The sequence below is a fragment of the Streptomyces sp. NPDC059785 genome, assembly GCF_042732375.1.
Taxonomy (GTDB): domain Bacteria; phylum Actinomycetota; class Actinomycetes; order Streptomycetales; family Streptomycetaceae; genus Streptomyces.
Window position 1 is genome coordinate 114,853 of the sequence record NZ_JBHWHV010000007.1, and the last position, 56,062, is coordinate 170,914.

The 56,062-nt window shown below is 70.4% G+C and carries 52 protein-coding genes, 1 tRNA gene, 6 pseudogenes and 1 riboswitch (2 of these 60 running past the window's edge); of the genes and pseudogenes, 26 read left to right on the plus strand and 33 right to left on the minus strand.

Annotated elements, in window-relative coordinates:
- On the plus strand, nt 1-621 hold the 3' portion of the coding sequence (locus ACFV6E_RS07680) for a DAK2 domain-containing protein (protein ID WP_385459898.1). It extends 24 nt beyond the left edge of the window; the window shows 621 of its 645 coding nt (coding positions 25-645); its start codon lies beyond the left edge, outside the window; its stop codon occupies nt 619-621.
- A 167-nt stretch (nt 622-788) separates the two neighbouring features.
- Nucleotides 789-1,409: a TetR/AcrR family transcriptional regulator gene (locus ACFV6E_RS07685; RefSeq protein ID WP_385172865.1), complete on the plus strand. Its 621-nt coding sequence runs from the start codon at nt 789-791 to the stop codon at nt 1,407-1,409.
- Here ACFV6E_RS07685 and ACFV6E_RS07690 read toward each other — a convergent pair.
- Together ACFV6E_RS07690 and ACFV6E_RS07695 are read right to left on the minus strand one after the other, a co-directional pair.
- Nucleotides 1,390-2,754 (minus strand): MATE family efflux transporter, encoded by a 1,365-nt coding sequence (locus ACFV6E_RS07690; RefSeq protein ID WP_385459900.1) that lies wholly within the window; start codon nt 2,752-2,754, stop codon nt 1,390-1,392. The genes ACFV6E_RS07685 and ACFV6E_RS07690 overlap by 20 nt on opposite strands.
- The gene (locus ACFV6E_RS07695; protein WP_385459902.1) at nt 2,751-3,737 is read right to left on the minus strand and encodes a phosphotransferase family protein; all 987 of its coding nucleotides are present in this window, start codon (nt 3,735-3,737) and stop codon (nt 2,751-2,753) included. The genes ACFV6E_RS07690 and ACFV6E_RS07695 overlap by 4 nt, the downstream gene beginning before the upstream one ends.
- 448 nt (nt 3,738-4,185) lie before the next feature.
- Between ACFV6E_RS07695 and ACFV6E_RS07700 the strand changes: the two genes are divergently transcribed.
- Together ACFV6E_RS07700 and ACFV6E_RS07705 are read left to right on the plus strand one after the other, a co-directional pair.
- Complete coding sequence (locus ACFV6E_RS07700) at nt 4,186-5,325, plus strand: cytochrome P450 (RefSeq protein WP_385459904.1); 1,140 nt, start codon at nt 4,186-4,188, stop codon at nt 5,323-5,325.
- A gap of 74 nt (nt 5,326-5,399) precedes the next feature.
- A complete protein-coding gene (locus ACFV6E_RS07705; RefSeq protein ID WP_385459906.1) occupies nt 5,400-6,743 on the plus strand; it encodes a glutamate-cysteine ligase family protein in 1,344 nt (447 codons plus the stop codon).
- A gap of 28 nt (nt 6,744-6,771) precedes the next feature.
- Here the strand turns inward: ACFV6E_RS07705 and ACFV6E_RS07710 are convergent.
- A tRNA-OTHER gene (locus ACFV6E_RS07710) sits at nt 6,772-6,860 on the minus strand.
- A 358-nt stretch (nt 6,861-7,218) separates the two neighbouring features.
- On the opposite strand from ACFV6E_RS07710, the gene ACFV6E_RS07715 reads away from it, so the two are divergent.
- A complete protein-coding gene (locus tag ACFV6E_RS07715) occupies nt 7,219-8,982 on the plus strand; it encodes a B12-binding domain-containing radical SAM protein (protein ID WP_385459908.1) in 1,764 nt (587 codons plus the stop codon).
- Between the two features lie 113 nt (nt 8,983-9,095).
- Here the strand turns inward: ACFV6E_RS07715 and ACFV6E_RS07720 are convergent, their stop codons facing one another.
- The 4 genes and pseudogenes from ACFV6E_RS07720 to ACFV6E_RS07735 all read right to left on the minus strand — a co-directional run bounded on the left by ACFV6E_RS07720 (nt 9,096) and on the right by ACFV6E_RS07735 (nt 13,587).
- Nucleotides 9,096-9,521: a nuclear transport factor 2 family protein gene (locus tag ACFV6E_RS07720; RefSeq protein ID WP_385459910.1), complete on the minus strand. Its 426-nt coding sequence runs from the start codon at nt 9,519-9,521 to the stop codon at nt 9,096-9,098.
- Nucleotides 9,522-10,757: 1,236 nt separating this feature from the next.
- Entirely contained in the window at nt 10,758-12,041 is a 1,284-nt protein-coding gene (locus ACFV6E_RS07725; protein WP_385459911.1) for a hypothetical protein, read from the minus strand.
- Between the two features lie 243 nt (nt 12,042-12,284).
- Nucleotides 12,285-12,796: pseudogene (locus ACFV6E_RS07730) on the minus strand (response regulator transcription factor); the annotation flags it as partial.
- Entirely contained in the window at nt 12,793-13,587 is a 795-nt protein-coding gene (locus ACFV6E_RS07735; RefSeq protein ID WP_385459913.1) for a sensor histidine kinase, read from the minus strand. The gene ACFV6E_RS07735 and the pseudogene ACFV6E_RS07730, both read right to left, overlap by 4 nt.
- Nucleotides 13,588-14,135: 548 nt before the next feature.
- Between ACFV6E_RS07735 and ACFV6E_RS07740 the strand changes: the two genes are divergently transcribed.
- On the plus strand, nt 14,136-14,582 hold the full coding sequence (locus ACFV6E_RS07740) for a hypothetical protein (protein ID WP_385172836.1): 447 nt from the start codon (nt 14,136-14,138) through the stop codon (nt 14,580-14,582).
- Here ACFV6E_RS07740 and ACFV6E_RS07745 read toward each other — a convergent pair.
- From ACFV6E_RS07745 to ACFV6E_RS07775, 7 genes are all read right to left on the minus strand, one after another.
- Nucleotides 14,519-14,980, minus strand: coding sequence for a S26 family signal peptidase (locus ACFV6E_RS07745; RefSeq protein ID WP_385172834.1), 462 nt, complete (start codon nt 14,978-14,980; stop codon nt 14,519-14,521). The genes ACFV6E_RS07740 and ACFV6E_RS07745 overlap by 64 nt on opposite strands.
- Entirely contained in the window at nt 14,977-16,851 is a 1,875-nt protein-coding gene (locus ACFV6E_RS07750) for an ABC transporter ATP-binding protein (protein WP_385459915.1), read from the minus strand. The genes ACFV6E_RS07745 and ACFV6E_RS07750 overlap by 4 nt, the downstream gene beginning before the upstream one ends.
- A complete protein-coding gene (locus ACFV6E_RS07755) occupies nt 16,848-17,390 on the minus strand; it encodes a TlpA family protein disulfide reductase (RefSeq protein WP_385459917.1) in 543 nt (180 codons plus the stop codon). The genes ACFV6E_RS07750 and ACFV6E_RS07755 overlap by 4 nt, the downstream gene beginning before the upstream one ends.
- 11 nt (nt 17,391-17,401) lie before the next feature.
- Nucleotides 17,402-17,974, minus strand: coding sequence for a MauE/DoxX family redox-associated membrane protein (locus ACFV6E_RS07760; RefSeq protein ID WP_385459919.1), 573 nt, complete (start codon nt 17,972-17,974; stop codon nt 17,402-17,404).
- A 98-nt stretch (nt 17,975-18,072) separates the two neighbouring features.
- Nucleotides 18,073-18,261 carry a hypothetical protein gene (locus ACFV6E_RS07765; protein WP_385172824.1) on the minus strand — a complete coding sequence of 63 codons (189 nt, stop codon included), beginning with the start codon at nt 18,259-18,261 and terminating at the stop codon, nt 18,073-18,075.
- Nucleotides 18,262-18,667: 406 nt separating this feature from the next.
- Entirely contained in the window at nt 18,668-19,186 is a 519-nt protein-coding gene (locus tag ACFV6E_RS07770) for an alpha/beta fold hydrolase (RefSeq protein ID WP_385172821.1), read from the minus strand.
- Between the two features lie 187 nt (nt 19,187-19,373).
- Nucleotides 19,374-20,861, minus strand: coding sequence for a TerD family protein (locus tag ACFV6E_RS07775; RefSeq protein ID WP_385459921.1), 1,488 nt, complete (start codon nt 20,859-20,861; stop codon nt 19,374-19,376).
- Nucleotides 20,862-21,069: 208 nt separating this feature from the next.
- On the opposite strand from ACFV6E_RS07775, the gene ACFV6E_RS07780 reads away from it, so the two are divergent.
- The 3 genes and pseudogenes from ACFV6E_RS07780 (at nt 21,070) to ACFV6E_RS07790 (ending at nt 23,682) form a co-directional block, all read left to right on the plus strand.
- On the plus strand, nt 21,070-21,735 hold the full coding sequence (locus tag ACFV6E_RS07780) for a hypothetical protein (protein ID WP_385459923.1): 666 nt from the start codon (nt 21,070-21,072) through the stop codon (nt 21,733-21,735).
- 483 nt (nt 21,736-22,218) lie between these two features.
- Nucleotides 22,219-22,825: pseudogene (locus ACFV6E_RS07785) on the plus strand (chitinase); the annotation flags it as partial.
- 86 nt (nt 22,826-22,911) lie between these two features.
- On the plus strand, nt 22,912-23,682 hold the full coding sequence (locus ACFV6E_RS07790; RefSeq protein ID WP_385172988.1) for a polysaccharide lyase family 7 protein: 771 nt from the start codon (nt 22,912-22,914) through the stop codon (nt 23,680-23,682).
- Here the strand turns inward: ACFV6E_RS07790 and ACFV6E_RS07795 are convergent.
- Nucleotides 23,663-24,619, minus strand: coding sequence for an aminoglycoside phosphotransferase family protein (locus ACFV6E_RS07795; RefSeq protein WP_385172990.1), 957 nt, complete (start codon nt 24,617-24,619; stop codon nt 23,663-23,665). The genes ACFV6E_RS07790 and ACFV6E_RS07795 overlap by 20 nt on opposite strands.
- A 148-nt stretch (nt 24,620-24,767) precedes the next feature.
- Between ACFV6E_RS07795 and ACFV6E_RS07800 the strand changes: the two genes are divergently transcribed.
- Together ACFV6E_RS07800 and ACFV6E_RS07805 are read left to right on the plus strand one after the other, a co-directional pair.
- Complete coding sequence (locus ACFV6E_RS07800; protein WP_385172993.1) at nt 24,768-26,237, plus strand: DUF6351 family protein; 1,470 nt, start codon at nt 24,768-24,770, stop codon at nt 26,235-26,237.
- A 72-nt stretch (nt 26,238-26,309) separates the two neighbouring features.
- A complete protein-coding gene (locus tag ACFV6E_RS07805) occupies nt 26,310-27,158 on the plus strand; it encodes an alpha/beta hydrolase (protein WP_385172996.1) in 849 nt (282 codons plus the stop codon).
- A gap of 55 nt (nt 27,159-27,213) precedes the next feature.
- On the opposite strand, the pseudogene ACFV6E_RS07810 reads toward ACFV6E_RS07805, so the two are convergent.
- From ACFV6E_RS07810 to ACFV6E_RS07825, 4 genes and pseudogenes are all read right to left on the minus strand, one after another.
- A pseudogene (locus ACFV6E_RS07810) lies at nt 27,214-27,904 on the minus strand (SDR family oxidoreductase); the annotation flags it as partial.
- Nucleotides 27,905-28,103: 199 nt separating this feature from the next.
- Nucleotides 28,104-28,769 (minus strand): MSMEG_1061 family FMN-dependent PPOX-type flavoprotein, encoded by a 666-nt coding sequence (locus tag ACFV6E_RS07815; protein ID WP_385172998.1) that lies wholly within the window; start codon nt 28,767-28,769, stop codon nt 28,104-28,106.
- 320 nt (nt 28,770-29,089) lie between these two features.
- Nucleotides 29,090-29,413, minus strand: a complete 324-nt coding sequence (locus tag ACFV6E_RS07820) for an AzlD domain-containing protein (RefSeq protein WP_385173001.1) — start codon at nt 29,411-29,413, stop codon at nt 29,090-29,092.
- On the minus strand, nt 29,410-30,084 hold the full coding sequence (locus ACFV6E_RS07825; RefSeq protein WP_385173003.1) for an AzlC family ABC transporter permease: 675 nt from the start codon (nt 30,082-30,084) through the stop codon (nt 29,410-29,412). Before ACFV6E_RS07825 ends, ACFV6E_RS07820 begins: the two co-directional genes overlap by 4 nt.
- 57 nt (nt 30,085-30,141) lie before the next feature.
- On the opposite strand from ACFV6E_RS07825, the gene ACFV6E_RS07830 reads away from it, so the two are divergent.
- The 3 genes from ACFV6E_RS07830 to ACFV6E_RS07840 all read left to right on the plus strand — a co-directional run bounded on the left by ACFV6E_RS07830 (nt 30,142) and on the right by ACFV6E_RS07840 (nt 32,461).
- Complete coding sequence (locus tag ACFV6E_RS07830; protein WP_385173006.1) at nt 30,142-30,726, plus strand: helix-turn-helix domain-containing protein; 585 nt, start codon at nt 30,142-30,144, stop codon at nt 30,724-30,726.
- Nucleotides 30,727-30,984: 258 nt separating this feature from the next.
- Nucleotides 30,985-31,626, plus strand: a complete 642-nt coding sequence (locus ACFV6E_RS07835) for a hypothetical protein (protein ID WP_385173009.1) — start codon at nt 30,985-30,987, stop codon at nt 31,624-31,626.
- Between the two features lie 139 nt (nt 31,627-31,765).
- Nucleotides 31,766-32,461, plus strand: a complete 696-nt coding sequence (locus ACFV6E_RS07840) for a pyridoxal 5'-phosphate synthase (protein ID WP_385173012.1) — start codon at nt 31,766-31,768, stop codon at nt 32,459-32,461.
- A gap of 91 nt (nt 32,462-32,552) precedes the next feature.
- Here ACFV6E_RS07840 and ACFV6E_RS07845 read toward each other — a convergent pair whose 3' ends face one another.
- Both ACFV6E_RS07845 and ACFV6E_RS07850 read right to left on the minus strand, forming a co-directional pair.
- Entirely contained in the window at nt 32,553-33,233 is a 681-nt protein-coding gene (locus tag ACFV6E_RS07845; RefSeq protein WP_385459925.1) for an aminoglycoside phosphotransferase family protein, read from the minus strand.
- Nucleotides 33,234-33,375: 142 nt separating this feature from the next.
- On the minus strand, nt 33,376-33,750 hold the full coding sequence (locus ACFV6E_RS07850) for an NAD-dependent epimerase/dehydratase family protein (RefSeq protein WP_385459927.1): 375 nt from the start codon (nt 33,748-33,750) through the stop codon (nt 33,376-33,378).
- Nucleotides 33,751-33,762: 12 nt separating this feature from the next.
- Here ACFV6E_RS07850 and ACFV6E_RS07855 point away from each other — a divergent pair.
- A pseudogene (locus ACFV6E_RS07855) lies at nt 33,763-33,858 on the plus strand (cytidine deaminase); the annotation flags it as partial.
- A gap of 43 nt (nt 33,859-33,901) precedes the next feature.
- Here ACFV6E_RS07855 and ACFV6E_RS07860 read toward each other — a convergent pair.
- The gene (locus ACFV6E_RS07860) at nt 33,902-34,546 is read right to left on the minus strand and encodes a dihydrofolate reductase family protein (RefSeq protein WP_385173020.1); all 645 of its coding nucleotides are present in this window, start codon (nt 34,544-34,546) and stop codon (nt 33,902-33,904) included.
- 272 nt (nt 34,547-34,818) lie between these two features.
- The gene (locus ACFV6E_RS07865; RefSeq protein WP_385173023.1) at nt 34,819-36,030 is read right to left on the minus strand and encodes an MFS transporter; all 1,212 of its coding nucleotides are present in this window, start codon (nt 36,028-36,030) and stop codon (nt 34,819-34,821) included.
- Between the two features lie 91 nt (nt 36,031-36,121).
- Here ACFV6E_RS07865 and ACFV6E_RS07870 point away from each other — a divergent pair, with 91 nt between their 5' ends.
- Nucleotides 36,122-36,991, plus strand: a complete 870-nt coding sequence (locus ACFV6E_RS07870; protein WP_385173026.1) for a LysR family transcriptional regulator — start codon at nt 36,122-36,124, stop codon at nt 36,989-36,991.
- A 150-nt stretch (nt 36,992-37,141) separates the two neighbouring features.
- Here ACFV6E_RS07870 and ACFV6E_RS07875 read toward each other — a convergent pair whose 3' ends face one another.
- Nucleotides 37,142-38,278: a hypothetical protein gene (locus ACFV6E_RS07875; protein WP_385459929.1), complete on the minus strand. Its 1,137-nt coding sequence runs from the start codon at nt 38,276-38,278 to the stop codon at nt 37,142-37,144.
- Between the two features lie 241 nt (nt 38,279-38,519).
- Between ACFV6E_RS07875 and ACFV6E_RS07880 the strand changes: the two genes are divergently transcribed.
- From ACFV6E_RS07880 to ACFV6E_RS07890, 3 genes are all read left to right on the plus strand, one after another.
- On the plus strand, nt 38,520-38,912 hold the full coding sequence (locus tag ACFV6E_RS07880) for a peptidase inhibitor family I36 protein (RefSeq protein WP_385173031.1): 393 nt from the start codon (nt 38,520-38,522) through the stop codon (nt 38,910-38,912).
- Nucleotides 38,913-39,053: 141 nt separating this feature from the next.
- Nucleotides 39,054-39,407 carry a peptidoglycan-binding protein gene (locus ACFV6E_RS07885; protein ID WP_385459931.1) on the plus strand — a complete coding sequence of 118 codons (354 nt, stop codon included), beginning with the start codon at nt 39,054-39,056 and terminating at the stop codon, nt 39,405-39,407.
- Nucleotides 39,408-39,701: 294 nt separating this feature from the next.
- Entirely contained in the window at nt 39,702-40,142 is a 441-nt protein-coding gene (locus ACFV6E_RS07890) for a hypothetical protein (RefSeq protein ID WP_385459933.1), read from the plus strand.
- Between the two features lie 151 nt (nt 40,143-40,293).
- On the opposite strand, the gene ACFV6E_RS07895 is transcribed toward ACFV6E_RS07890, so the two are convergent.
- Together ACFV6E_RS07895 and ACFV6E_RS07900 are read right to left on the minus strand one after the other, a co-directional pair.
- Nucleotides 40,294-44,112, minus strand: a complete 3,819-nt coding sequence (locus ACFV6E_RS07895) for an XRE family transcriptional regulator (RefSeq protein ID WP_385459935.1) — start codon at nt 44,110-44,112, stop codon at nt 40,294-40,296.
- Nucleotides 44,113-44,311: 199 nt separating this feature from the next.
- Nucleotides 44,312-44,893, minus strand: coding sequence for a TetR/AcrR family transcriptional regulator (locus ACFV6E_RS07900; protein ID WP_385175801.1), 582 nt, complete (start codon nt 44,891-44,893; stop codon nt 44,312-44,314).
- 89 nt (nt 44,894-44,982) lie between these two features.
- On the opposite strand from ACFV6E_RS07900, the gene ACFV6E_RS07905 reads away from it, so the two are divergent.
- Entirely contained in the window at nt 44,983-45,864 is an 882-nt protein-coding gene (locus ACFV6E_RS07905; protein ID WP_385175804.1) for an SDR family oxidoreductase, read from the plus strand.
- A 95-nt stretch (nt 45,865-45,959) separates the two neighbouring features.
- Here ACFV6E_RS07905 and ACFV6E_RS07910 read toward each other — a convergent pair whose 3' ends face one another.
- The 4 genes and pseudogenes from ACFV6E_RS07910 to ACFV6E_RS07925 form a co-directional block, all read right to left on the minus strand.
- Nucleotides 45,960-46,697 (minus strand): class I SAM-dependent methyltransferase, encoded by a 738-nt coding sequence (locus ACFV6E_RS07910; protein WP_385459937.1) that lies wholly within the window; start codon nt 46,695-46,697, stop codon nt 45,960-45,962.
- A 140-nt stretch (nt 46,698-46,837) separates the two neighbouring features.
- Entirely contained in the window at nt 46,838-47,164 is a 327-nt protein-coding gene (locus ACFV6E_RS07915; protein ID WP_385175809.1) for a hypothetical protein, read from the minus strand.
- A 235-nt stretch (nt 47,165-47,399) separates the two neighbouring features.
- A complete protein-coding gene (locus ACFV6E_RS07920) occupies nt 47,400-48,227 on the minus strand; it encodes a glycoside hydrolase domain-containing protein (protein WP_385175825.1) in 828 nt (275 codons plus the stop codon).
- A gap of 352 nt (nt 48,228-48,579) precedes the next feature.
- Nucleotides 48,580-49,285, minus strand: a pseudogene (locus ACFV6E_RS07925) (transposase).
- A gap of 166 nt (nt 49,286-49,451) precedes the next feature.
- Here ACFV6E_RS07925 and ACFV6E_RS07930 point away from each other — a divergent pair.
- The 3 genes and pseudogenes from ACFV6E_RS07930 to ACFV6E_RS07940 all read left to right on the plus strand — a co-directional run bounded on the left by ACFV6E_RS07930 (nt 49,452) and on the right by ACFV6E_RS07940 (nt 50,686).
- Nucleotides 49,452-49,856, plus strand: coding sequence for a type II toxin-antitoxin system PemK/MazF family toxin (locus tag ACFV6E_RS07930; protein ID WP_385459939.1), 405 nt, complete (start codon nt 49,452-49,454; stop codon nt 49,854-49,856).
- A pseudogene (locus tag ACFV6E_RS07935) lies at nt 49,843-50,449 on the plus strand (IS630 family transposase); the annotation flags it as partial. The gene ACFV6E_RS07930 and the pseudogene ACFV6E_RS07935, both read left to right, overlap by 14 nt.
- Complete coding sequence (locus tag ACFV6E_RS07940; protein WP_385460031.1) at nt 50,438-50,686, plus strand: GMC oxidoreductase; 249 nt, start codon at nt 50,438-50,440, stop codon at nt 50,684-50,686. The pseudogene ACFV6E_RS07935 and the gene ACFV6E_RS07940, both read left to right, overlap by 12 nt.
- Nucleotides 50,687-50,732: 46 nt before the next feature.
- On the opposite strand, the gene ACFV6E_RS07945 is transcribed toward ACFV6E_RS07940, so the two are convergent.
- Nucleotides 50,733-51,044: an SMI1/KNR4 family protein gene (locus tag ACFV6E_RS07945; RefSeq protein WP_385175814.1), complete on the minus strand. Its 312-nt coding sequence runs from the start codon at nt 51,042-51,044 to the stop codon at nt 50,733-50,735.
- 19 nt (nt 51,045-51,063) lie between these two features.
- Between ACFV6E_RS07945 and ACFV6E_RS07950 the strand changes: the two genes are divergently transcribed.
- Nucleotides 51,064-51,291: a substrate-binding domain-containing protein gene (locus tag ACFV6E_RS07950; protein ID WP_385459941.1), complete on the plus strand. Its 228-nt coding sequence runs from the start codon at nt 51,064-51,066 to the stop codon at nt 51,289-51,291.
- Nucleotides 51,292-51,323: 32 nt separating this feature from the next.
- On the opposite strand, the gene ACFV6E_RS07955 is transcribed toward ACFV6E_RS07950, so the two are convergent.
- Nucleotides 51,324-52,178 (minus strand): class I SAM-dependent methyltransferase, encoded by an 855-nt coding sequence (locus ACFV6E_RS07955; protein WP_385459943.1) that lies wholly within the window; start codon nt 52,176-52,178, stop codon nt 51,324-51,326.
- Between the two features lie 206 nt (nt 52,179-52,384).
- Nucleotides 52,385-52,580: riboswitch (cobalamin riboswitch) on the plus strand.
- Nucleotides 52,581-52,761: 181 nt separating this feature from the next.
- Between ACFV6E_RS07955 and metE the strand changes: the two genes are divergently transcribed.
- Complete coding sequence (gene metE / locus ACFV6E_RS07960) at nt 52,762-55,077, plus strand: 5-methyltetrahydropteroyltriglutamate--homocysteine S-methyltransferase (RefSeq protein ID WP_385459944.1); 2,316 nt, start codon at nt 52,762-52,764, stop codon at nt 55,075-55,077.
- Between the two features lie 77 nt (nt 55,078-55,154).
- Here metE and ACFV6E_RS07965 read toward each other — a convergent pair whose 3' ends face one another.
- The gene (locus ACFV6E_RS07965; protein ID WP_385176380.1) at nt 55,155-55,838 is read right to left on the minus strand and encodes a TetR family transcriptional regulator; all 684 of its coding nucleotides are present in this window, start codon (nt 55,836-55,838) and stop codon (nt 55,155-55,157) included.
- A 98-nt stretch (nt 55,839-55,936) separates the two neighbouring features.
- Here ACFV6E_RS07965 and ACFV6E_RS07970 point away from each other — a divergent pair, with 98 nt between their 5' ends.
- A protein-coding gene (locus tag ACFV6E_RS07970; protein ID WP_385459946.1) for an SDR family oxidoreductase crosses the window boundary here: on the plus strand, nt 55,937-56,062 show its 5' portion. It continues 792 nt past the right edge of the window; the window shows 126 of its 918 coding nt (coding positions 1-126); it begins with the start codon at nt 55,937-55,939; its stop codon lies beyond the right edge, outside the window.

Here is a 56,062-nt window from a genome sequence, read left to right on the forward strand (position 1 = left end):
CTGCGCACCTACACCGACGCGGTGCACACCGCCCACGACACGCTGACCGCCCTGGACCAGATCTCCGGCGACGGCGACTTCGGCGACAACATCGCCGAGGGCCTGGACCGGACCGCCGCGGCCCTGGAGAAGTCCCCCGGCGAGGCGCCCTTCGCGGTCGCCGCACGGATCTTCCTCGACGAGGTCGGCGGCACCAGCGGCCCCCTCATGGGGCTGCTCTTCCAGGAGATCGCCTCCGCCTTCGCCGCCCACGACGACGACCGGGCGGCCTGGCGCGCGGGCGTGCGCGAGGGCCTCGCCGCCATCCAGCGGGTCGGCGAGGCCCAGCCCGGCGACCGCACCCTGGTCGACGCCCTGGTGCCGGCCCGGGACGCCCTGGACGCGGGCGCCGACGTACGGGACGTCGCCGTGGCCGCCCTCGACGGCGCCCGCGCCACCGCCGACCTCCGCGCCCGCATGGGCCGCGCCTCCTACGTCGGGGAACGGGCCCTGGGCTTCCCCGACCCCGGCGCGACGGGCGTGGCCCTGCTGTTCTGGTCCCTGGCCACCGCCGAGGGCCACTCCCCTGGCGACCTGGCGGACCAACTCCCGTCCGTCGACACCGCGGGCACCGGCGGCTGAGCGGCTGCACGGACAGGCTTCTCGCGTTTCCGGTGCGTTACCCGGGCACGTACGCCGTCGGACGCCCGCGCGCTCGTACGGCCGGGGCAGCTCGCACGAGTTGCCCCGGCCCATCACGTCATCACCTGCACGACGGTGGCACGGAGCGCTGCTGCGATGATGAGGGCATGTCTGCTGGTGAAGCCAATGTGCCGGGGTCTTCGCGGGGGTATGCGAAGGGGCGCGCCCGTCGTGAGCAGATCGTGTCGGCGGCTGCCGAGGTGTACGCGGATGTGGGGTATCACGGTGCCTCGTTGCGGGAGATCGCGAAGCGGGCCGGGATCAGCCACGTGGGTCTTCTCTACTACTTTCCCAACCGCGAGGCGCTGCTGACGGCGGTGCTGGAGCGCCGGGACGAGGAGGACGACGCGCGGGTCGCGCCGAAGGTTCCCTCGCCCCGGGCCGCGGTCCGGCATCTGGTCGAGCTGGCCGAATACAACGCTCGGCGTCAGGGGATGGTCGACCTGTACGTGCGGTTGGCCGCCGAGGCCATCACCGAGGACCATCCGGCGCACGGGTACTTCCAGGCGCACTACGCGAAGACACGCGCGTACGTGCACCGTGCGCTGCGGGAGATGGCCGAGCAGGGGGTGCTGCGGGACGGGGTCGACGCCGAGACGGCGGCGGTGGGTTTCGTGGCGCTGATGGACGGGTTGCAGGTGCAGTGGCTGACCAGCCCCGGGGAAGTGGACATGGCGGGGACTCTGCGCGCGTTCGTGCAGCAGCTCCTCAAGGAGCCTTTGCGGTAGCGCCGCGAAGGCGCCGCAGCAGCACCAGTGCCACGGCGGCTGTGGCGAGTTCACCGGCGGCCAGTGCTGCCCAGACGCCGCCGGTGCCCAGCCGGCCGAGTGTCACGATCAGCGGGATCTTGATCAGTAGCAGGCTGCCGATGGATGTCAGGTACGCGGGTGCGGGCCGGCCCAGGGACTGGGAGTAGGCCGCCACCAGGGGGCCGATTCCGGCGGCGGTCAGGCCGACGGCGATGACGCGCAGTGCCCGTCCGGCGGTGGTGACGGTGCCGGGGTCGTTGAGGAACAGTCCGGCCAGGGGTTCGGCCAGCAGGGCGAGGGCCGCGGCGGTGAGCAGGCCGTACAGCAGGGACGCGAGCAGGGCGAGATCGCGGGCGCGCAAGGCGCGGCCGGTCAGGCCACGGCCGCTGTTGAAGCCGACGATGGGCTGTAGTCCCTGGCCGATGCCGGTGTGCGGCATCATCACGAACGTCTGCAAGCGGGCGCAGACGGCATAGGCGGCCAGCGCGGTGGCCGATCCGGTGGCCGCGAGGGTGGCGTTGACGAGAACGGCCAGGATCGTGACGCCCGTTCCGGCCAGGAACGAGGGCAGGCCGATGCCCAGCAGGGCCCGCAGCGTCGGTCCGTGGGGCCGCAGATCCCCCAGGGCGATGCGGTAGGGGCGGTGGCGCTGCGCGAAGAAGAACCACAGGCTCATCACCGCGGAGACGGCCTGGCCGCCGACGGTGCCCAGGGCGGCGCCCCGCACCCCCATGCCGAACCCGAAGATCAGCAGCGGATCGAGCGCGATCTGCACGGCGACGGGCACGAGCCACAGCAGTGTCGAGTAGCCCATCCTGCCCTCGGCGCGTACGAGGCTGGAGAAGCCGGTGGAGAGGAGCGCTCCGCACAGCAGCACGACGGCGTAGGGGCGTGCGCTCTGGCGCAGGCCGCCCTGGGCGCCGAGCAGTGTGAGCAGCGGGTCGAGGAAGGTCAGTCCGAGCACGGTGGTGGCGGCCGCGCAGGCCCAGAACAGGGTGAAGGAGTTGCCCGCGGCGCGCGCGGCGGCCCGCCGGTCCCCCGCGCCCAGGGCACGGGAGACGAGGGAGGCGCCGCCCGCGCCGACGGTGGTCGACACCGCGCCAAGCAGCAGCAGGAGCGGTGCGACCAGGTTGACCGCCGCCATCGCCGTGTCGCCCACGCCATGGCCGACGAACCAGGCGTTGGTCAGGGCGTAGATGCCGTAGACGCCGACTGCGGCCGTGGTCTGGGTGCAGGCCCGCCACAGCAGCCGGCCCACCGGCTCGGTGCCGAGCGAAGTGGTGCGGTCGGCTGCCGTGGCGGGCGCGGCGCGTCGGCGCGTCACCGGCGGGTGCGGCCGAGCAGTGCCATCGCTTCGTCGAGACGGGGGCGGGCCCAGTCGTACTGCTTGCTGTCGGTGTGGCCGCGGTACACGGTCTCGATGACCATGATCAGCATCAGGTGGAGGCAGTACAGGCGGCGGCGCACCCGCTGGGTCTCGGTCAGCTCGGTGTGGTCGTAGCCGCGCATGAAGGGTGTCGCGTCGCCGAAGGCGGATATCTGGGTGCCCGTGAAGCCCGCTTCGATCAACGGGTCGCCGTAGACGGCGCGTTCGTGGTCGATGATGCAGGCGATCTTGCCGTCGCGGACCATGACGTTGCTGTCCCACAGGTCCCACTCGACCAGACGCGGTTCGGTCACCTCGTCGAGGCTTCCCGCGTGTTCGGCCACCACCGCACGTACGACGTCGTACTCCCAGCCGATGTCGACACCGCGGCGTTCACCGTCGGCCAGGACGTCCTCGACGATGCCGGTGAACACCCGCCGCCAGCTCGGATCGTGGGGCCCCGCGAGCGGGCCGAAGCCGGGGCCGCGGATGGAGTTGATCTCGCGGTTGGCCGCACCGAGCTGCTCCGTGTATGCCTCGCGCTCGGCGGCGGGAAGCCCCGCGGAGACGATGCCGAGGTTGTCGGCGTCGATGTACGGCATGAAGAAGTAATCGGCGTCGCACAGGTCGTGGCTCTGGTCGGCGAAGTGGACGTCGGGGACCGGCACCGAGGTGTGCGTGCGGATCAGGTCCAGCGTCTTCAGCTCGATCGACATCGCGCCGCGCTCGTAGGTCATGACCTCCACGTGCGGAGGCGGGGCGATCTTCAGGACGACGTCGGCCCCGTCCCGCAGCCGGATGCGGTAGGCGACGTTGAACCAGCCGTGCCCCAGTTCGCCGGCCCATGAGTCCCCGGCGGGAACCTGTTCGGCTCCGTAGGCGCGCTCGATCATGGCGCGCAGCGTCCCGGGGGACTGCCGGTTCTTGGTGATGCTCTCCACGCCCTGTCCTTTCGGTGGTGGCGGTAGTTCGCGAGGGCGGCAGAAATACTTACCACGTGGTCTAGATTTCCGTCAGGGCGAGTGTACGTTCGTACGCGCCGAGAGTGAAGGGCTGTGCGGCTGCCGCGGCGAAGCCGTCGCAGCGCCCCGTTCCCCGTGACGACGCCCCCGTCAGCGCATCGCGCCTGCGCGCACATCGCACGTATCGTCGTGGAAAGACCCTTCCTCGGTGCCCGATCGGTGTCGATGGGCCCGGTCGAGTCGCTCCTCAAGGGACGACTGGCGTACCGCGCGAGGGACCACCGCGACCATCACCACAACCTGACCACCGCCTCGTACGAGGGGGAACGACATGCCTCAGGCCCCCAACGCTCCCACCGCCACCGCCCTCGCCCCCGCCCCCTGGCCGGCCGAACGCGCTCCGGGCTGCCCGTTCGACCCTCCCCCCATGACGACCGACCGGCTGGCCCGCGCACCCGTCTCCCGCGTCTCGCTGTGGAACGGCCGGACGGCCTGGCTCATCACCCGGCACGCCGACCAAGTCGCCCTGCTGCGCGACGGTCGTATCAGCGCCGACAACACCCTTCCCGGCTACCCCAGCACCAGCGCGGGGAGCGAAGCCGCGCGCGCCTACAGCCGGTCCTTCATCTCCATGGACAACCCGGAACACAACAACCGGCGGCGCGCCTACATGCCGTACTTCACCGTCAAGAACACCCGGCGGCTGGCCCCCCGCATCCAGCACGTCATCGACGGTCTGCTCGACGCCCTGGAACAGCAGGGTCCGCCCGCCGACCTCGTGCCCGATTTCGCGCTGCCCCTGCCGTCCCTGGTCATATGCGAACTGCTCGGTGTCCCCTACCGCGACCACGCGTTCTTCCAGCGGGCCAGCACGATCGTGGTCGACACCCGCGCCACACCCGAAGCGGTGCTCGCGATCTCCGAGCGTCTTGTCGCGTATCTCAGCGACCTCATCGAGTACAAGCTGAACAACCCCGGCGACGATCTGCTCAGCCGCATCACGTCCCGACAGATCGCCGCCGGCGTCAGCACGAAGGAGGAATGCGCCACCGAGGCCCGCCTCCTTCTCATCGCCGGACACGCGACGACCGCCAACATGGTCGCTCTGGGGATCTGCGTCCTCCTTCAGCACCCGGAACAGCTCGCCGTCGTCCGTGACGGCACTTGCGACCAGGTGGCCAACGCCGTCGAAGAACTGCTGCGGTACCTGACCATCTTTCACCTGGGGCAGCGCCGGGTGGCTCTGGAGCCCATCGAGATCGGCGGTGTGCGGATCGCCGCCGGTGATGCCGTCATCTGTGCCGGTGCCGCCGCCAACCGTGACCCGGCGGTCTTCGAAGATCCCGACCGCCTGGACGTCGGCCGGCCGGCCCGCAGGCACCTGGCTTTCGGTTCGGGCCCCCACCAGTGCCTCGGCCAGAACCTCGCCCGCGTGGAGCTTCAGCTGGCCTACCCTGCGCTCTTCCGCCGTTTCCCCGGCCTCCGGCTCGACTGCGGACCGGACGACATCCCGTTCAAGACGGCCATGGCGATCTACGGGATCCATCGCCTCCCGGTTACCTGGTGACGTACCGGACAAATGCCATACTCGAGATGACGGTCGGTCGCGTCCGGGTCGCGTCCGGGTGAGGAGAGTCGGCGGTGGCCACACAGGAGAGGCAGCACGACGACCTCAGGACGGTCTTCACCCCGGCGGCGGCCGAACGCGTCGGGGTGGAGGTCGAGTGCGGGGTGGTGGACCCGGGCACCGGGCGGGCCGCTCCCTACCGGGGGCCGAACGGCGTGCTGGCCGTGCTGCGGGCGGTGCTCGCCGAGTGGGGCGGGGAGGCGCTGTACGACGCCGGTGAACTGGCCGGAGTGCGCCTGGCCGACGGCGGACTGCTCGGCTTCGAACACGGCGGTCAGATCGAGTACTCGGCCGCCCCGGCCGCCGACGTGGTGACGGCGGTGACGACGGTCAGGGACGTACTGGAGCGGTTGTCCGAGCTCGCCCGGCGGTTCGGTCTGGCTCTGCTGCCCGGCGCGCACCTGCCGTTCAACCGGATCGAGACCGTCGACTGGGTGCCGCTCGCCCGTGGCCGCCTCCTGCGGGCGCACTTCGCGGACCTCGGCCCGGCGGGCAGCGGCGGTGCGGAGATCCTGGCGCTGTCGACGTGCACGCAGGTGCACCTGGACTACCTGTCGGAGGAGGACTTCACCGCGAAGCTGCGCATGCAGGCGGCAGCGTCTCCGGTGGTCACGGCCCTGTTTGTCAACTCCCCGCTGCACGACGGCCGGCTCGACGGGCTGCTCTCGCGCCGGTCGTGGAACTGGACGCGCACGGACCCGGCGCGCTGCGGCCTGGTGACCCCGGCACTCAGCGGCGCGGCGGGCTTCGACGACCTGACCGAGTGGGTGCTGGACAAGCCCATGGTCTTCTACCGGGACGGGACGGACCAACTCCGGCGGGCGCCGGAACGGCCGTTCGCGTCGCTCCTGCGGGACGGGTTCGACGACGGTTCGCTTCCTGACCTCGGTCACTGGGACGCCCACCTGTCACAGATCTGGACGCATGTGCGCGTGCGCCGGACGCTGGAGCTGCGTGCCGCGGACGGACCGGCCTATCCGCACCTGGCCGCCGTGCCGGCCCTGTGGGCGGGGCTCAGCTACGACCCGGTGGCGCGTTCGGACGCCTGGCGGTTGACGGGGCATTACACCGCGGGGCAGCAGCGTGCCGCCATGGCGAAGATCCCGAGGACGGGGCTGGACACCCGGCTCGGCCCGGACCGCGTGCGCGACCTCGCCGCCGAACTCGTACGGCTGGCGCGGCGGGGACTGGCGGCGCGGGTGACCGCCGGACGTGAGAGCCCGCGGGTGCTGGAGTACCTCGATCCCCTGGACGAGGTACTGGCCACGGACCGTACGTTCGCCCAGCAGTGCGCGCACCGGTGGCGCACGGATCTGCGGGGTGACCCCCGGCGCTACGTGGCGGCATACCGGGTCTGAGACCCGGTCCCGCTGCGTTCTTCGTCGGTGCCGGGGGAAGGTTTCGAACCTCCACGCCCCTTGAGGGGGCACTCGATCCAGAGGATCGAGCGCGTCTGCCTCTTCCGCCACCCCGGCCCGTTCCGCGGCCCGTCTGCCGCCGATGCAGGGCACGCTAACGAATACATTCCGGGCTAGGAAGCAGCGGACCGCTTCAGGATGAGAAATGACTGATTTCAGCGCACCGAAGAGTGTGCGGGATGCCCGTGTTGAATGAACAAGCTGGCGGTGCGGGCACATGACGGGTTTCCGGCCGCTTCAGACGTTCGCTTGTCGGCCTGGGCAGAATTGGCTACGTTCTAATTTCCTCGTTTCCTCGAAGCAAGGCAGTTACCTCCGGTAAGGGTACTCTTTCAGTGGAGTGACGACACCAGTGACTGATCACCGCTTGGTATATCTGACATACCCACCGGCATCCAGCATCTGGCATCTACCCATGGGCATCGCCTACCTCGCCGGTTTCCTCCAGGCCCGCGGCCACAGCGTGGTACAGCATTACGGCCACATCGAGGCTGTCGAGTACGTACTGCGGCGGCACGGAGGCGAGCCCGTGGACAAAGCGCTGGCCACCGTCCGCGCTCCGGACGCGACGGTGCTCGAACGGCACGACGCCCGCGTCCTCTTCGAGCGGATATCGGCGGGCATCCCGTCGGCAACCGAACACTTCACCGTCCAGCGCAACAACGTCATCTGCGATTCACGGCTCTTCAAAGGAGACGTCGGCCAGATCCTCGCGGCGATCGACCAGCGCGAAAGGCACATATTCCACGACTACTTCGCTGAAATCGAACTCGCCCGCATCCGGGCCGTCGCCCCGGACGTCGTCGGCATCAGCGTCGCCGACGAACGGCAACTGGTCAGCGCCTGTGTACTGGCCAGTCTCGTGCGTGAACAATTACCGAGGACCCGGCTCCTCATGGGCGGCAACTACTGGTCCCGCGTCACGGACGCCTACCGTGACCCACGATTCGCCGTTCTTTTCGACCACTGGGACGCGATCGTCTATTCCGAGGGTTTCCAGCCCATGGCCGACCTGGTCGAGGGAGCCCATCCGGCCACCGTGCCGGGTGTCGTCCGGCGTGACGGCGATACGGTGCGTCTCACTCCGCGCACCCCGGCACCCGTCGACTACGAGACACTGCCCACTCCCGTGTTCGATCGCGGCATACGGCAGTGGTGCCCCGATTTCGTGCCCCCGCTGTACACGATGTCCAACTGCCCCATGCGCTGCGGGTTCTGCTCGATAGCCGCCGGCAGTGACACCTTCCTGCACAAGCCCCGCGTGATGTCCGAACGGCGCGTCGCCGAACACATCGCCGCGCTCGGTGCCACACGTATCGACTTCGTCGACGAATACCTGACCATCCCCCGGCAGTTGAAGATCGGCCGCGAGCTGGCGCGGATCGGCCACCGCGCCAGCTGGCAGTGCTACCTCACCGCGAGCGACCAGCTGCTCGACCCGGGCCGGTGCCAGGCACTGGCCGAGGCGGGCTGCACAGCGGTCCAGCTCGGGCTGGAATCCCTCGACCCGGCCACCCTCCGGCAGGAGGCCAAACCCTGGAACCACCCCGCCAACTACGGGAAGATCCTGCACAACCTGTACGACGCGGGCATCCAGGTCCACGTCTTCATCATCGTGGGGGTGCCCGGCGAACCGATCAACCGGTCACTGCGCTGGCTGTCGTTCCTGGAGGAACACGGCGACCACGTCCTGACCATCAAGTCCGGCCGCTACCGGCTCACCCGCCGTGCCCCGGACGAACTCCTCGCCACCCAGCACCGGCTGAACGGACTCCAGGTCATCGACGGGGACACCCAACCCCTCAACCTCAACCGTGACCAGTTCCGCTACACGACCGGAGGACTCAGCCGCAAGCGCGTGGAGGCGGTGCGCGACCTGCTGGAGGAGGCGTGCCACCGGCACTGGGCGTACCAGATCACCTCCAGCCTGCCCTGGTGGACCAACCGCGGCCGCTACACCCTGGACGAGCTGCGCACCGCGGCCGCACACCTGCGTGCCCGGCGGCCCGCCGAGCCACCGGTGCCGGCCGGCCACCTCAAACGAAGCCTGTCCAAGGTCACCAGCGCCCTCCACGACGAACTCGACCTGCGCATGACCCTCACGTCGTTCGAGCAGGCCCGCGACACCGCCACGCGCCTGCGCGCAGACGACGAACAACATGCGGGAGCCGTCTCCTAGGTTCGATGCCGTGATCCCGTCGGCGGTCCCGTAGGTGTTCAAGCGGTGTCGGCTTCAGCGGGGTCGGCCCCCACCCGGCCGCCGCGCCGAACCCGCGTGCTGTCGTCGGGCCCTCACTTCCTGGCGTTGGCGAGTCCCAGGCCGTCCATGTAGTCGCGGGCCCGCCTGATCAGCCCGTCGTGGACGTCGAGTATCAGGAGACCGGGGACGGTGAAAGTCGTGCGCCTGGCCGGCAGCGTCGCCACCACGACATGCTCGGCGACGATCACTTCCGGTCCGGCGGTCTCGTAGACCGCGATCTCCCTGACCTCCCGCACCTGAACGGGACTGCTCCCCCAGGCCGCCCGGTAACCCGCCCGCACGGCCTCGCGCCCCTCGTAGCGCGCAGGGAACCCGGGAGAGGTGAACGGGAACTCGTGCACCGCGTCCACGGCATACAGGTCAGCGAGATCGTCCGCGGACTTGTCGAGCATGGCCTGGTAGTAGCGGGCCAGCACCTCGCGAGGCGTTGGGTGGGCAGATGTGTCCAGGTGCGGCACGGGTCTTCTCCATTCGCTCGACGCTTGCTGCCCCACTCGCCGTTGAGCGAGCCGGGACAGCCAGCCAGGCTAACGGCTCATGGAGACAACGCCGATGTGCTCGCCGGACGCAGCGCACAGCCGTCCCAGCACCTCGCGACATCTACCCCATGAGGAAGCCCGCTCCGAGCCTTTCTCCAGTTCCTGGGACACAACGGATCAGCACGCCCCCCGCTGGGAGACCTTGAGCCGCAGGGGGATGCGCCGCAGCAGCCGCGCTACAGCCCGTCCGAGGACGCCTGTGAACGCAACGGCCCCATACCTCGACCGAGCCCTCGCGCCACTGCGCCACTGCGCCACTGCGCCACTGCGCCAACCCTGACCTGACCTGCACCTTCGAGATACGTCCCGCCAGGTCAGGCTTCGCCGGGCATTTTCCCCTTCGCTGGTGGCGTTCCGTGGCCTCCCATGCCGCTGTCTCCCATGCCACCACCCGGACCGCTCGCCCGGCATCAAGCCGGACGACGTGCCCTCGCCCGGCATCAGGCCTGGTGATCCGCCCTCGCCCGGCATCAGGCCTGGTGATCCGCCCTCGCCCGGCATCAGGCCTGGTGATCCGCCCTCGCCCGGCATCGGGCTCGAGTCCGTCCGCACACCGCCCGGAGACGCGGGAGGCGGTGCGGTGCCCGCTCCCGCCGGGGCCGCCTGCTGGGCAAGGGCGGTCAGCGACTCCGGAGCGTCGGCCGGAACGGCCGCCACGGCCACTTTGCGTACCCCGGGGTCGGAGTCGGCCACCAGCTCGCTGAGAACGCCCGCGGCGGACTCCGTCGGCAGGTTCACCACGGCGCCGGCAGCCGCCACCCGCAGTACGGGCGCCTCGCTCTGCACCGCGGCCGCGACCACGTCCCGGCCGGTGCCTCCTTCCAGGAAACTGGCCGCGTACGCCGCCTTCGCCGCGAGCAGTTCGTCGTCTCCGACGACGAGCGCGCGCAGGTGGGGCAGGCTTTCGGGGCCCAAGCGCGCGGCGGCCGGAAGAGACCACGACGTTACCCGCCCCTTTTGCGACAAGGGCCCGCTGGATTCGGCCAGAACCAGGGTGTGAACGGGGGCCAGTTATGACATTGAGGACACTGCGTTTGATGCACACCGCACCTGGCTGTTCCGCTCCCCCGCCCAGCCGCTCACCAGCCCGAGACCCCCGCCCGGCCATGTACTCACCGCCTGCCGCCGGGCGGTCGGGACGTCGGCCGGATCAGGTCAGTCGGCCTCTTTCAGACATCTGAGAGCATGGCGGAAGTCGTCGAGGGCGGGCCCGAACTCGAAGACGGCGGTGTGGAAGGTCGATCGGTCGATCAGGCTCCTGGCCAGTGTCCGCTTTCCGTCTGCCGGGTTCTGCTGAGACAGCCGACGGGCCAGGCTCACTCCGTCGTCGAACAGGGAGCGCACTCGCTTCGCGAACTGAGCCATACGGTTCTCCCAGTAGACGGCGGAGCGGACGGTGAGGACCCGATGCAGCCGGACCAGTTCGGCCAGATGCCGGTCCGGATCCTCGGTGGCTCGCGCGGCAAGGGCGTCCACCTCTTCGCGGAGGGCATGAAGGTTGTCGAAGTAGCGCTGCCTGGCATCGGGCGACCACTGCACGGGCGCCGCCCCCGAAGGCGGACGCGGCCCATCGGGCGCAGGCCGATCGCTTTCCGCACCGGAGAGGGTCAGCAGCACCACCCAGAACGACGTCTGATAGCCACTCCAGGACTTCCGCTCACCGGTATCGGCCAACTCCGTCAGCAAGGCGAGTGCCTCTTGTCGCACGAGGGCCGCCTGCTCGCCCCGGCCGTGGGTGTCGAGCATCTGCGCGTACCCGATGAGCGAGTACAGATGGCAGGCCATCGGACCGCGGTCGTTCGCGGCTTCGGCCGCTTCCATGCTGACGAGTGTCTCGAACGCGGCGAGTGTCTCGCTGGACCGGCCGGCGTCGTGGAGAGTGGCGATCCAGTCCAGGAGTGACCAGGCGAGAATCCCGCAGGCCGTCCCATCGGCCAGCTCTGCTGCGACCAGTTCGGTCATGGCATCGGCGGCCTCGGCATACCGGCCCTCCTCGGAAAGTCCGGCAGCCCACTCATGCAGCCCTGCGGCCACGGAGTTTCCGGACAGTTCGGCTTGTGCACGGCCAATGGCCAGCATCTCGGCGCGCATGGCGAGTCCTTCGGCGCGTTGACCCAGGCTGTACAGCTCTTGCTGGCACGTGTCGAGGGCCCTGTAAAGAACATCCGCGCGTGAGGGTTCGGCCGGATCCATGGACCGCGCCACAGCCACCGCCTCCTCGCGCAACGCGAGACAGGTCGCATGCTTCTCGTCGGCGCCGGTTTCGTAGCTCAGCCGTTGCAGCGCCCTGACCAGGAGCGGCAGGTACGAGGCGGGGCTGACCTGGGCCAGCACTCGGTAGGCGTCGACTTCTTCGCGCGGCGTGCGACGACCCGATGCGAGCAGCACGTTCCGCGCTCGCAGGATGTCATCCTGATCGACTTTCTCCGAGTGATTCATGACGGGGATTCTGGGTGTCCCGGTGAGGGCCGAACAAGGCTCGTCACCTGTGCCGTTCCTCCTACGAAAACGTCCTCTGACCTGTCATGATGGATGTGACATCACTTTCCCGGGGCTTACTGGCGAGCGGGCTGTCAGTCCTTGCGGAGTTGTTTGCGGGCAACCTCCTCGGCGTAGCCGGGACGGGAGTTCTCGGAGGTTCGCGGCAGCCTGAGTCGCGTCCCACTTCTCGATCTTGGATGGGATGCCGCGTCCTACCAGGGTCAGCACTTCCCTCTCCCGCGCGGTGATGCCCTCGATCGGCCGGATGGAGCGCGCCGTGGCTGCCGCGGAGCGCCCGATGAAGTCCGCGATCAGACGGCGTGGCACCCCGGGCGCGATCAGTGCGTCGCCAACGGCGACCACGCGGATCGCCGCGAGGATGTCGTCCAGCGCCATGTCTTTGACCACGAAGCCATTTGCGCCGGCCCGGAGCGCGCCGTAGACATGGTCGTCCTCGTCGAAGGTGGTCAGGACGAGGACGCGTGTGGTCGCCGGTCCGGTCGTGATCAGGCGGTGGCCCCGATCCCGTCCATGCCGGGCATCCGGATGTCCAAGACCACGACATCGGGGCTGACGTGCCTGACGAGTTGGACGGCCTCAGCACCGGTGGCGGCCTCACCGACGACCTCCAGATCAGGGTGATCAGCCATGATCACCCGTAGACCGGACCGAACCAGCGGCTGGTCGTCGGCGAGCACCACACGGACGGTCACGGGGCTTCCACCCGAACTCCGGCGGGCGCGGGCAGCGGCAGCCGGGCCGCCACCCGGAAACCGCCCTCAGAGCGCGGCCCGGCGGTGAAGTGACCGCCCAGCAGACCGACTCGCTCCCGCATCCCGATGATGCCGAAGCCGTGGTCCCAGCTGTCTTCCCTGGCGCCGCGCCCGTCGTCGACGACCTCCACGGACAGCTTCTCGTCCCCGTAATCGATGGCCACCCGGCAATGCCCGGTGGCCGCGTGCCGGACCACGTTGGTCACCGCCTCCTGCACGATGCGGTAGGCGGACAGGTCGATGTCGGCCGGCACAGGACGCCGTTCCCCGGTGCAGCGTACGTCGACGCGTACCCTCGCGCCCGCGGTCGCCGCTACCAACCGTTCGAGGTCCGCCAGCCCCGGCGCGGGCGCGTGCGGTGACTGCTCCGGGGCGGTCGTGCCCCCCATGGCCACCGAGAACTCCGTCGCGGTGACCAGGTCGTACCGCGAGTTGTCCACCGACACGGTGTAGGCGGGCAACGTCTCGCGGATGTGCTCGGACACGGCCGGCTCGGGCAGCCCCTGGGCGAGGCCGAACACCTGGAACTCGACCGCGGCGACGATCAGACGCAGTTGGTCGGGCCGGAAGCCGCCCTTGAGCAGCGCGGCGAACATCGGCTCGTAGACCGCGCTGGCACGTTCGCTGGTGAACGTGGTCGCGAAGATGAGCGGCAGGATGCGCCGGTGCCTGACGTGCAGCGCGGTGAGCCGGCGCAGGAGACCAGCCACGGCCTCACGCCGGTCGTGCACGGGCCCACCGGCTCCATCTGTTCAAGCATCCGCAGCCGGGCGAGATCGATGACCTGCGCCCGGCCGGTCACGTGGGAGTAGAGCGGGGACGGGGCGACGCCGAGGTGCCGGGCGAGCTGGACCATCTGGACGTCGCCGGTGCTCTCGACGAGTTCGAGCGCACCGTCCGCGATCCGTGTCGCGGACAGCAGCGGCGTTTCGGGCCTGACCATGCCCGGCGTCCTCCTTCTTCGGGAACGGCACGCGCAAACGCTGCGACCAACCGGTTTCCGCCGGGGTGCGGATGTCCGGGTGCTTGTCCGGGCGAGGCCGTGAGCTGCCCGGACAGCACCGGAGGTGTCCGGGACAGCCGTGCGCACTTGCCCGGCTTCGGCTCCCTTCCACAGGCTGTATGCCTCGGCAAGTAGCTGGAGGGAACGAGGGAAGCCACGTGAAGCCGCGTGCAGGAGGTGGGTACAGGGTGCCCGTCCAGCACCCCGTACCCCGTCCAGCACCCGGTCCCCGGCCCAGCACCCGGTCCCCCTTCAAGCGACCCCTTCGGAGGACAGATGACGCAGTGCAAGCAGCCGCCACAGCCGGGCCCCGTCGCCACTCCGCGGGAGTTCGTGGACCGGATGCAACAGCTCAAGGCCTGGTCCGGACTGACCTACCGGCAGATAAGCGCCCGCGCGCTGGGCAACGGCGACTGTCTGCCCGCGAGCACCCTGGCAGGTGCGCTCTCCAAGGTCACCCTGCCCAGCCAGTCCGTGGTCGCCGCCTTCGTCCGGGCCTGTGCGGGCTCCGACGAGGTGCCGTCCTGGGTGGTGGCACGGCAGGCGCTGGCGGTTCCCGACGACCCGCCCCCGACCCCGCCTCGGCAGGCGGGTCACTATCAGGAACTGCTCAGGACCGGGCTCGTGCTCGGCACCGCCGTGTGCGGAGCCACCGCCGGTTATCTGCTGACCCGGGGCAGTCTGCGCAGGACGACGCCCAGCAGGGCGTCGGCGGGAAAGTAGCCGATCTGCCGCGAGTCCAGGCTGTTGGCGGAGTTGTCGCCGAGCAGGATGACCCGGCCCGGGGGCACCCGCCCGCCGGGTACCGGGTCCCCGGGGACCGAGGCGACGCGTTTGATCAGCCAGCCCTCGTGGTCCGCCGTGAACACGACCCGGGTCGGTGGCCCTTCCGCGTCGCCGGGGGTGAACGTCGGCAGAGGAGCGACCACCACGTGTCCCGGAGCGGGGGTGGCACCGCGGCGGACCAGTACCCGGTCGCCGTCACGGTACGTGGGCTCCATGCTGCTCCCGTGTACCGTCACGGAGACGAGACTGCGGCGGGCGAGCACTGCTCCCAGGCAGCAGACGGCCGCGAGGACCAGGCAGCAACCGGCCGCCACCCGGGCCGGGTTCCGGCTCACCGCGCGTTCACCGGCGTCGTCGTGGTGTCGTCCTGCGTGTGCTCCTGGTAGCCGACAGCTTGCAGCGCGAACAGCCGGGCGTACTCTCCGCCCGCTTGCATCAGCGCTCCGTGATCGCCCTGTTCCGCGATCCGGCCGCCGCTGAGTACGACGATGGTGTCGGCGTCCCGTACCGCTCCGAGCCGGTGCGAGATGAGCAGGCTGGTGCGGCCCGCGCGATGTGCCCGGATCGAGGTGTGGATCTCGTGCTCGGCCTCGGCGTCGAGACCCGCCGAGGGCTCGTCGAGGATCATGAAGTCGCGCCGGTCCCGCAGGAAGGCGCGCGCCAGCGCCAGACGTTGCCACTGTCCGCCGGACAGTACGACCCCGGTCTCCGGGTCGTCCTTGTCCGACTCCATGAGGAACATCCGGGACAGCAACGTGTCGTACGCCTGAGGGAGTCGGGCGAGCTTGGTGTGGATTCCGGCGCGTCGTGCCGCGTCACGGATCCGGTCCCGGTCGCCGAGGGCGTCGAGGTCGCCGAGGGCGATGTTCTCGGCCGCCGTCATGTCGTAGTGCATGTAGTCCTGGAAGACCGCACCGATCCGTCGGCGCAGTTCGGACGGGTCGACGTCGCGGATGTCGGTGCCGTCCCACAGCACCGCTCCGCGTGTCGGGTCGTAGAGCCGGCACAGCAGCTTCACCAGCGTGGACTTCCCCGCCCCGTTCAGCCCGACCAGGGCCAGCGATCCGCCGTACGGGATGCGCAGACTGACCCCGCGCAGGACCCAGTCGTGCTGGTCGGAGTAGCGGAACCACACGTCGCGCAGTTCGATGTGGTGCCGCAGCGGCGGTACCGGGGCGGGCCGGGACGGCACAGGAAGATCAGGTTCCGCCGTGGTCGTGGCGACGTAGTGGTCGAACATGATCAGCGCGTGGTGCACCCGGGCGGTCTCGGTGGCCAGGGTGGTCATGGCGCCCTGGACCCCGGCCACCGCCGCCACGAAGACGGTGACGTCTCCCAGCGAGAGCGCTCCGCCGCGCGCGGCGAGGGCCGCCCAGATCAGGCCCCCGCCGGACACCAGCGAGGCGATCCCGCACAGGCCGGACTGGAGCCGGAGCTCGCGGCGGTCCACCGAACGCCGGGCAACGTTGACGGTGCGGCGGGCCGTCAGCATGCGCTCGCGGAGGAAGCCGCCGGTGCAGAAGAGGCGTATCTCCTTGGCGGCTTCGACGCTGGAGAGCAGGTGGCCGTAGAAGATCTCGCGGCGTTCGTCGGGCCCGACGGCCCAGTACATCCCGGCGCGGCTGCGGGCCAGCGAGATCTGGGCGATGAAGGTGGGCAGCCCCGCGATCAGTACCAGCACCGACATCACGGGGCTCAGCAGCATCAGCGACCCCACGAACCCGGTGACGATCACGGCCGCCTTCAGCAGGCCGAGCGTTCCGTCGACCGCTTCGTTGGGGGTGCTGCGGCCCGCCTGCTGGGCGAGCCGCAGCCGGTCGAGGAAGGCGGGGTCCTCGAACCGGCCGATCCCGGTGAACCGGTCGACGGCCGTGAAGAGCCTTTCCTGCGTGACCAGGCCCACCGCGCGCTCCAGCTCGCCTCTCAAGTACTTCGTCAGCTGCGGAATCAGCGCGATCAGCAGGCCCGAGACCGCGAGCCCCACGGCCGGCGACAGCACCTCCGCGGCCGGAGCGCCGTGCGCCAGCCGGTCGAGGACGGTCTTGGTGAGCCAGGCCGTGGCGGGCGGGAGCAGACCGGCGACGAGTGCGAGGGCGCCGACGACGGCGAGCTTCCCCGGGGCCGCCGCGATGGCGAGCGACCAGGCGTCCGTGATGCGCCGGGCCGGAGCGGGCACCCGGCGCGTCCGCGAGGGCGCTGTGGTCATGCGCTCGTTCCGGCCGGTACGTCCAGGGCCACCCGGCTGTCCGTGACCACCGGGAGCCGCTCACCGTCCGACTCGACCATCAGCACGGTCGGGAAGGAGTGCGCCTTGAAAGCACGTCCCACCGGGCCCTGGCGCTGTTCCACCACGACGCGCGCCACGGGCTCCAGCGCGGCCACGAACTCGGCGGCGTCGTCCTCCTCGGTCACCACGACAGCGAGCGCCCCCGCGCGCCTGCCGCCCCGCGCGGCCGCGAGTTCGGCGAACCTCGGCAGCTTCTCCTGGCAGGGGCGACAGGTGGGCGAGAAGAACCCGACGAGCGTTTCGCCCCGTAGCGCATCAGCGCCGACGGGAGAGCCGTCCACCGCGACCGTGTGGAACTCCCCGATGGTGTCCCCGACCTGGGCGGCAGGCGGAGCGGAGCGTGCGGCGGCCAGTAGCTCGGTGTGTTCGCGCAGCCGCTTGATCACACCGAGGGTGAGGAGCAGATCCAGCGTGCACAGCAGCCCCACGAAGACGGTGAGGACGAGCAGAAAAGTCACAGGGATTCCTCTCAGCGGCCGGTGGGACCGGCGGACGGAAAGAGCAGGTCGAAGAGGTCGTCGAGCCGGGTGATCAGCACTCCGGTCAGCAGCCCGGACACCGCGGCGACCACGGCCGGCCCCGGGGACACCGGGGAGGTGGACGCGGACGCGGCGATGCCGGTGACGGCGACGGCCGCGAGGAGCGCGTTGCGTACGACATGACGTCGGCCCAGCGGGACCTGCGAAGGGCCGAAGCAGGCGCAGACGGCGTGCGCCCCGCGCCGTACCGCGATCCCGATACCGGCCGCGAACACGGTGAGCAGCAGGGCCGCGGCACCCAGCCCGAGCCCCGCGAGGGTGGACGAGGGCGCGATGAGCAGGGCGGCGATGCCCCCTTCGGCCGTCGTCAGCAGCCGTGCGGCGGTGCGCACCCGGTTCTCCGGCAGCAGCCGCAGCTCGCGCAGCGAACCGACGAGATCGGCGAGCGCGCCCCGCGCGGTGAACTTGCCGATGAACGATACGACGAAGACCGTTCCGATCAAGCAGCGGACCCCTATGGCCAGATAGTGCACGTCGACGCTCCCGTGGCGATGTGCCGGCACGGCGCCCGGCCCGCCCGGAGGCGGTCGCGGACGCCGTACCGTCGATCACTTGGACGTGGTGCGACCGCCGGGCCGCACCGCGGGCGTACGGAGTGCCCTCAGGTGCACTCGTACTCCCCGTTGCAGCCGCAGCCGGTGGCGCAGTACGCCACGCACGGGCCGCCGCCGCACTGCCAGCACGAGTCGAACGGCTTCCACCAGTAGTCGCACGCCTGGGCGGACGCGTCCATCTTCGGCACGAGGCGCGCCAGCAGGCTGCTGCCCGCGGTCTCCAGCATCTTGAACACGGTCACTCCTCTCTCGACATCGGACATACGCGAGGTGCACGGCTGTGCACGGGGATGACTGTGTGCGTGGCCGGGGCGCCGGGACAACGCTTCGCGGCTGTGCCGTAGCGGTCCGCACAGTGCGGCACCGGACCGCACGGTGCCGGCCCGGTCCGCACCGTGCCGGTCTGGTACGGCACGGGCGCCGCGGTCAGGAGACGGCCGCGTCCAGGGCGTCGGCGAGTGCGGCGGCCGTCGACAGCATCGGCCAGTGTCCCGTGGGCAGGTCGAAGCCACACCACGGCGGCTGGTCCAGGAAGGCCGGCATCGGTACCCCGGCGGCCAGCAGGCTCCTGAAGTCGTGGCAGGCGATCAGTACGCGGTCCGTGTCGGGGCTGAACTCGGCCGGTCCGTCGAGGTGTTGGGTCTAGGTGCCGAACGGCTGGGGGGTGGCACGCGAGCGCAGAGCGTCCCGCCGGTCCTCGTCGAGTCCGTCGAGGCTGCTGGTCGGGCCGAGGGTCTCGAGGGGCGGTACCGGCAGCCGCCATCCGTCGCCGAAGGCGTCGACCTGGCGGCGCAGTTGGTCCGCCGCTTCCGGCGGCATGAGGTCGAGCATGCGCATGCCCGCGGTGAACGGGGCGCTGTCCACGTGGACCACGCGCTCCAGCCGGTCGCCGAGACGTGCGGCCGCCCCGGTCACGGGAGCACCCGCGTAGCCGTGGGCGGCGAGGGTGACGTCACGCAGATCATTGCGCTCGACGAAGCCGGTGATGTCCGCGATGTGTGTGTCCAGGTCCGTATCCGGCGCGCCCTGGCCGGCGCGCTCGGCCAGGCCCGTCAGTGTCATCGGCCATGCCGTGTGACCGTGTTCGCGCAGCGCGCGGGCGGTGTCTTCCCAGGCCCACGCTCCGAGCCAGGCACCGGGAACGAGTACGAAGGTGGCCATGTGATCTCCCAGAAGTGAGGTCTACGGGGAGCGTAGGGCCGGCATGGGACGGGTCCCGCCCATACCGGCCGCGAAGGCACGGCACAGCGCGCGGGGTCTGGATGTCGGGCAGTCGGCAGGCGGCGTCCGGTGCGGTCGTGGACCGACCGCACCGGACACCCACCGGCATCGCCCGCCGGTACGCCGGTCAGCCCCTGCCGCGCCAGCCCCAGCGGGACTTGCGGACGGTGTTCGTCCGCTCCGGGTCCGGCGCCGTGAACGGCGCGAACGCCTGGACCGTGGCACTGTCCTCGGGCGCGGTGTCCTCCGGCTGTCCGACGCCCTTGAGCCTGGCCCGCCACGGCCCGTCCGCCATCTCCAGCTCGACGATCACCGGACCCTCGGGCAGTGGGTGGGTCTCCCGGCGGGCGCCGATCTCGTTGATGAAGTTCTCGCGGCGCGGGAGCGTCGCGTGGTCGGTGTGGCCCTCGAGCTCGTACCGGTGGGCGATGAGGTTGTCGTCGCCCTTGTAGCGGATGGCGAAGTCGGACGGGCCCGCCGTGTGCAGCAGGACGTCCGGGCCGCGCCACTCAAGCCACTCCCCGGTCAGCCGGTGGGCCGCGGCGAGCGGCAGCACCGTCACCTGCCAGGGTCCCTCGGCCTGGAGCCGCAGACGCAGCGGACCGTCCTGCGGGACCGTGGTGAGCAGCCTGCCCTGGAAGTCGTCCTCGGTGCTGTTGACGAGGACGTCGCCCTCCTTGTTACGCCGGTTGAGGGGCGTGAGACACGTCCAGCCTTCACCGCGCACAAGCAGCTCGACGACGACCGGGCCCGGCGGGAGGCCGTCCATCTGGAGGACGTCGTTGTCGCGGCCGGTGAGCGTGCGCGGCTCGAAGACGGGGCCGAACACCCAGTCCCGCGGCACCGGCTGAGGCTGCTGCGGCAGGGGTGCGGCCGCGGCCGCCGGGCTCGGCACTGCCACGGTCGGTACCTGTGCCGGCGCCTGTGCCGGTACGGGTGTCGGTAGCTGTGCCGGTGCCGGTACGGGTGTCGGTAGCTGTGCCGGTGCCGGTACGGGTGTCGGTACCTGTGCCGGCGCCGGTACCTGTGCCCCAGGCACGGGTGTCGGTATCGGCGCGGCCGCAGGCGCCCCCGTCGGCGATGCGAACGCCACGCCCACCGGCGCCGCCCCCGCCACCGGCATCACCCCCACACCGTGATCCGCCGCAAGCGCCTGGAGCCCGCCCGTATACCCCTGGCCGACCGCCCGGAACTTCCAGCCGCCCGCCCGCCGGTACAACTCCGCGAGCACCAGCGCCGTCTCGTCCCCCACCTCCGTCATCTCGTACCGGGCGACCGAGGTCCCGTCCGGCGCGTACGCCTCCACCGACGGAACCCCCGTCTCGCGCACCGTCCCACCGCGCGTGGACCCGACGACGAGCACCCGCTCGACGTCCGCCTCGACCTCGCCGAGCCCCGCCTCCAGCCATGTGGTGCCGTCCGCGCCTCCCGCCAGGCGTACCGCGCCCGACGGATGCGACGGCGCGCCGTCGGTCACGACGTCCTGGTCCCCCCGGACCCGGCCGTCCCCCGCCAGCAGCAGCGCCGTCGCCCGCAGTTCGCCGCGCACCGCGATGCGCAACGACACGGTCGGAACGAATGAGTTGGCCCCCTTGACCAGATCGCTCACGTACATGCCCCCTCCGTCGTCACCGTCGTCCCTGCCGACGGCGGCTCTTTCGACACATTCTTCACGTAGTCATCACGATGATCTAGGAGCGGAGCATCCCATACGGCGACGCACCGTCGCCTCCTTGCAGCGGAGGATCAGTCGGCGCTCCCGGAAGCGGCCTGGTCACGGGGCTGGGTGGGGGGCGGTCCCCTGAAGGTTGCGGGGGATCGGGGTGTCCGGCAGCAGGAAGGCGAACAGCACGCCGGCCGCGCTGATGCCGGTGGGCTTGCCGCCGGCGCCCGCCAGTTCGGCTCCTCCATCGGCGTCGCCGTCACCGGCTCGATCGATCGAAGCGCTGCAAACCCAGTTGGCCGCCCTGCGGCAGGATCACAGCATCCTGGTGAACGTGCAGCAGGCCCTGGGTCTGCCGTCCGTGCCCACCGCGCCCGCTGCCCCTGCACCGAAAAAGAGCTCGGCCGTCCCGGCTCCACGCAAGAAGAAGCCCGCGACCGCGTCGAGCACGGCCAAGCCCGGCAAAGCCGAGAAGCCGTCGAGGCCCTCGAAGGCCGGGAAGTCCGCGAAGGCCGCCGCTCCTGCCACCAAGCAGGCCGGCAAGAGTGCCGGCACAGCACCGGCCGCGCCCACGCTCGTCGACCTGGTGCGCGAGCACCTGGCGGCCCAGAGCGGACCCCGCTCCGCCGCCGAAGTCACCACCGCGCTGGGCAAGCAGCACCCAGAACGCACCGTCAGGACGACCGTGATCCGCACGACGCTCGGGGGCCTCGTCGCCAAGAACCAGGCCCAGCGCGCCAAGCAGGGCAGCTCCGTCTTCTACACCAAGCCGGGAAGCAGTGAGACCGTCGCGCAGGACGAAGCAGCGGCACAGCAGTCCGCCTGACGTTCTCACGGCCGGGACGTCACCGGCACGCACCAGGTGCCTTCCTGGCACGGCGCCCGCACGCCGTGCCAGGCCCGGTGAGTGTGCCGACCGTCCACCCCTTCCCCGGGATGTTCGCCTGCACGGACGAAGTCCCCGTCGTCCTCGCACCCCCGGACCGTGCACCCGCCAGTCGGGTCGGTCATCCTGCTGAACACCGGTTCGACGGAGGGCAGTTGAGCACCGCCCTGTGAAGCCGGTGCCGACGGTCACCGGCATCAGAGAAGTGCGTACACCCCCTTGACGCTGTTGGTCCAGACCTCTAAGTTCACCGCACACAGAGGTTCACAAGTACACCTTTCGTTCACTGACGTGAACAGTCATGAACATCCGTCACCCATCGTCTCCCCCACACCGCCGCCTCACGCGACGGACAGACGAGAGGCAGTGATCATCCGCATGTACCTACGACCCCGTGTCCGCGCCGTGGGCGGTGTGCTCACCGCGGTGGCGCCCTACCTCTGCAACGGGTGGGGCGACCCGCCCAGCCCGACCGCCATCACCAACGCCACCGGCGTGAAGTGGTGCAGCCTCGCCTTCCTCCTCAGCAACGGCTACCGCAAACCCCAATGGGACGGCGCCCGTTCACTCACCGGCGGCGTAGACGCACGGACCATCAGCACGGTCCGCGCCAACGGCGGGGACGTGATCCCCTCGTTCGGCGGGTACAGCGGCAACAAGCTGGAGAGTTCGTGTGCCGGCTCCGGTGAGCCGGCCGCCGCGTACCGTGAGGTCATCAACGCCTGCGGACTCAAGGTGTACGTCACCATCGGCACCGACCGGAGCGGCCCCGACCGCAGCCTGATCAACCGGGCCGCGTCCGCCGGTCTCACCTGGGCATCTCCTCCATGAACGGCGTCACCGACATGGACGAGACCGTCACCGACTTCCGCACATCCTGGCCTACGCCCAGCAGCACCACCTGGTCCGGCTGACCTTCTGGTCCGCCAACCGCGACCGGCCCTGCACCGGCGGCGACGAAGAGACCTGCTCCGGCGTCAGCCAGTCCGACTGGGACTGCACGCGGGTCTTCGCCGGCTGCACCGGCTGACCCGGCGCCCCCGGCCCCTCCTCGCACACCCTCACCCGTCTCCACACGCACCCCCACCCGTTCCCACTCCACTCGGAGGATCCGTCATGCTCCGCACCAGAATCCTGACCTCGGCCACCGTCGCCGCCCTCACCGGCGCCCTCACCCTCCTGGGCAGCCCGAACGCGCTCGCGGCCGACCCCACCAAGACACCCGGCGAGAACTTCGACCTCGGCGTCTGGCAGCTCCAGGAGCCCGTGGGCTCCCCCGGCTCGCCGACCACCATCTCCTCCGCCCGGCTCGAAGCCGGTTTCGAGGACGACTACTTCTACACCGACACCCGTGACGGCGCCATGACCTTCTGGGCGCCCGAGAAGGGTGTCACCACGCCCAACTCCAACTACGCACGCTCCGAGCTGCGGGAGATGAACCGCAGCGGCAGCGCCGCCGACTGGTCCCTCAGCGGCAGTCACAGACTCAGCGCCACCCTGCGCGTGGTGTCGGTGACGTCCAACGTATGCGTCGGACAGATACACCTCGGCAGCGGTGGCTCGTCCACCAAACCGCTGGTCGAGCTGTACTACCGCGCCAGCGGGGACATCGTCGTCGGTACCGAGAACTCCCCCTCGGGCGGCCAGACACTGCACACCGTCGGACACGTGTCGGTCGGCAAGACCTGGACCTACAACATCGCCGTCTCGGGCGGCGACACACTCGACATCACCGTCAACGGCAGCACCACACACTACGACATACCCTCGTCCTTCTTCCCGTACAAGCAGTATTTCAAGGCCGGTTCCTACAACCAGTCCTCCTCCGACAGCACCACCAAGGGAGCCCGCGTCGCCTTCTACGGACTCACCGTCTCCCACAGCTGACGTTCATCCTGCCGAGCAGAGCTCGGGCGATGACCGAAGGAATGGCGGGCAGGCGGGGCTCACCGCTCTCGACCGTCCACAACGCCGTCTGGAGGACCCGGCCGAGCGTCCACCCGGCGGCGCGCTGCCGGTCCAGGCCGACGACCTCGGTCATGAGGTCGAACCGGCGGCGGACGGCACCAGAAACGTCCCCGGACCTCTCGACCGCATCCCACCGGTTCCACAGTGCCGGAAAGAGATCGAAGCCGGGATCACCGGCCGGAGGTTTGGGGTCGATCGCCAGCCACCGGCCCCGTCCCGAGGACGGTGGCGCGGCGAGCACGTTGTCATAGTGCAGGTCCCAGTGGAGCAGTCGGTCGCCGGGTTCATCGAGTACCTCACGCAGGGACGCGGCACATGCTTCGAGCAGGCGTCGCTCCGATGGATCGGCCAGTCGCTTCCGTACGGCAGACACCCGGCCGAGAACGGCGTCGGCGACATCGGCCAGTCGGCGCAGCCCAGTGGGGGCCGGAACGGCGACCAGACGGGCCAGGATCTCGGAAAGGAGCTGCAAAGCGGCCATGTCGTCTTCGACGCCGTGCAACGAGCGCGTGGCGTCCAGCCGCTCCAGCAGCATCGCGCCTGTACGGGGATCGGCCTCGAACAGCGACACCGCCCCGTGCCCGGCCCACGCTCTCAGGGCTGCGGGCTCCCCGTAGGTCTCCTCGTCCACCGGCTGGAGCTTGAGCGCGGCCGGTGTGCCGTCCGCACGGAGGACCGGCAGTACCAGGGCGACGGCGCCGTGGCGGGGCGCTCCGTCCAGCCGCAGATGCCACCGGTCCAGACAGTCCTCGGCCAGGGCCGGAAGCGCGGCGATCCAGGCCCGGCCGGACTCCCCGAAGTAGGTGTGATGCGACGCGGCAAGCGAGTCGGGAACGCGGATACGGTCATGAGCCACCGCAACATGCTCGCAGGGAAAACGTCGGCACGGCGGTGAGAACACTATGACCGTAATGATCAAGACTGTGGTGGCCGGACGAGGCACTTCCTAATATCTCGGCTCGCGGCACACCGTCGCGCCGCTGCCCGGCTTGAGGAGCCACGTCTTGCACACACCCGCCGTGTTCCCCCGATTCCGCCGTCCGGCCGCCGCACGCCGACGGCGACGGCACACCACCGCCCTGGCCTGCGCGGCCGTCCTCGCGGGCACCGTGCTGGGCGGCGCGCCCGCCGCCCGGGCCGCCGCCGGAACCCCGCCCGCCCCCACCGCCTGCCCGCCCTCGCTGACGGAGACGGCCACCTGCTACGGCGGCCAGGACGACAACGGCGCGTACTACACGATCGCCGTGCCCACCCGCTGGAACGGCAAGCTCGTCGTGCACGCGCACGGCGGCCCCGACCTGGGCGACACCTCCGACCCCGCGCGCAGCGCCGACGACCTCGACCGGTGGTCGGTGATGGTCAAGGAGGGCTACGCCTGGGTCGGTTCCTCCTACCGGCGCGGCGGCTACGGCACCCGTATGGCCGCCGCCGACACCGAGAACGTACGCAAGGTGTTCGTCGCCGCGTTCGGCCGGCCCTCGCACACGTATCTCCACGGTCAGTCCTGGGGCGGGAACGTGGCGGCCAAGGCGGCCGAGCTGTACGGGCGCGAGGGCGGCGCCTACGACGGGGTGCTGCTGACCAGCGGGGTGCTGGGCGGCGGCTCGCGCGGCTACGACTACCGGGTGGACCTGCGCGTGGTCTACCAGTACTACTGCCAGAACCACCCGCGGCCCGACGAGGTCCAGTACCCGTTGTGGCAGGGGCTGCGCGCCGGTTCGACGATGACCACCGCCGGTCTGCGCGCCCGCCTCCAGGAGTGCACGGGCTTCGCCTCCGCACCGGCCGACCGCACCGCGCTCCAGCAGCGCAACCTCGACGACATCCTCGCCGTGACGCACATTCCGGAGCGCACGCTGGAGTCGCACCTGCGGTTCGCGACGTTCACCTTCCGGGACATCGTCACCGAGCGCCTCGGCGGCCGCAATCCTTTCTCGAACGTGGGCGTGCGGTACTCCGGTTCCCACGACGACGCGGCCCTCAACGCCGGTGTCGAACGCTTCGCCGCCGATCCGACCGCCCGGCGGGACCTGTCCTGGGACAGTGATCTCACCGGCAAGGTGTCCCTTCCGGTGCTCACCCTGCACGCGATCGACGACCCGACCGCCTTCGTGGAGCACGAGGCCGCCTACCGGGCCACGCTGCGCGGCGCCGGACGTGCGGACCATCTGGTGCAGACGTTCACCCGCGAGTCCGAGCACAGCGCGCTCAGCGACGCCGAGTACGCCAACTCGATGGCCGCGCTGGACAACTGGGCGCGCACCGGCCACAAGCCCACACCGCGCTCCGTCGCCGCGTCCTGCGCCACGTACGACCGGGTCTACGCCACCGGCTGTCTCTACGACACCGGCTATAAGCCCGCTCCCTACGCCTCGCGGGTGCGGCCACGGCCGGGCGGGCTGTCCTGGCCGGCGATGACCGCCGCGCAGGAGCGGTCCTGGAGCCGGATCGACGGGGTCGGCATCCCGTCCTGACGCTGGTCGGCGTTCGGTCTGCCCCACGGGACAGGGGCCATGGACGGCTGAGCAAGACCTAGAGTGGGCCCCGTGACCACCGAGGTGCCTTACCGGCCGCTCCCGGTTGACCAGTCGGACGTTCGCTACTCCCATGGCCCCGACTCCGCTGTCCAACCGGGCGTGCCCGTCGGCGAGACGATCGAGTTCGACTGGAACGACAGCGCGGTCTACCCAGGCACGGCACGGAAGTTCTGGGTCCACGTACCCGCGCGGTACGACGCGTCGGAACCGGCGTCGCTGATGGTGTTCCAGGACGGTTGGTGGTACCTGGACCCCGCAGGCGAGGTCCGCGGAGCGACCGTCCTGGACAACCTCGTCCACCGCGGCGACATCCCGGTCACCATCGGCGTGTTCGTCGACCCCGGCGTCTTCCCCGACGCCGGGGACCCGAAGAACCGCAACACCGAGTACGACGCTTTCGACGACCGGTACGTCAGCTTCCTCCTGACCGAGATCATTCCTGAGGTCACCAAGCGCTACACGATCGCCGAGGACCCTGACCGGTGGGGCATCTGCGGTGGCAGCAGCGGCGGCAACTGCGCCTTCACCGCGGCGTGGCTGCGCCCGGACAAGTTCCGCCGCGTCATCGGGTACCTGTCCAGCTTCACGCAGATGCCGGGCGGCAACCCCTACCCCGAACTCATCCCCGGCGTCCCCCGCAAGCCGCTGCGCATCTTCATGCAAGCGGGCCACCGTGACCTGGGCTGGAACGGACCTGAGGCGAACTGGCTCGCCAACAACCTGCGCGTCGCGGCGGCACTCGCGGAGGCCGGATACGACTTCCGCCTCGTCCTCGGCGACGGCGGCCACAGCCCCAACCACGGCGGTGTCCTGCTCCCTGACGCCCTCCGCTGGTTGTGCCGGTCCGACGAAGACTGAGCCTTCTGTCATCGATCCGCCGGCCGCAGGGCGGTTCTCCTTCCGGCGCCGAGTGTCAGTTCTGGGAGCCGCCGCCGTCGACGGCGGCGAGTTCCGCGCCGGTGGCTAGGTGGCGTCGAAGGCGAGGAACACCACCGCCCTGGCGACCTCCGCGGGAGTACCCATGCGCTGCACGGGATTGTCGGCGGCCAGCTGCGCCTTGGTCCGCTCGGCCACTCCCTTGGGCATCGGCTCCTCCAGGATGCCGGAGTCGATCGGGCCGGGGCTGACCGCGTTGACGCGGATCCGGCGCGGCCGCAGCTCCCGGGCCAGGCTGCGGGTCATCGAGCGCACCGCCGCCTTGCCGGCCGCGTACGCGCTGAGCGTCGGAAGCCCCAGCACGTTCGCCACGGATGTGGTGAGCACGCCCCCGCTGCCTTCCGCGAGCCGCGGTGCGAGCTTCTGCACCGTGAAGCAGGGGGCCCTTGACGTTGATGGCCGCCAGTTGATCGAACAGCTCCTCGCTGGTCGCCTCGAACGGCGCGAAGCCGTTGGCACCCGCGTTGGCGAACAGGGCGTCGACCGTGCCGAACTCGGCCTTCACCCGGTCGGTCAGCGCGTCGACGTCGGGCAGCGATGCAGTGTCGCTGCCCGGGCAGCGATGCGGCGTCGCTGCGGACGACGATCGCCCGCGCGCCGAGCGGGTCGCCGGCGGCGTCCAGGGCGGCTTGGTCCCGCCCGGTGTTCAGCACCCGGGTCCCTACGTCGCACCACCGCGCACCATCACCATCGGCTACGTCGAGGACCCCGTCGTCACCCCCGCCCGACGGCCGGCCCGCTCCGCAGACACCAACCCGCTCGTCGCCCACTTCTGCGGGTACGCGAAACAGCACCTCGTTCGCAGCCCGGGCATCAACTGTTGGGAACGGGCGTGAGTGCCGTCGGTCTTCACTGCCGTCGGTCCTCTCATTCAAAGCGCAGGCGCAGTGACTCCCGTTCGGCCTCCTCGATCTGGTCGACGGTCAGGCCGGGCAGGTTCAGCTGGGCCAGCGTCACCTCGGCGCTGGCCGGCTGAGCGTCCGCAGGCACCCAACGCTCCGGTTGCCAGGCGTTGGCGCGCATCAGCGACTTCGGGCAGTGCGGATAGACCTGCTCGACCTGCACCACCAACGCAGTGACCGGCGCCTTGCCGACGGGAGTGAGCCGGGCGAGCAGCTCCGGGCGCGCCGAGACGCAGGCGCGGCCGTTGACGCGCAGCGTGGTCGGGCGGCCGGGGATGAGGAAGAGCAGGCCGACGCGCCCGGTCCGCAGCACGTTGTGCATGGTGTCGAGCCGCTTGTTGCCGGTCGCGTCGGGGATCGCCAAGGTCCGCTCGTCCAGTACCGAGACGAACCCGGCCGGGCCGCCACGCGGCGTCACGTCCGCCCGCCCCTCGACGTCCGCGCTGCCGATGAACACCAGCGAGGAACAGCCGATCAACGCCCGGGTCTGCTCGGTCAGGCGGTCGGTCTCCTTGCGCAGTGAGTTCGGGTTCGGCTGCGGGTAGAGCTCGCGCAACTGGTCCGGGCTGGTGAGGGCGTCCGCCCGAAGGGACTCGAAGAGCGAGCCGACGGCCCCAGTGTCGATCATCATATGGCCGACCCTAGAGGGCGGTTGAGGCAGCAGGCGGGACAATGTGTCATCTCGCCCGTGCCGACCGTGCCGACCGTTCGCTGCCTGGCTGCGCCCATCCGGTTCATGGCACGCAGGCCCGGCCGCTGCATAGCACAGCCCACGCTTCCAGCTCCTGTCCGTCTCCCGCAACGCCGCCGCGCACCGGATCCGCACACCGCTTGCCCGGCCCGGCCCGGCCCGGCAGCATGCGTCGACACCGCCGGTACGCCTACGACCTCGTCGACGGCGAGTCGAGGGCCGCCGCTCGGGCCGTCTGCGTCATCGCCTGGGCTGCGGCATCAGGGGACGGAGAGCAGGCGGAGGAGGGCTGTGGTGGAGGCCGCGGCGAGGATGACGGCCAGGAAAGGTGCTTTGCGCCAGGCCAGTACCCCGGCGGTGAGGACGCCGGCGGGGCGGGCGAGGCCGGCGTATGTGTGGCCATCGAAGAGCGTCGCCGTGACCAGCAGGGCGGTGAGCAGTACCACGGCGGAGGACTCGAGTACCTGCTCGGCCCGGGGCGGGACGCTGATCCGCGTACGCAGCAGCGGCCCGGTGAGGCGCAGGGCGAAGGTTCCGGCGGCCAGCGTGAGCATCGCGCCGACGATCTGGGAGTGGTTCGTCATGGCGTCTCCCGGGACGTGGAGGAGCGGATCAGCCCGGCCAGGGCCAGCAGTACGGGCAGGCCGGCCGGCAGGACGGGGGTGGTGGCCGCGGCGAGCGCGGCCCCGGTCAGGGCCGGCCGCCGGTGGGTGCGGTCGCGCAGAGCGGGGAGGATCAGGGCCAGGAGCACGGCGGGGAACATCGCGTCGAGTCCGAGCGCGCTCGTGTCGTGCACCGCGCTGCCGAGCAGGGCGCCCAGGAGCGCGCCCGCCGGCCAGCAGACCAGGATGCCCAGACCGCAGGCCCAGTAGACGGCCCGTCTGCGTACGGGTTCGCTCTGGGCGAGGGCGAAGACCACGGTCTCGTCGTTGAGCAGATGTGTGCCGACGAGCCGTCGCCAGCCCTCGCCGGTCACCTCGGGGACGGCCAGACCGAACGGCAGGTGACGGGCGTTGACCAGCAGCCCGGCCAGCACAGCGGCGAGGGGGCTGCCGCCCGCGGCGATGATGCCGATGAACAGGAACTCCGAGGACGCGGCGAGAACGAGAACGCCCATCAGCACGGGAAGCCACCAGGGCAATCCAGAGGCGACCGCGATCGCGCCGTAGGACAGCCCGGTGACCCCCACGGCGAGGCACACCAGCGCGACATCTCTCAGGGCATCCCGCCCGAGTGTTCTCCAGATCGAACGCATGGGCGTTATGATGGAGCCGTTCGGCAGAAAAAACAATCGGTCCATTGGAGCGAACACATGGCAGAGGACGCCGCACCCCGCGCCACGCCCTCCCCGAAGGCGCCGCTCAAGGTCATCGCCGCCTCACTGCGCAGCGCGCGCGGCCGCACCGGGCTGTCGCTGAACGAAGTCGCCCGCCGGGCCGGAATCGCCAAATCCACCCTGTCCCAACTGGAATCAGGCGTGGGAAACCCCAGCCTGGAGACTCTGTGGGCACTGTGCGTCGCGCTGGAGACCCCCTTCGCGAGCCTGCTCGATCCGCCCAGAATGCAGGTCCAGGTGATCCGAGCGGGCCAGGGCCCCACGGTCGCCTCCTCACAGACCGACTACCGGGCCACGCTCCTGGCCGCCTGCCCGCCGAGCGCCCGCCGCGACATCTACTCCGTCACGGCGGAGCCGGGCGAACCGCGCCTGTCGGACCCTCACATGCCGGGAGTCGTGGAGCACGTCGTCATCGGGACGGGCCGGGCCCTCGTCGGCACGGCCGACCAGCCGGTCGAACTCCACCCCGGCGACTACATCGCCTATCCCGGCGACATGCCGCACCTCTTTCAGGCCCTCGATCCCGGCACACGGGCCATGCTGGTCTCCGAACACACCTGAGCACACGGACCGTGCTGGTTCTCCGAACACACCTGAGCACACCGCCCACCCGGCCAGCTGCACCATCGCTGCGCAACGACAAGGCCGAACTCGGGTGATGGCCCCGCGACATCCCCACACCCGCCGACCAGCGCGAAGCCCTGCGGGCGCTGAACACCACCCACGCCGGCACAGCCCTGCCGAGTGCGCTGCCGCTCGCCCAGAACCGGCCGATGGCCTGCCGGTCACCCGGCCGAGGCGTCCGCCTATGCTCGGCTCGTGCAGCCGCATTCCGACAGCAGCAATCCGTTGATCACGGCGTTCCCGGCCGAGTTCGCAGGCGACACCGAGGCGGTCCTGGCGCTGATGCCTGCTTCTCGACTCCAGCCGCAGGCCTCGTTCACGGTCACCGTAGAGGGCCGGCAGGTTCTGATTCCCGGGCGCCTCTACAACGACGAGCCTCCGGCCGAGGCGGTGGCGTCGCTTTCGTCGCGCCAACGGCAGCTCCTGCACTGCCTGTACTCAAGGCACTGCGACGGCGTGGTCAGACAGCGTCACCTGCTGAAGGTCGTTGCTTCCAAGGATCCGTGGGTCGTCCCCTTCATCGTGCAGCTGGTCGGCGAGTACGTCCTGGAGATCCTGGTCGTCATCCGCGATGAGCTCCGCGATCTCGCTGTCCCCGGCACTTGCGGCCATCGCGCTTACGGGCGGTTCCTCGTGGACAACCCGGCCTTCTTCGCGCGCACGCAACGACGGGTCGTGAGCTACTGGAACTGCTACTACCGGGGCGTCTACGCGGACTTCCGCGGCTACCCGGGGTGCACCCTCCTCGACCTCCTACGATCCGCTGCCTCCGACACAGCAGGACACCCCTGGCCCACCCTCGCTCCGACCGGCACCAGGGTGGACGGCTACTGCTGAGCCCGGCCGGGTCACCGGGCACTCCCCCTGCGCTCACCTCGGCGAACATCCTGCCCGGCACAGTTTCCCGCACCGTGGGGCCCCTATAAGGTCGAAGGGACGTGGTCGGAGACACCAATGGCTCAGAGGGGGCGCCGCAGTGGGCACGGTGGAACAGCAGGGTGACGGAGCGGGATCCGGAAATGTGCGGGAGTGGCTGCGCAGTCTGGAGGTGTTCGCCGGACCGCTGGCGGACTTCGATCCGGCCGGTGCTCCGGCTGAGCCGGTCGAGCTGTTCCTCGACTGGTTGCGGGAGGCGGTCGCGGCGGGTGTGCCCGACGCACACGCCATGACACTGTCGACCGTCGGCGAGGACGGCGGCCCCGACGCCCGGGTGCTCATCCTCAAGAACGTGGACACCGGCGGCTGGCAGTTCGCCGTGGACACCCGCAGCCCCAAAGGCCGCCAACTCGCCGGCCTGCCCCGGGCGGCGCTCACCTTCTACTGGCCGCTGCTGGGCCGCCAGGTACGGGTGCGGGGCACCGTGGAACCCGCCTCCCCCGAAGAGAGCTCCGCGGACCTGCTGGCCCGTGCGCCCTCCGCCCGCGCCGAGGTACTGCTGGGTCGCCAGAGCACCCACCTGGACAGCCCGGAAGAGCGCGACCGCGACTTCCGGACGGCGCTGGCCCGCATCGAGTCGGATCCCGACCTGGTCAGCCCCGAATGGACGCTGTGCACCCTCGTCCCGGTCCGGATCGAGTTCTGGCAGGCGGACAAGAGCCGCCTGCACAACCGGCTGCGCTACGAACGCCCTGACCGCCACACGTCATGGGAGCGCCACATGCTGTGGCCGTAGCCACGCACACCCGCCTGCGGTCATGCGGCTGTCATCGTCTCGCCGATCCCTGAAAGGCACAGCGCCGCTCCCTCCAGGAGAACGAGAGGGGCTACGGGCTGTCAGCGCCAGGTCCGAAAGCGGCCTCGATCCACTGCGCGTCGGTCTGGTACCGGCGGTCGTGCCCGTCGGCGATGTGCCGGCCGAAGGCCGGATGACCCGCTGCCGCCTGTGCGTGCATCCAATCGACCAGCGCCCGCAGCCGCGCCGCCGCGGCTGCCGGGAACGCTGCCCGCTCCTCCTCGGACAGCCCGTACGCGTCGGCGAAGAGCGCCAGCCGACGGCGGGCTTCGGGAACGGGCAGCGCGGGTTCGGCTGCGTCCGGTGCGTACAGCGGTACGAAGCGGTACGCCGTGTAGGCCACGTCCCACAGCCGCGGCCCGGGATGAGCGGTGTCGAAGTCGATGAAGGCGACGGGGAGTTGCTCCCGGAACACCGTGTTGTACGTAGCGGCGTCACCGTGGCAGATCACTTCTGCGGGCTCACGCGCCGGGAGCAGCCAGACGTCGTCCGGCGTGCGTACGAAGCTCACCGAGGCATCGTGGAAAGCGCGCAGCAGGCGTGCCGCCGCGATCAGCGACGCGTCACTGCGGACCTGCGGTGCGAAGAAGTCGTGTCCCACCTCGCCGGGCAGGAACTCGACGATCTCCTCGGTGCCGTCCTGGCTCAGCCCGTAGGGACGCGGGGCCCCGGCGAATCCCGCCCCGGCCAGATGCGCCAGGAATCGCTGCACCGTGGCGCTCCACGGACCTGCCGGACGTCTGACGCGACCGCCTTCACGGACGACCTGGTTCATTCCGCCGGACAGCACCTCGTTGTCTTCCACCGGGGCACCGTAGGCGGATCGGCCGGACGTCCGCGACACGATTTCCCGGCTACGGGCGCATGGTCCGCCCTCGGGCGGTGCCTTCGACGGCTTCCGCATACGCTCGGGCCACCTCACTGACGGCAACGCCGTCGCGGAGATGACGCACCGCGTTCCGGGCCACCGCCACCTGCCCCAGCAGCTTGGCCCGTACTCCGGTGACGAACTCGCCGTCCGACACCGAGGCCAGGTCCACCAAGGGGCCGCTCGCGGCGCAGCACACCACCGCGTCCGGGTCCGACACCTCACCGAAGAGCGCGTCCACGGAGGAGGGATCTTCCAGGTCCACCCTCACCGGACCCCTGCATGAGGCCTTCACGACCTGATGGGCAGCCTCCAACTCAGCTGCGACTGTGCTGCCGACCGTCCCGGTCGCCCCGATCACACTCGACTACTTCCGGACCTGAAGGTCATCGTCGGTGCAGGCGACCGTCTGCGGACAGTCGCCATCGCTGGCCTGCTCCCCGAGAGCTACGTCTGGGCCGACAGACAGCCGGGACGGATCGCCCGGTTGACGACCAAGGAGGCGTCGTGGGTCACCTCCGCCAGAACAGGTGGTGCACGACACCACTCGGACTGGGCACGACCTCCAGATGGAACCGGTCCAGCAGCTCATCGGGCGATTCCCACAGGCGCAGGCCGGACCCGAACCGCACCGGTGCGACCGCTACGTGCAGGGTGTCGACAAGGTCGGCATCGAGGAACTGGCGGACGGTGGTGACCCCGCCGCCGAGCCGGACGTCCTTGCCCTGAGCCGCCTCGCGCGCCCGGTCGAGGACCGAGACCGGATCCCCCTCGACGAAGTGGAAGGTGGTGTCGGACAGCGTGAACGAAGGACGCTTGTGATGCGTCATGACGAACACCGGGGTGCGGAACGGCGGCTCCTCGCCCCACCAGCCGCGCCAGTCGTGATCGCGCCAGGGCCCGCGCTGCGGGCCGAACTTGTTGCGCCCCATGATCTCGGCGCCGATGTTGCGCGGGAAGTCCCGCGTGAAGTAGTCGTCCAGGCCCCGGCTCCCGCCCGGATCGGTGCGATTGGGCCAGCTCGCCGTCGCACCGGCCCAGGAGAAGAGCCGCTCGGCACCGGCAAGACCGAACGGACTCTCAAGGCTCTGATGCTCACCGGCACCGAACCCGTCACTCGAGACGTTGAAATTCATGACTCTCAGCAGCTGTTCCATGTGCTTCCTCTCGTACAGACCCGGTCGATGGCCTCATGTGGCCGAGCGCCCCGCACCAGGTGGGCGAGCGCCCCACACCAGGACGTCGAACGCACCGCGCCCGAATCGACAGCCGCCCGCAGTTTCTTCCGTGCCCGAGGCGGAGCGACTGCGGGGACCGGCTGACCAGTGGCTTGGTGGCCGCCGTTCCCCGCTCCCGCCCGTCACGGTTCCGGCACGACCTCTCCGTCCCGCGGTCCGGGCAGCCTGGTCACGCTCGCCGCTGAGGTGTTTCAGCGGCGGAGCATCCGGGAGCCGGAGACCGCGACGAGTATCGCGGCGAGGCTGACGAGGCCGACGAGCACGGCGACGGTGGGCCAGACCCTGAGCGCGGCGGCGGTGAGCAGCGGCGGGATGGTCATGCCGGCGTAGGCGATGAGGAAGACGCCGGCGAGCGCCTCGCCCCGACGCTCCGCATCCGCGACCGTGGCGACGGTGCCGAGGGCGGCGCGGAACAGGATGCCGATCCCCGCGCCCGTGACCCCACCGCCGATGATGAAGAGCGGAAGCGAGGCGACGACGGCGGCGACACCGATGCTCCCGAGCCCGAGCACGGCGAGCGCGATGGCCAGCCCGATCTGGGGGCGCGTTGCCAGCCGCAGGGTGACGATCTGCGCGAGGGCCGCCGCCATGAACACAACGAATGGCGCCAGACCGGCGAGCAGGTGCGAATGCAGTCCGAGGAGACCGACGAGGAAGGTCGAGGACAGCCCCATGAAGGTGCCGAACACCGCGAACGCCCCGAACGCCGCCGCTCCGGCCGCCCAGAACGCGCCCCTGCCCGCCGCCGGCACCGCGACGCGCTGCGGTCGGTAGGCAGGGCGCTCCTCACGGCGCTCGACGGTTTCGGGAACGAGGGCGACCAGGATCCCTTCGACGACCAGGAGGACGGCGAAGGCCACGTAGGGCGTGACGAGGGGGCGCGTGGACCAGGTCGCGATCAGCCCACCGATCAGCGGACCGAGGCCGATGCCGCCGAGGTTCGCGAACGTCGACACGAGGGCGACGCGGCCTTTGGCGTGGTGGGCCGCCGCGCCGAGCTCGGAGAGGTGTGCGGTCGCCGTGGCGGTGAGGATGCCGATGCCGAGTCCGCTGACCAACCGGGCGACGATGAGGCCGGCGACGCTGTTCCAGACGAGGAAGAGGATCGCGGCCAGCAGATTGACGAGCAGCGATCCGAGGATCACGCGTCGGCGTCCGAGCCAGTCGGAAACATGGCCCGCGAGATACAGGCTCAGCATCACCCCGGCCGCGTAGGCGGCGAAGATGACGGTGAGGACGATCGTGGGGAAGCCGTCGCGCTGCTGGTAGATCGCGTAGAGGGGCGTCGGTACGGCGCAGAACGCGAGCTCGGTGCTGAAGGCGAGCGCGATGATCCAGAACCCCGCCCCGTGCGGGAGTCGTGCGGTGGTCGGAGTCCGGGCGGGAGTCGCTGTTGTCGTCATTCCTCCATGCTCGACATCTGCCGCCATCGCGTCCAACGCATACTCTTGGTCGTAGTAATCGATGCGGACGATGGAGCGGTGGGGCGGAGAGATGGAAACCCGACTGGTCGAGTATGCGATCGCGGTCGCCGACGAGCTGAGCTTCACCCGTGCCGCGCAACGGGTCTACGCAGCACAGTCGACCGTCTCCGCGGGCGTGCGTGCGCTGGAACGAGAGCTCGGTACCACGCTCTTCGAGCGGGATCAGCGAAAGGTGCGGATCACCGCCGCCGGAGAGGCGGTGCTGCCCGCGCTTCGCGCACTCGCCGACGCCGAGGCGCGCGCCCGTACCGCGGCCGACCCGCGAGGCGAACTGCGGGGCGAGCTGCGCATCGGGGTGTTCTCCAGCGTGAGCTACCTCGCGATCCCGCGCGTCATCGGCGCCTTCCACCGCGGACACCCGCTGGTCGACCTCCGGCTGCGCGCGGCTTCGACCGGCTCGGCGGAGCTCGCCGACGACGTCCGGCGAGGGCGGCTCGATCTCAGCCTGTACGGGCTTCCGGCGGCCACCGCCCCGGACCTCGCCGTGCACCGGCTCGCCACGTCGCCGTACGCGGTCATCGTCGCGACCGACCATCACCTCGCGTCGCGTGCGGGGCTGGCGCTGAAAGACCTCGCCGATGAGCGCTTCGTGGACGCGCCTGTCGGTTTCGGCAACCGGGACGTGCTCGACGCCGCGCTCAGCGCACGCGGGGTCGTGCGCGACGTCAGAGCCGAGGTCACCGAGACCAGCTCGATCCCGGTCTTCGTCGCGGGCGGCCTCGGCATCGCGTTGCTCCCCGAACTGCTGATCCCGCCGAGCAAAGGCATCGCAGTCGTCCCGCTGAAGGAGCGCATCACCTGGGAGTTCAGCGTCGTGACGCGGACGTCGACCGGCGAAGCCACCGCGGCTCTGCTCGAGCAGTTGCTCGCGGCCTACTGATCCTTGTTCCTCGGCCTCCTCGGTCTCCTGGGCCTCCTCGGCGTCCTCGGCGTCCTCGGCGTCCTCGGCTCATGAGGGGCGGGCGGTCGAGGAGCACCGCGAAGAGCCGACGCACACCGCCCGCCAGAGAGCGCCGGATCCCGCTCCATGTCAGCTGTCTTCCGTCCGACCCATGGCTGACAGACTCCACGCCCCGGCCGAGCGGACCTGGTAGTAGCCGCGGCCCGGCCACTGGAACGTACATTCCCCGGCGCGGCTCTCGGCCACTGTCGCCCAATAGGCGAGTCGGTCGTCCAGCGCCTCCAGTTCGATCCGGCCAGGGCCTGCGTAGTGCAGGACGCCGGGGCCCGGCTCCCCCCGGTAGTGCACGACGTCCGATCCCCTCCCATTGATCTCATCGTGGAAGCGGGGCACTTCTCGCAGCGGTGCCGCAGTCGCCGTCCATGCGTCCCGGCCGCCGTCGGCGAACACGTGGAAGGCGATCGTCCTGTTGCCCAGCAGCGGTATCCGCGCGGTGAGCGGGACACCGTCGCCGGACAGTCGGTAAAGGCGCGAAGAACGCCCCTTCCTGCCCTCGAAGCGCAGACGGACGTCTGCCCGCCCGCTGCTCGAGAAGACCATCACTGCCGGGCGGTACGGCGGCATCCTCAGCTGATGCGCCTGCTCGCCACTGCTCCCCGTCCCGCTGACCTGCGACTGGGGCGGGCGCGCCGCCGCCGTCGCCGTCGAGCCAGGCGTGGCCCCGCCCCGCCGTACGCGCGCGGCATCACTCGGGGCCGGGCGCGCGATGACCGGGCCCGCGCCCTCCGCCAGTCGGACCGTGTCCGCCGCACACACGGCGATGTTGCGGGCGACACCTCCAGGCGGCGTCCAGCTCACCTGCTGGACCGCGCGTCCGTGCCGGGCGTCGAAATAGCACAGCGGCAGACGCTCCGGCAGCGGTCGGCCGGCCAGCAGAGCGTCCAGACAGGCCAGCGCGTGCCTGCCGTCGTCCAGTGCGCGCAGCACATCCAGTGTGTCCGCGCGGGTCCGGCCACCGGCGGAGTCCCGCTTCGCCTGCTCGTACGCATCCAGCGCCCGCGCCAGCTCGGCCCGCATCTCATCGGTGGCACCCGGCTGGCCGGGGCTGAACGGATGCACGTCCAAGGCCTCACCGAAAGCGGTGATGTCGGCCTCGATCTCGGCGAGCGCCGACTCGTCCCGTCCGCGCCATGACCACAGTCGCCGCCACCCGCCGCCCACCCCTGCACCCATGATCGCAATCATGCCGTACGGCCCGGCGAACACGGCTCGACGCCGGCGATCCAGCCCGACCGGCGCCCCCGCCAAGTGCCTGGACCTGCCCCCGTTTTTCGCGAGTTGTTTGTTCGGCGCCGGTGCCCCGAAGGCGAACAATCCCGAGCTGCTAGGTCTTGAGCCGGAACTCGTACGCGCACTGTGGGACGGCAATTGCGCTGTGGCGGAACGACGAGAAGGAAAGCTTCATCGCCCGCGACTTCTGCTGGAGTTGCCCGAAGGAAGGAACGAGATGGTTTCACTCACGGTCTCCACGAATCTCACCAAGGTTCTCACCGCCGGCGCCGCGGCGGCGCTGCTGATGCTGGGTGCCTCCCCGTCGTCGGCGGCACCGGCCGCAGCGCCGTGCAACCAGGGCTCGTACTGCTGGTGGTCCGGTGCCAACTTCAGCGGAAACGGCATCTCCTACACCGGTGATCTCGTCTCCGGCACGTGTTATCTGACCACGCACATCGGCTCCGTCCGTTCGTACGCCCACTATCACCGCCAGGAGGGGTACTTCTACGCGAACAGCAACTGCACCGGAAGGTCCTACGCGGTACTGGCGCACACCGAGAGCCCCGACATCGGGTTCAACGCGTACAGCTTCAAGGCCGCCTGCGTCTCCTGCCTGGCCAAGGACTGAACCGCGTCCCCTCCCCCGAACGCGAACAACGGCAGGTCCGCCACCCCTTGAGGCGGACGACCGAGCAGGACTTCCGCTCAAGACGCCATCGCCACAGCACAGTTGCACCAGGAAGGGCAATCAATGCGCCACCCGAGAAGCGTGACCGCAGTCGTCGCCGCCACAACGCTCCTGCTGGCGGGACTCGTCACCCGGACCGCCGCCGCATCACCCGCGGCCACCGCTCCGCAAGCGGCGATCGGTTGCGGTTATTCCAACCAGTTCCCGCAGATCAAACTGGGATCCAAGGGAGCCGCCGTGAGGGAGGCGCAGTGCTACCTCAACGGCACCCTGACCAATACGCACCTCGCCGTGGACGGTGATTTCGGGCCGCTCACCGATGCCGCGACCAGGCGCTTCCAGGCATGTGAGGGTCTCGCGGTCGACGGCATCATCGGCCCCAAGACCTGGGAGGCGCTGAGTTTCGACTGGGTCAACGGCATCGTCGCCTGCTGAGCCGCATCGTCGTCTGCTGAGCCGCTTCGTCGCGGACGCCCTCGCCGCCCATCGTGATGCTCACGCAGGAAACGCAGTGACACCGCCGGCAAGGGACCGCTGACGGCTCTGTCTGTGCCACCGGCACACACACCTGTCCGGACAGACAGCACGCTCTCGTATGCCCTCCCTGTCGAGCCGCACCTCTTCCGGTGCGCCCGCCGCCGAACGGCCGGTGCCCGTACCAGGCGCCGTCGAACGGCCGGTGCCCGTACCAGGCCTCGCCCCGCCCACTCCAAGTCGTCCGGAGATTCGATGCGCCGCATTCTGCTCGTTCTGCTTTCTTGTCCGGCCCTGGCCGTGCCCGCCGCCGTGGCGACGTCCACGGCCGCCTCCGCCACCCCGCTCCTCGCCAGTGCCCCGTCATCCGCTTCCCCGCGTCACGACGCAACGGCGCCCAGCACTCGGACCGTCGCCTGCAACTCAGGCCACGTCTGCATCTACAAGGGCGACATCAGGGACGGCAGTTCCGATCACGCGAAGGTCTACGACTTCTACTACTACGGGACCTACAACGTGCAGAACCTCATCGGCGACTACACCGTACTGAACTGCCAGACAGGCGGCGCGGGGGTCGAAGGTTTCTCGGGGTACAACGGATCGGGAAGCGTGGTCTGGAGGATCGACAGCAACAACTGCGGAACGGGGCTCTGGACAAGCCTCACGTCGACATACTCCGTGAGGCTCTACGCCTGACCTCGCTCCGTCGTGGCGTTCCACCGCGAGCACGGTGGAACGCCACGAGCGCCTGCACGAATGTACGGGGCCGCCGCGCGAAGCCGTGTCCGTCAGTCCGCAGCGCGTGGCGCTGGTCCCGCACGGCCCAGGCGAATGTGCCTGGTACCCGCTAGTTGTGCTCGCAGGCCGAGCGATCGCGGATGTCGAAGCCGAGCCGTCGCCACTGGGTGGGCGCGAGGGCGCCGACGGCACGGCACACCCGCCGGACACGGTGGTCGGTGTCCAGGTCCCAGAGCCTGACCGTGCCGTCGTAGCCTGCCGTGAGCACGGTCTCGCCGCCCACGTAGGCCACTGCCGGAACCGCGCCGGTGTGCCCGGTCAGTGTGGTGCGGAGCAGGTGTCTCGCGGGATCCCAGAGCCGGGCGGTGCCGTCATTGCTCGCGGTGGCGAGTGTGCCCCCGTCGGGGCTGAAGGCGACAGACCGTACCGCGCCGGTGTGCCCGGACAATGTGGCGACAAGCCGGTGCCTCGCGGGATCCCAGAGCCGGGCGGTGCCGTCGTTGCTCGCGGTGGCGAGTGTGCCCCCGTCGGGGCTGAAGGCGACGGACCGTACCGCGCCCGTGTGCCCGGACAACGTGGCGACGAGCCGGTGCCTCGCGGGATCCCACACTCTGACCGTCCGGTCGTCGCTCGCCGTGGCGAGCCTGCGGCCGTCGGGGCTGAAGGCCAGGGCGTTGACGAAGTCGGAATGCCGCGTGAGGGTGGCGAGGGTCTTGCGACGCGCCGGGTCCCAGAGCCGCACGGTCCAGTCGTTGCTCGCGGTGGCCAGCGTCTTTCCGTCGGGGCTGAAGGCGAGAGATCCGACAGCGCTGGTGTGCCCGGTGAGCGTACCGACGGCTCGGCGCCTCCGTAGATCCCACAGTCCGACCTTGCCGTCGTTGCCGCCGGCGGCCAGTGTTTCCCCGTCGGGGCTGAAGGCGAGAGAAGCGACGGCGCTGGTGTGCCCGGTGAGCGTACCGACGGCTCGGCGTCTTCGCAGATCCCACAGTCCGACCTTGCCGTCGTTGCCGCCCGTGGCCAGTGTCTGCCGGTCGGGGCTGAGGGCGATGCTGGAGATTTCGCTCACCGGACGGGTGATCAGCGCCGGCCGGTCCAGGTCCCACAGCACCGTCGTGCCGTCGAAGCCCGTGCTCGCCAGCACGTTGTCCCGTCCGCTGAACGCCACGTCCATCACGTAGTCGGTGTGTCCGGGCAGCGAGGTGATCAGCCGGTGGTCGGCCACGCTCCAGAGCCGGGTGGCCCCCTCACCGCCGGCGCTGGCCAGGGCGCTGCCGTCGCGGCTGAAGGCCAGCGCGTTGGCTTCGTCACTGTGACCGCGCAGCACCGCAAGAGTGCGGCGCCGCCGGAGGTCCCAGAGCCTGATATGGCCGTCCGGACCGGCATCGGCGGCGACTTCGCCGTCAGGGCTGACAGCGACGCTGCGCACCGCGTCGTCGCGGCCGCGCAGTACCGCCAGGGTCCGGCGCCCGGCCAGATCCCACAAGCGGATGGTGCCGTCCTCGCTGCCCGAGACGAGGGTGCTCCCGTCCGGTGTGAACGCGACGGAGTTCACCGCGTCGGTGTGCCCCCGCAGAACACCGGCCGCCCGGCCACGGGCGACGTCCCACAGTGTGACGACGTCGTCCGACCCACCGTATGCCAGCAGCCGGCCGTCCGTACTGAACGCCAGATCACGCGCCCTGCCCGGGAAGACGCTCACAGAGCGCCGCCGGTCCACGTCCCAGATCCGGACCATCCGGTCCGCCGTTCCCACCGCCAGCCGTCTGCCGTCCGGGCTGAAGGCGATGGCGAGCACCTCCGCGGTGTGCCCGCGCAGCACTGCGACCTTGCTGCGGCGGGCCATGTCCCAGAGGATGACGGTGCGGTCGGCACCCGCCGTGGCGAGTTCCCGCCCGCCCGGCCGGAAGGCCACGGCGTTCACGGATCCCCGGTGGCCTCTGAGCCGCCCGTCGAAGTACTGGGCCTGCGTGCTGAGCAACGCGCTGCGCGCTTCGGGAATCCGGGCGGTGTGGAAGGCCTGTACCGCCAGCATCATGGACGCCTCCGGTTGCCCGGCCGCCACCGCGGCCGACTGCGCGGCCATCGCGCGGGACAGGGCGGTACGCCGCTGGTTCAGCGCCGCAGACCGCTGGTCGTAGGCGACCGTTCCGGCGGTGAGGGCCGCGGCCAGCAGAAACACCAGGGCCGTCAGCAGGCGGCGCTGGACCCGGGCGCGGCGCTGGGCGGCCTTGTCCTCGGTCGCGTGCGCCGCCGCGCTGGCGTCGAGGAACTCCCGCTCCTTCGTGGACAGTGTGCCGCGGGCGAGCCCGGTGGCCAGGGCGAGATGGGCACCACGGTACAGCGCGCCCGGATCGCGCCCGAGCTCCTGCCAGGCCTGCGCCGCCTCGGTGAGCCGACGCAGGGTGCGCAGGGTCTCGCGGTCTTCGGAGAGCCAGTCGTGCAGCCGCGGCCAGCAGCGGATCAGCGCTTCATGGGTCAGTTCCACCCGCTCGTGATCCAGCGTCAGCAGCCGCGCGTCGGCCGCCAGGTCCAGTACGGCGTCGATGTCGCCGCTGTTCTCGCCGTTGCTGCCGCTGTCGCCGACGCGGCCGGTGCCTTCGGTCTCCGTTCTGGTGTCGACCAGTCCGTCGAGCTCCGTCCGGCGGGTGGGCCGCCGGGTGTCCTCCGTTCCCTCGCCGAGCACCGTCAGCCGCACGAACATCCTCCGGGCCAGTTCCCGCTGCTCCGCGTCGAGCCCTTGGTAGAACTCCTCAGCGGTGCGCGCCAGCGCGCCCTCCAGACCGCCGGCCGCCTCGAACCCGGCCAGTGTCAACGCGTTGCCGCGGCGTCGCCGCCAGGTCTCCAGCAGGGCATGCGACAACAGCGGCAGCACGCCGACCCGGCCGTGTGCCTGTGCCGACAGCGTCGCCAGCAGTGCCCCCTCCACGGTCAGACCGGCTCGCCTGGCCGGCTCCACCACTGCCCGGCGCAGCTGTTCCGGGTTCATCGGCCCTACCGGTACCTGCGCGTCACGCATCGCCTCCACCAGCAGCGCGTCGCGGGTGCAGTGCGCGTAGAAGTCGGCACGCACCCCGAGCACCACCCGGCACCGGCTGCCCTCCGCCGAGGCGGCGGTGACCAATGCCTCGACGAAGCGGCTCCGTTCGCCGTCGTCCCGGCACAACGTGAAGATCTCCTCGAACTGGTCGACGACCAGCACCATGTCGTCGTCACCACTGTTGTCGGCGCTGTCGTCGCTCCTCCCGTTTCCGGAGCGGGAGACGATCTGCCGCATCACACGGCCCAGGTTCTCCGGATCGTCGAGCAGTTCCTCGTACAGACCACCCGGTGTGACCCCCGCCAGTCCGCCCAGCCGCACCGCGCACTCCTCCAGCGGTCGCAGCCCTGGCGTCAGCACCACCACGGGCGCCACCGCGGCCCGCAGCCGTGGGACCAGCCCCGCACGCAGCAGGGACGACTTCCCCGATCCCGAAGCCCCGATCACCATCACGAAACGCTGCCGGGCCAGCCGTCCGGCCAGTTCGTCCACCGACTCCTCCCGCCCGAAGAACCACTGGGCGTCCTGCTCGCGAAAGGGCCGGAGTCCCGCGTACGGCGGCGGTAAGCCTGGTTCCTCCGGACCGGGCTCGGGGCCGGTACCTGCTCCGGCTCCGGCTCCGGCTTCGCCGAGCTGTTCCGCCAGTGCGCGCCAGCGGCGCTCCCACTCCGGTACTCGTCCGTCACACGCCTGTACGTAGGCCAGTGTCACCGCCAGCGTCGGCAGTCGCTGTCCGGACGCGGCGGAGGACAGGGTGGAGATCGAATAGTGCGCCCGCTCCGACAATTGCCGGTAGGGCGGATTACCTGCCTTCCGCCGCAACTGCCGTAATTCCGCGGCGAACTCGGCCAACGGTCCGTCTGCGTCGAGCGGACGCTCGCTGCGAGGCACGGCCGCACCTCCTTGTGGTGCCTTGTTCTCCCGTTCGGCGACCTGGACTGCGACGTCACATTTTTCAGCAGTTGTTTCTTCGACACCAGTGCTTCGAAAACGAACAATGTGTCGGCGGCTATCTCGTCCGACCGGCGACACCGCACGCATGCTCGCGGCGTTGCCGTCCGGAGGCGAAGAGATCGAAAAGACGCTCTCGCTAACCGAGTTCTGCGGCTGCCGCGCGGAGTTCTTCGAGCGCGGCGTGTGTAAGAGGTGCCAGCTCGCCGGGGTCCTCGTCGCGCGTGGGGTCGGTCCATCTGCTGAAGGCGAGCTGGAAGGCGAGGACGCCGAGTTCGGCGGCCACGCGTGCCACGGTCTCCGGGACATCCCGCTTTCTGAGCGCATCGACCATGGCCGCGGCCATGCCGGTGCTCTTCGACGCGCTGCGCTGCTTCAGCTCGTCGTTCGCCTCGATGGCCGCGTGCATCAGCGGGCCGAGCTCGCGGTTGAACGCGGTCATCCGGCCCGAGGCGCGCTCGAGGCCCGCCGCGACGGCCGTCATCGGTGTCGCATCGGCGGGAGCGGCGTCGATGCCTTCGGCCAGCAGGCGGCTGAGGGTCTCCTGCCCCGCCGTGAGGATGTCCCGCTTGTCGTTGAAGTGGCGGTGGAAGGTGCTCCGCGTGAGTCCGGCACGTTCGGAGATCTGGGCGACGGTCGTGTCGTCGTAACCCTTCTCGGCGAACAGGTGCAGCGCCGCCGCGACCAGGCGCTGCCGTGCATCCGGCTTCCATCTCGGCATGGGCCCATCCTAAGCGATGCGACAGGTGTCGCGTCACGGTGTACGGTGATGCGACAGTTGTCGCATCACTCTGCTCCGGGGAGCTTGCCATGCATGTCTTCATCACCGGCGGAACCGGCCTGATCGGCTCGGCCGTCGTCGCCGAACTGCTCAGTACAGGCCATACGGTCACCGCCCTCGCCCGTTCCGACGCGTCCGCGGCACGCGCCCGGGCCGCCGGCGCCGCCGTGCTCCGCGGCGGACTGACCGACCTCCAGGTACTGCGGACCGGCGCGGACCAGGCGGACGGCGTCATCCACCTGGCCTTCGGCAACGACTTCAGCTCGCCCGACGCGCTCGCGCGAGCCGTCACCGAGGAAGGTATCGCCCTCGCGGCGCTCGGCGACGCCCTCACCGGCACCGACCGGCCGCTCGTCACCGTCTCGGGCACTCCCCCGCTGCCGGGACGCACATCGACCGAGAACGACCCGCTGCCGACCGGCGGCCCCGTCGGCGGGCGCAGTGAGTCGGTGACCCGGGCACTCGCACTCGCCTCGCACGGCGTGCGCAGCACGGCGGTACGGCTGCCGCGCACCGTCCACAACCAGGGCCGGGGCGGTTTCGCCGGACTGCTCACCGAGATCGCCCGCCGCGACGGGGCCGCCGGCTACCCCGAAGACGGCACCCAGCGCTGGCCGGCCGTCCACGCGCTCGACGCCGCCGTCCTGTTCCGGCTCGCGCTGGAGAAGGCCCCGGCCGGAAGCGCATGGCACGCCGTCGCCGACGAAGGCGATGCCGTACGCGACATCGCCACGGTCATCGGGCGGCGCCTCGGCCTTCCGGTCAAGCCCGTGCCGCCGGAGAACTTCGGCCCCCTCGGCCCGATCTTCGCGATGGACCAGCCCTCGTCCAGCGCCCACACCCGCGCCGCCCTCGGCTGGCAGCCGGCCCACCCGAGCCTGCTCGCCGACCTGGAGCACATCGACGCCTGACACCACGGCCGGGGCACGTTCACGTTCGCGCGGTTCAGCGCCTCGCACATTGCGCCGTGCCCGCGCGGATGCTCATTCGGAGCGTCCGTGCGGTCTCATGCCTTCAAGGCGATGAGCCGATACAGCGGGTCCGGGCGCGGTGCGTCCTGGTCCGGTAGCACAGAGAGCCGCCGGCCGACCTCCGCGACCTGATCCGGGGCGGCATGCGTGCACCAAGGGATGCCGTCCGCGTCGATCTCCTTGAGCCAACTACGCGGGCTGCGGCCCTGACCGGTACCCGGGAACACGGTCTCGTCGACGAGTTCCAGCCCGTACGGGGCCGTCCAGTCGAGCACCCGTGCCAGGCGGTCAGTCACACGAGGCGCGTACTGGCGGCGCAGTTCCGCTGTGATCCGGGCTATGTCGCTGTCCTCGACGAAGTAGGCATTGCCCTTGTCGACGGTGGTGATCAGCACACCGCCGGGGCGCAGCACCCTGGCCGCCTCGGCCAGCACCGCAGCGGGGTCGGGCAGCAGATGCAGCAGCCAGACCATCACAACGGCGTCCACGCTGTCCGACGCGACAGGAAGCTGCGTGGCATCGCCGCACGCCGTGCCTCCCGGCACCCGCTGGGCGGCCAGGGCGAGCATCCCGGGCGAGCGGTCGACTCCCAGCACCGTGCGCTCCGGCCGCAGGAGCTCCCTGGTGACGATGCCGGTGCCGCACGCGATGTCCAGGAGCGTGCAGGGGCCTTGGGGCAGCAACCGTTCCAAGGCGTCCGCCGCCGCCCGCGCCCGCGGTTCGCCGCCTCGGGTAGCGTCATAGCTCGGGGCCTCGCCGTCGTAGTCGACCACTTGTCATCCCGTCCGTGCGCAACGCGGCGCACCCTTCGCGACCATGTCCAGAACATCGTTCGAGACCAGGCCTCGAAGAGCAAGCTCCTCCTGTCGGCACCTCAGCGGGCGCCCCGGCTCGGCAGTCCGCGCTCCCGGCCCTACTCCGCCGGTACCGCGGGGTCGCCGATGCCGATGATGTCGTTGTCGCAGAAGACCCGGATCGGTACGCCGGTGAAGTCGGCGATGGTCACGTCCTCGAAGTCCGCCTCGAACTCTGTCGTCCCCGGAGGAATGATGCGGGCGCCGAGATCCCTGATGAGGTCCTTCGGCGGCACCTCGCCGGCGTAGAGCAGGCACGACGTCGCATCGGCGTCGGCGAAGCCCTCGTTGAACTGTCCCGCCATACGCACTGTCCTGTCGCCGGTCTGGGTGAACGAGATCCGGCCGCACAACATGTCGGTGTAGGTGACGTCGCCGATTGCCACTAGCGCACTCCGTCCGCCGTGAGCCGTCCCCTTGGAAGGCTTCCTTCTCCGTGTGGATTGGCACAGTTGCCGTGTCCGGTGACCGACTCGACAGGCGTCGCCCCCGTGACAGCGGCCCGCAGCCGGCAGGCGCAACCCGTCGCAACGCGCTGCTCCTGGCCGGCTGTGTCCGCGGTCGGCGGCCCGCCTCACGCGGGCGCCCTCCGCTGCGGGTCACGCCCGGTGCCCGGCCTGGTCAGCCGATGATGGCTACCGGGGCGTCCCAGGCGTTGCGGTCCACTGTGAGCGCGTGGCCGCGCCGCGTCTCCTTGCTGTGCCTCATGTACTGGTGACCGCGACTGTGGTTCTTGTACAGGGACTTCTTGTACGGCCAGTCGGCGGTGGTGGTGTTCTTCTTGTTCCACAGCGCGTACCAGAGGTTGCCCGGCAGATCCTTCCGGTTCGACGCCGTGGCAACGGCCTTGGCCGTGGTGGCGGCGGGGCCGTAGAAGCCGGCGCGGTAGGTCTTGGACCGCAGTTCCTTGGTAAAGGCGCGAACGTACTTCAGCACAAGATCATTGCACGACGGCTTCGTACCGGCGGCCGGCTCCATGTCGAGGAAGATCGGGCTGCCCTTCTTCATGCCGAGCGCCGACGTCTTGGCCACCGCGTCCTTCGCGTCCTTCGTACCCTTGGAGGCGGCAGCGGAGTCGGCGAGCGCCTTGCCGGCACTGCCCGGCTTGCAGTTCGGCTGGACACCGACGTAGACCGGGATGAGTTTCCAGCCCATGGAGTGGACCGACTTCACCCAGGAGCGGGTGAGATTGGGCTGGGCACAGGCGCGGTTCCTGCCGCCGATGTACACGGCCGCAGCGCCGTAACGGCCGCCCTTCCACGCCTTCATGACCTTCCTCGAAGGCGTCGCACAGGTGTCGAAAGCCTGGCCGGTGTACGTCTTCTGCTTCGGCCAGTCCGCAGCCGCCACCGGCGTCTGCCCCACGATGCCGGCACTCGCGACGACGGCAGCGCCTGCCGCGCTCCAGGCGATGCAACGGTATTTCTTCGACGATAGATATCCGAACATTTCCACCTCACTCAGAGTGCGGCTCACCACCGCAGATGACACGCTCGATGAAGAGCGAGTGACTCTTGCCGGCCGGAGACTCCGCACGCCAGGACGACGCACCCGAACGCCTCGCTGCACACACGCCAGCCAGCACCACGGACAGCACGGCACTGGCCTCACGCCTACGCCGCGCGCCGATAGCTTCCGCCGCCCTCACGGGGGCGGCCGGGGTGTTACAGCACTCGGATGCCCGACACCGGCAACTCAGAACGCCAACTAGTCACAACGAGTGAAAAGTTGGATCGTATGAAAACGCTGAGTCATTCCTGGCTCGTCGCCGCTCCAGTACTCCAGCCATAGATCGTGATCTTCATGCTTGAGCGGCTTGTCGCCGGTAGTGGCTGGTCCGGGATCGGGCCTGGCGGCGGCGTCGCCAGACGGACCGGCCAAGCCGGTGGAGAGGGTCGAAGACGGGCCGGTTGACGAGCGTGATGAGCATTCTGCGGATCTCGTCGCAGGTGAGCGGTATCAGCTCGTCGGGAGCGGGGTGACGGTCGTGTTCGTTCGTTCGTGCGGAGGACGGCGAGGAAGGCGTGCGCGAGCATGGCCGGGGTGGCCCAGCGAAACCAGGACGAGTAGCGGCCGACCTGATGCTCGTCCAGGGCCGCCAGGCCCTTGCCGGACTGCAAGAACTCCTCGACCCGCCTCCTTGATCCAGCGACGCGTACCAGGGTGGTCGGCGGCACTGCGGCGGGAACACAGCAGCGGTTGTACTGGCGCAGGACACCGACGGTGCCGGTGCACTTCTTCACGTCGCCGGTCTCGTCGACCACCAGCACCGCCTCGTCGTCGTGCAGATGCTGCACCACGTAGTCACCCACCTCGTCGCGGACCTGGTCGGCGTCCCACTCGGCCCGCCCGAGCAGGTGCCGCATGCCGTCCGGGGTCCTGTCCCCGGCCCACTCGGCGATGATCCAGCAGTTCTTGCGCGGCAGGCCCGACGGCAGGCCAAGTAGCAACTTCCGGTCCCGGCGCCGGAATTCGACCCGCGTGAACCGTCCCGCTGTCCGGCTCATCGGGCCCTCGAACGCCTCCTGCCGGCGGGCAGGGTCTACGCTGTGACCCGCGGCCACCGCATGATTCTCAGTCTTCACACACCGATGATCAACGGTGACCACGCCGCTCTCCACAGCGCGTCAGGGTCGCGCAGCGGCTGCCTGCCGTCCCGTGTCTGGAGGACTTGTGCAACGTGGCGAAGTCTGGTGGGTCCAGTTCGACGAGAGGAGGTTGGTCGTACTGCTGTCGGGAAACGACACGTCCGGGATCCGGGTGATACAGGTCGTCGCTCCGGCGGGCGTCGACATCAGCGGTCTGGGCATCGAAGTGACGGTCGGCGCCGGTGAAGGACTGCCGTTCGAAGGCGTGCTGCGGCTCGCGTTCCCGCGTCCAGGCTTCACCCCTTGCACCTGGCTGACCACTGTGTCCCGGGACGATCTGCTGGAGCGGGCAGCCGTCCTGTCCTCCGTGAAGCTCAGCGAGATCGACGATGCCCTCCGACTCGCTGAACAAGCGCAGGAGCGGACCCCGGCGACGACTGCGAAGCTCAGCGGGATGAGGGACGCCCTCCGTCTCGGTGAACTCGGGTAGCCGGAGAAGGAGCCGACGCCCGCGACGGCGTGGGCGATATCGGCCCAGGCGCTGGCCCTGCGGGCGCGGATCGTGCTCGCGTGTGCGGGGCCTGAGGTGCCGCCGATCGTCTCGGTGGCCCGGGAGTTGCGGGTGACCGCGGACACCGTCCGCAAGTGGCGGCGGCGTTTCCTCGCCGAGCGGCTGGACGGGCCGGCGGCGAGCCGAGATCGGGCCGACCGCCCACCATCAGCGTCGACCAGGTGGAGGCGGTGGTGGTCACCACGCTGGAACAACTGCCGAAGAACGCCATCCACTGGTCGCGGACCTCGATGGCACAGCACAGTGGTCTGCCGAAGTCGACGGTGGGCCGGATCTGGCGGCAGTTCCAGCTCGAGCCGCATCTGGCGGACACCTTCGAACTGTCCACCGACCCGCTGTTCGTGGAGAAGGTCTACGACGTCGTGGGCCTGTACTTCAACCCGCCCGGGGGTGCGGTGGTGCTGTCGGTGGACGAGAAGTCGCAGATCCAGGCGCTGGACCGGTCCCAGCCGGTGCTGCCGATGATGCCGGGCATGCCCGAGCGCCGCACCCACGACTACGTGCGCAACGGACGCGCTTGGGCCCCGTCGACGACGGACACCAGCGTCTGCGACAGTCACAGCAGGATCTGGAACACCCCGGGCCTCTGGGTCGCGGGCAACAACGTCATCCCGACCGCCACCGCCTGCAACCCGACGCTGACCGCCGTCGCCCTCGCCGTCCGGGGCGCCGGCTCACTCGTGGACCACCTGCGGTCGACCGCCGGGCACACCGTGTCGGTTGGTCGGGCGACCGCCGGCACCGACTGAACGGGAACGATCACCACGGCGGTGTGATCACAAGGAATCGCCGACCTCAGCTGCTTACCGCCGGCTGCCGGACGGTGCGCTCGGCCTCGTCGAGCCAGTCCCGGTACCAGCGGCCCTGAACGCGCCGTACGGGGAAGAGACCGTAGGCGGGCCCCGCGCCGACCTGCGCCAGGAACTCCCGGTACTCCGCGGGCAGCCTCGCGCCCACCTGGGCTTCCAGTTCCGCGAGCTCGTCCTCGGCCAACGGGTCCTCCAGGACCCAGCCGTGCCCGCGGAACCCGAACACCTCCTTGTTCGCCGGGGCCACGCTCAGCGCCGCAACCCGCTCCCGCACCCCGGCCCACCCCTGATCATCCATATGCAGACCCTATGTTGCCGTGCCGCAGGACCTCAGCATCACGGGCTGGGACAACAATCCCCTGGGTGCGGAGACGATGCCGACGCTCACCACGGTCGCCGTCGACCACGAGCGGCTGGGGAAACGCGCCGTGCAGCGTCTCCTCGCCGAGCTGAACGGCACTCCGGCGCCCGAGGACGATTCCCTGCTGACGCGCGCCATCTGGCGCGAGTCGACGGCGCCGCGGGACGGCTTGGACCCTCGCTGAGGTTCGGGCCTTCGCCATGGCTCGGGCCTTCGCTATGGCTTGGTGGCGACGCAGACGTTGTACCGCCACGTCTCCTGATGCCGGTACATCTCCACCCCGCTCATCGCGTTGACCAGGCTGTCGCCGCGGCCCACGCCGCAGGCGAGCGCGTAGGGAAGACGGCCGAGCACGGAGAAGCACTTCAGCATGGGCAGGATCTTCTCCGTCGCGTCGTAGGCCGAATCGACGGTGAATCCGGCCTGCCGGAGAAGCCGTTCCAGTCGCCCGTGGGTCATCATGAGCATGCCTGGCATACCGGAGAGTTCGCAGACCCTGACCAGCGCGGACCGCGCCTGCGGCGACAGACGGGCCTGGGGAGTGCTCGAGTACTCGCACATCACCAGCCTCCCGCCAGGACGCAGGACGCGGAGGAACTCGGCGAGCCCACGCCGGGGGTCGCAGGAGTGGACGAAGGACTCCATGGTGTAGACGCCGTCGAAGGAGGCATCGGCGAAGGGGAGGGCGTGGTAGTTGGCCACGAGGAAACGTGTGTGCCGGCCCGGCTCGCCGGTGCGGACCGACCGCTGACGCGCGAGAGCGACGTCCGGCTCGATCCCGTCGATCCCGGTGACGTACGCCCCGCTCTCCTTCGCGACCGTGCGCGCCGTGTCGCCGACCCCGCATCCGGCATCGAGCACCGACGATGCCGGGGACAGGGCCAGCTTCCGGGCCACGACGAGTTCCATACGCCGTATGGCTGCCGCGAACGCCCAGGGGGAATCGCCCGGTTCGTACCAGCCGAAGTGCCGCGTACGGCCGAGCAGTGCCGCATACCCGAAGCGTGATCCGAACGTCCGGTAGTACGGCAGGACATGCTGTTGGTAGTGCGCGTCGGTCGTGTGGGTCATCGCTCAGCCCCCAGTCGGTCGGGTACCGAGGCTAGGACGGAGAAGGGTGCCCGTCCGGTCGCACCTGGAGAGCAGGCATCCGGACGGGTGAGAATGTTCCCGCCTTCGAGCGAGGGCATTGACTCCTCGCTGCCGCTCTCACCTGACATCCGGATGCTGGACGGCTTCTGTTTGCGCGGCTAACACCCCGTAGGGTGGTCCGCGCAGCTGGTTCGCCCCGTCCGCCAGACGGGATGCGTCGCAAGAGGGAACCCGGTGGGAATCCGGGACTGCCCCGCAGCGGTGAGCAGGAACGACCGCCGTCATACGCACTGGGTCCGACGTACCGGGCCTGGGAAGCGACGGCCAGTAGGTGTCCTCCGAGCAGGAGGGCGTGCCCGCGAGTCCGAAGACCTGCCAACTGCCCGCGCGCGGACCGCTCCGTGCGCGGACATCTCGGTGACCTCGAGGGCGGGTCGGCGTACACACCGGAGGAAACGAGCGCGCCGCTGCGGCGCGGGGCCGTGTCCGTCCGGTTCGTCACCCCTTCGCGCCCGCGTCCCGTCGCCGGGATCTCAGGAATCGTCTCGCGAAGGAGATCTCCGTGACAGCGAAGTCCGCAGGCGCGGCAGCACGGGCCACCGTGTACGGCTACCCCCGCCAGGGCCCCGACCGGGAACTGAAGAAGGCCATCGAGGGCTACTGGAAGGGCCGCGTCACCGCCGACGTCCTCCGGGACACTGCCGCCGAGCTTCGGCGGAGCAACTGGCGGCAGCTCGCCGACGCCGGTATCGACGAGGTCCCCACCGGTGACTTCTCGTACTACGACCACGTCCTCGACGCCACCGTCATGGTCGGCGCGATCCCGGAACGCCACCGGGCCGCCGTCGCGGCGGACGCCCTGGACGGCTACTTCGCCATGGCCCGCGGCACACAGGACGTGGCGCCCCTGGAGATGACCAAGTGGTTCGACACCAACTACCACTATCTCGTCCCCGAGTTGGGCCCGGACACGGTCTTCACCGCCGATTCCGCCAAGCAGGTCGCCGAGCTGGCGGAGGCCCTCGCACTCGGCCTCACCGCCCGGCCCGTGCTCGTCGGGCCCGTGACCTACCTGCTGCTCGCCAAGCCCGCGCCCGGCGTGGCCGCGGACTTCGACCCGCTCACCCTCCTGGACCGGCTGCTGCCCGTGTACGCCGAGGTGTTCACCGACCTGCGCGCGGCGGGCGCCGAGTGGGTACAGCTCGACGAGCCCGCCCTCGTACAGGACCGCACCCGTGCCGAGCTGAACGCCGCCGCGCGCGCCTACCGCGAACTCGGCGCCCTCACCGATCGGCCGAAGCTGCTCGTCGCCTCCTACTTCGACCGGCTCGGCGACGCGCTGCCGGTACTCGCCAAGGCGCCGGTCGACGGGCTCGCCCTCGACTTCACCGAGGCCGCCGCCGCCAACCTGGACGCCCTCGCCGCCGTCGGCGGCCTGCCCGGCAAGCGGCTGGTCGCCGGGGTCGTCAACGGCCGCAACATCTGGGTGAACGACCTGGAGCGTTCGCTGTCCACCCTGGGCACCCTGCTGGGCCTGGCCGACCGGGTCGACGTCTCGTCCTCCTGCTCCCTCCTGCACGTCCCCCTCGACACCGCGCCGGAACGGGACATCGACCCGCAGATCCTGCGCTGGCTCGCCTTCGCGCGGCAGAAGACGCGGGAGATCGTCACCCTCGCCAAGGGCCTCGCCCAGGGCACCGACACCATCGCCGCCGCGCTCGCGGCCAACCGGGCCGACCTCGCCTCCCGCACCGGCTCCCCCATCACCCGCGACCCGGCCGTACGCGCCCGAGCCGCGGCCGTCACCGAGGCCGACGTCCGCCGCTCCCGGCCCTACCCCGAGCGCGCCGCCGCCCAGCGCGCTCGCCTGGGCCTGCCGCTGCTGCCGACCACGACCATCGGCTCGTTCCCGCAGACCGGCGAAGTGCGCGCCGCCCGCGCGGACCTGCGCACCGGCCGCATCGACACGGCCCGGTACGAGGAACGGATCAGGGCGGAGATCCAGGAGGTGATTTCCTTCCAGGAGAAGGCCGGCCTGGACGTCCTCGTGCACGGCGAGGCCGAACGCAACGACATGGTGCAGTACTTCGCCGAGCAGCTCACCGGATACCTCGCCACCCAGCACGGCTGGGTGCAGTCCTACGGCACCCGCTACGTCCGCCCGCCGGTCCTGGCCGGGGACATCTCCCGCCCCGAGCCGATGACGGTGCGCTGGACGACGTACGCGCAGTCCCTCACCGAGCGGCCGGTCAAGGGGATGCTCACCGGCCCGGTCACCATGCTCGCCTGGTCCTTCGTCCGCGACGACCAGCCGCTCGGCGACACCGCCCGTCAGGTGGCCCTCGCCCTGCGCGAGGAGGTGGGCGACCTGGAGGCGGCCGGCACCTCGGTCATCCAGGTCGACGAACCCGCGCTGCGCGAAACGCTGCCGCTGCGCGCCGCCGACCGGCCCGCCTATCTCGCCTGGGCGACCGAGGCCTTCCGCCTCACCACCGGCGGGGTACGCCCGGACACCCAGATCCACACCCACATGTGCTACGCCGAGTTCGGTGACATCGTCCAGGCCATCGACGATCTCGACGCCGACGTCATCAGCCTGGAGGCCGCCCGCTCCCACATGCAGGTCGCCCGCGAACTCGCCGCCCACGGCTACCCGCGCGAGGCCGGACCCGGCGTGTACGACATCCACTCCCCCCGCGTCCCGAGCCCCGAGGAGATCGCCGCACTGCTCCGCACCGCCCTGAACGCCATCCCCGCCGAACGGCTCTGGGCCAACCCCGACTGCGGCCTCAAGACCCGCGGCTGGCCCGAGACCCGCGCCTCACTGGAGAACCTGGTAGCGGCGGCCCGGATCGTACGGGGGCAACTGCCCGGCTGACCCAGGGGTCCGTGGCGGGACCGGGGCCGGTCCCGTCACGGAGCGCGCGAGGTTTCCCGGGGACACGTCGTCGACGCTCAGGGGGCGGCGTCGGCTTGGTCGCCCTGGCGGACCAGCAGGCCGGAGGCGGTGACGGCCGCGGTGCGGCGGACCAGGTCGGTGAAGTCCAGGCGCATGGCCGCCAGCGCCGGATCGGAGGCGTAGACCGCGAGCATCGCCTCCGAGGGGCGACTGCACTGCCAGGCCGACATGGCCATCAGCAGCGTCGACTCCACCAGAGCAGCGGCGGCGTCGGGGCCGAGTTCGGGAAGGTGGCGCAGCACGAGCCGGACCAGACCTTGGAGTGACTGGCGGGCCGTGTGCTTGTGCCGGATGCCGAGCTCGGTGGAGATGTTCTGCTCCAGGACCGCGCCCTGCGCGCTGAACAGGTCGCACATGACCGGCCGCTGCGCCAACGAGGTGGCCAGGAGTGCGGCCAGCCGGTCTCCGCGCTCGCGGGCGGTGCCCGGGCCGGGCGCGGGCAGCTCCTCCAGTTCGGCGATCCAGTGCTGGGTCTCGGTGTCGAGCAGGTCGAGCAGGACCGCCTCGCGCGACTCGAAGTAGCGCAGCACGTTCGCCTTGGCCAGACCGACGCGACGGCTCAGCTCGTTCAGGCTCAGCTTCGCGACCGGCATCTCGGTCAGCATCGCGGCCGTGGTGTCCAGGATCTGGCGTCGCCGCTCGCTGCGCTGTTCGTCGGTGCGGGCACGTTGGAAGGTCACCTCCCCATGTTACAAACCAGCGGTACTTTGCTTAGATACCACTGGTCCGTTACTGTGGTGCGGAGACAAGATACCGGCAGTACTTAATGAGGTGCGTCATGTACCAGGTCCCTGAACAGCACGGAAAACTCGCCGTCGTGACCGGCGCGAACAGCGGCACCGGCAAGGAGGCCGCCAAGCGGCTGGCCGCGGCCGGAGCCCACGTCGTACTCGCCGTGCGCACG

Excerpts from the sequence above, each read along its gene's own strand:
- ACFV6E_RS07685 (WP_385172865.1), top strand. The coding sequence starts at position 789 with ATGTCTGCTGGTGAAGCCAATGTGCCGGGGTCTTCGCGGGGGTATGCG.
- ACFV6E_RS07700 (WP_385459904.1), top strand. The coding sequence starts at position 4,186 with ATGACGACCGACCGGCTGGCCCGCGCACCCGTCTCCCGCGTCTCGCTG.
- ACFV6E_RS07715 (WP_385459908.1), top strand. The coding sequence starts at position 7,219 with ATGGGCATCGCCTACCTCGCCGGTTTCCTCCAGGCCCGCGGCCACAGC.
- ACFV6E_RS07725 (WP_385459911.1), bottom strand. The coding sequence starts at position 12,041 with ATGAATCACTCGGAGAAAGTCGATCAGGATGACATCCTGCGAGCGCGG.
- ACFV6E_RS07740 (WP_385172836.1), top strand. The coding sequence starts at position 14,136 with ATGACGCAGTGCAAGCAGCCGCCACAGCCGGGCCCCGTCGCCACTCCG.
- ACFV6E_RS07750 (WP_385459915.1), bottom strand. The coding sequence starts at position 16,851 with ATGACCACAGCGCCCTCGCGGACGCGCCGGGTGCCCGCTCCGGCCCGG.
- ACFV6E_RS07770 (WP_385172821.1), bottom strand. The coding sequence starts at position 19,186 with ATGGCCACCTTCGTACTCGTTCCCGGTGCCTGGCTCGGAGCGTGGGCC.
- ACFV6E_RS07775 (WP_385459921.1), bottom strand. The coding sequence starts at position 20,861 with ATGTACGTGAGCGATCTGGTCAAGGGGGCCAACTCATTCGTTCCGACC.
- ACFV6E_RS07790 (WP_385172988.1), top strand. The coding sequence starts at position 22,912 with ATGCTCCGCACCAGAATCCTGACCTCGGCCACCGTCGCCGCCCTCACC.
- ACFV6E_RS07815 (WP_385172998.1), bottom strand. The coding sequence starts at position 28,769 with ATGATGATCGACACTGGGGCCGTCGGCTCGCTCTTCGAGTCCCTTCGG.
- ACFV6E_RS07820 (WP_385173001.1), bottom strand. The coding sequence starts at position 29,413 with ATGACGAACCACTCCCAGATCGTCGGCGCGATGCTCACGCTGGCCGCC.
- ACFV6E_RS07825 (WP_385173003.1), bottom strand. The coding sequence starts at position 30,084 with ATGCGTTCGATCTGGAGAACACTCGGGCGGGATGCCCTGAGAGATGTC.
- ACFV6E_RS07830 (WP_385173006.1), top strand. The coding sequence starts at position 30,142 with ATGGCAGAGGACGCCGCACCCCGCGCCACGCCCTCCCCGAAGGCGCCG.
- ACFV6E_RS07860 (WP_385173020.1), bottom strand. The coding sequence starts at position 34,546 with ATGGAACAGCTGCTGAGAGTCATGAATTTCAACGTCTCGAGTGACGGG.
- ACFV6E_RS07865 (WP_385173023.1), bottom strand. The coding sequence starts at position 36,030 with ATGACGACAACAGCGACTCCCGCCCGGACTCCGACCACCGCACGACTC.
- ACFV6E_RS07870 (WP_385173026.1), top strand. The coding sequence starts at position 36,122 with ATGGAAACCCGACTGGTCGAGTATGCGATCGCGGTCGCCGACGAGCTG.
- ACFV6E_RS07880 (WP_385173031.1), top strand. The coding sequence starts at position 38,520 with ATGGTTTCACTCACGGTCTCCACGAATCTCACCAAGGTTCTCACCGCC.
- ACFV6E_RS07890 (WP_385459933.1), top strand. The coding sequence starts at position 39,702 with ATGCGCCGCATTCTGCTCGTTCTGCTTTCTTGTCCGGCCCTGGCCGTG.
- ACFV6E_RS07900 (WP_385175801.1), bottom strand. The coding sequence starts at position 44,893 with ATGCCGAGATGGAAGCCGGATGCACGGCAGCGCCTGGTCGCGGCGGCG.
- ACFV6E_RS07905 (WP_385175804.1), top strand. The coding sequence starts at position 44,983 with ATGCATGTCTTCATCACCGGCGGAACCGGCCTGATCGGCTCGGCCGTC.
- ACFV6E_RS07920 (WP_385175825.1), bottom strand. The coding sequence starts at position 48,227 with ATGTTCGGATATCTATCGTCGAAGAAATACCGTTGCATCGCCTGGAGC.
- ACFV6E_RS07945 (WP_385175814.1), bottom strand. The coding sequence starts at position 51,044 with ATGGATGATCAGGGGTGGGCCGGGGTGCGGGAGCGGGTTGCGGCGCTG.
- ACFV6E_RS07955 (WP_385459943.1), bottom strand. The coding sequence starts at position 52,178 with ATGACCCACACGACCGACGCGCACTACCAACAGCATGTCCTGCCGTAC.